At 67.5% G+C, this 56,765-nt stretch carries 59 protein-coding genes and 2 pseudogenes (1 of these 61 running past the window's edge); 26 read left to right on the top strand and 35 right to left on the bottom strand.

Annotation, left to right across the window (positions count from 1 at the left end):
• The 5 genes from AB0J69_RS47600 to AB0J69_RS47580 form a co-directional block, all read right to left on the bottom strand.
• Positions 1-1,071: the 5' portion of an integrase core domain-containing protein gene (locus AB0J69_RS47600; protein WP_364132377.1), read on the bottom strand. It extends 30 nt beyond the left edge of the window; only the first 1,071 of its 1,101 coding nucleotides appear in the window; the start codon lies at positions 1,069-1,071; its stop codon lies off the left edge, out of view.
• Between the two features lie 385 nt (positions 1,072-1,456).
• The gene (locus tag AB0J69_RS47595; RefSeq protein WP_364132376.1) at positions 1,457-2,077 is read right to left on the bottom strand and encodes a sigma-70 family RNA polymerase sigma factor; all 621 of its coding nucleotides are present in this window, start codon (positions 2,075-2,077) and stop codon (positions 1,457-1,459) included.
• Positions 2,046-2,489, bottom strand: a complete 444-nt coding sequence (locus AB0J69_RS47590) for a hypothetical protein (protein ID WP_364132374.1) — start codon at positions 2,487-2,489, stop codon at positions 2,046-2,048. Before AB0J69_RS47590 ends, AB0J69_RS47595 begins: the two co-directional genes overlap by 32 nt.
• Before the next feature lie 844 nt (positions 2,490-3,333).
• On the bottom strand, positions 3,334-3,558 hold the full coding sequence (locus tag AB0J69_RS47585) for a hypothetical protein (RefSeq protein WP_364132372.1): 225 nt from the start codon (positions 3,556-3,558) through the stop codon (positions 3,334-3,336).
• A 90-nt stretch (positions 3,559-3,648) separates the two neighbouring features.
• On the bottom strand, positions 3,649-3,933 hold the full coding sequence (locus AB0J69_RS47580; protein WP_364132371.1) for an integrase core domain-containing protein: 285 nt from the start codon (positions 3,931-3,933) through the stop codon (positions 3,649-3,651).
• A gap of 103 nt (positions 3,934-4,036) precedes the next feature.
• Between AB0J69_RS47580 and AB0J69_RS47575 the strand changes: the two genes are divergently transcribed.
• On the top strand, positions 4,037-5,113 hold the full coding sequence (locus tag AB0J69_RS47575) for a transposase (RefSeq protein ID WP_364132369.1): 1,077 nt from the start codon (positions 4,037-4,039) through the stop codon (positions 5,111-5,113).
• A complete protein-coding gene (locus AB0J69_RS47570; RefSeq protein WP_364132368.1) occupies positions 5,074-5,469 on the top strand; it encodes a transposase in 396 nt (131 codons plus the stop codon). The genes AB0J69_RS47575 and AB0J69_RS47570 overlap by 40 nt, the downstream gene beginning before the upstream one ends.
• Before the next feature lie 142 nt (positions 5,470-5,611).
• Here the strand turns inward: AB0J69_RS47570 and AB0J69_RS47565 are convergent, their stop codons facing one another.
• Entirely contained in the window at positions 5,612-6,415 is an 804-nt protein-coding gene (locus AB0J69_RS47565) for a helix-turn-helix domain-containing protein (RefSeq protein ID WP_364132366.1), read from the bottom strand.
• A 457-nt stretch (positions 6,416-6,872) separates the two neighbouring features.
• On the opposite strand from AB0J69_RS47565, the gene AB0J69_RS47560 reads away from it, so the two are divergent.
• Positions 6,873-7,133, top strand: coding sequence for a hypothetical protein (locus AB0J69_RS47560; RefSeq protein WP_364132364.1), 261 nt, complete (start codon positions 6,873-6,875; stop codon positions 7,131-7,133).
• Between the two features lie 114 nt (positions 7,134-7,247).
• On the opposite strand, the gene AB0J69_RS47555 is transcribed toward AB0J69_RS47560, so the two are convergent.
• From AB0J69_RS47555 to AB0J69_RS47505, 11 genes are all read right to left on the bottom strand, one after another.
• Positions 7,248-7,724 carry a hypothetical protein gene (locus tag AB0J69_RS47555; RefSeq protein ID WP_364132363.1) on the bottom strand — a complete coding sequence of 159 codons (477 nt, stop codon included), beginning with the start codon at positions 7,722-7,724 and terminating at the stop codon, positions 7,248-7,250.
• Between the two features lie 203 nt (positions 7,725-7,927).
• The gene (locus AB0J69_RS47550) at positions 7,928-8,596 is read right to left on the bottom strand and encodes an integrase core domain-containing protein (RefSeq protein ID WP_364132361.1); all 669 of its coding nucleotides are present in this window, start codon (positions 8,594-8,596) and stop codon (positions 7,928-7,930) included.
• A gap of 567 nt (positions 8,597-9,163) precedes the next feature.
• Positions 9,164-9,337 carry a hypothetical protein gene (locus AB0J69_RS47545; RefSeq protein WP_364132360.1) on the bottom strand — a complete coding sequence of 58 codons (174 nt, stop codon included), beginning with the start codon at positions 9,335-9,337 and terminating at the stop codon, positions 9,164-9,166.
• Positions 9,338-9,711: 374 nt separating this feature from the next.
• Entirely contained in the window at positions 9,712-10,791 is a 1,080-nt protein-coding gene (locus AB0J69_RS47540; RefSeq protein ID WP_364132358.1) for an alpha/beta hydrolase, read from the bottom strand.
• Between the two features lie 25 nt (positions 10,792-10,816).
• Positions 10,817-11,584, bottom strand: coding sequence for a maleylpyruvate isomerase family mycothiol-dependent enzyme (locus AB0J69_RS47535; protein WP_364132357.1), 768 nt, complete (start codon positions 11,582-11,584; stop codon positions 10,817-10,819).
• A gap of 492 nt (positions 11,585-12,076) precedes the next feature.
• Entirely contained in the window at positions 12,077-12,739 is a 663-nt protein-coding gene (locus tag AB0J69_RS47530) for a tetratricopeptide repeat protein (RefSeq protein WP_364132356.1), read from the bottom strand.
• A gap of 32 nt (positions 12,740-12,771) precedes the next feature.
• Entirely contained in the window at positions 12,772-13,851 is a 1,080-nt protein-coding gene (locus AB0J69_RS47525) for a MerR family transcriptional regulator (RefSeq protein ID WP_364132354.1), read from the bottom strand.
• 194 nt (positions 13,852-14,045) lie between these two features.
• Complete coding sequence (locus tag AB0J69_RS47520; protein WP_364132353.1) at positions 14,046-15,338, bottom strand: hypothetical protein; 1,293 nt, start codon at positions 15,336-15,338, stop codon at positions 14,046-14,048.
• Positions 15,339-15,585: 247 nt separating this feature from the next.
• Positions 15,586-15,918 (bottom strand): helix-turn-helix transcriptional regulator, encoded by a 333-nt coding sequence (locus AB0J69_RS47515; protein ID WP_364132351.1) that lies wholly within the window; start codon positions 15,916-15,918, stop codon positions 15,586-15,588.
• Positions 15,915-16,628, bottom strand: coding sequence for a tyrosine-type recombinase/integrase (locus AB0J69_RS47510; protein ID WP_364132350.1), 714 nt, complete (start codon positions 16,626-16,628; stop codon positions 15,915-15,917). The genes AB0J69_RS47515 and AB0J69_RS47510 overlap by 4 nt, the downstream gene beginning before the upstream one ends.
• A gap of 212 nt (positions 16,629-16,840) precedes the next feature.
• Complete coding sequence (locus tag AB0J69_RS47505; protein WP_364132348.1) at positions 16,841-17,476, bottom strand: TetR family transcriptional regulator C-terminal domain-containing protein; 636 nt, start codon at positions 17,474-17,476, stop codon at positions 16,841-16,843.
• 45 nt (positions 17,477-17,521) lie between these two features.
• On the opposite strand from AB0J69_RS47505, the gene AB0J69_RS47500 reads away from it, so the two are divergent.
• The 3 genes from AB0J69_RS47500 (at position 17,522) to AB0J69_RS47490 (ending at position 20,677) form a co-directional block, all read left to right on the top strand.
• Complete coding sequence (locus tag AB0J69_RS47500) at positions 17,522-18,403, top strand: type II CAAX endopeptidase family protein (protein WP_364132346.1); 882 nt, start codon at positions 17,522-17,524, stop codon at positions 18,401-18,403.
• Between the two features lie 649 nt (positions 18,404-19,052).
• The gene (locus tag AB0J69_RS47495) at positions 19,053-19,571 is read left to right on the top strand and encodes a SigE family RNA polymerase sigma factor (RefSeq protein ID WP_364132344.1); all 519 of its coding nucleotides are present in this window, start codon (positions 19,053-19,055) and stop codon (positions 19,569-19,571) included.
• Positions 19,568-20,677 carry a hypothetical protein gene (locus AB0J69_RS47490; RefSeq protein WP_364132342.1) on the top strand — a complete coding sequence of 370 codons (1,110 nt, stop codon included), beginning with the start codon at positions 19,568-19,570 and terminating at the stop codon, positions 20,675-20,677. The genes AB0J69_RS47495 and AB0J69_RS47490 overlap by 4 nt, the downstream gene beginning before the upstream one ends.
• An 82-nt stretch (positions 20,678-20,759) precedes the next feature.
• Here AB0J69_RS47490 and AB0J69_RS47485 read toward each other — a convergent pair whose 3' ends face one another.
• The 5 genes and pseudogenes from AB0J69_RS47485 to AB0J69_RS47465 all read right to left on the bottom strand — a co-directional run bounded on the left by AB0J69_RS47485 (position 20,760) and on the right by AB0J69_RS47465 (position 23,457).
• On the bottom strand, positions 20,760-21,116 hold the full coding sequence (locus AB0J69_RS47485) for a nuclease-related domain-containing protein (RefSeq protein WP_364132391.1): 357 nt from the start codon (positions 21,114-21,116) through the stop codon (positions 20,760-20,762).
• Between the two features lie 134 nt (positions 21,117-21,250).
• On the bottom strand, positions 21,251-21,457 hold the full coding sequence (locus AB0J69_RS47480) for an STAS domain-containing protein (protein ID WP_364132387.1): 207 nt from the start codon (positions 21,455-21,457) through the stop codon (positions 21,251-21,253).
• Between the two features lie 226 nt (positions 21,458-21,683).
• Positions 21,684-22,361 (bottom strand): annotated as a pseudogene (locus tag AB0J69_RS47475) (helix-turn-helix domain-containing protein); the annotation flags it as partial.
• On the bottom strand, positions 22,358-22,582 hold the full coding sequence (locus AB0J69_RS47470; RefSeq protein ID WP_364132340.1) for a hypothetical protein: 225 nt from the start codon (positions 22,580-22,582) through the stop codon (positions 22,358-22,360). The gene AB0J69_RS47470 and the pseudogene AB0J69_RS47475, both read right to left, overlap by 4 nt.
• Before the next feature lie 92 nt (positions 22,583-22,674).
• Complete coding sequence (locus AB0J69_RS47465; protein ID WP_364132338.1) at positions 22,675-23,457, bottom strand: SGNH/GDSL hydrolase family protein; 783 nt, start codon at positions 23,455-23,457, stop codon at positions 22,675-22,677.
• Positions 23,458-23,927: 470 nt separating this feature from the next.
• Between AB0J69_RS47465 and AB0J69_RS47460 the strand changes: the two genes are divergently transcribed.
• Positions 23,928-24,773 (top strand): hypothetical protein, encoded by an 846-nt coding sequence (locus AB0J69_RS47460; RefSeq protein WP_364132336.1) that lies wholly within the window; start codon positions 23,928-23,930, stop codon positions 24,771-24,773.
• A gap of 829 nt (positions 24,774-25,602) precedes the next feature.
• Here the strand turns inward: AB0J69_RS47460 and AB0J69_RS47455 are convergent.
• The gene (locus AB0J69_RS47455) at positions 25,603-25,740 is read right to left on the bottom strand and encodes a hypothetical protein (protein ID WP_364132334.1); all 138 of its coding nucleotides are present in this window, start codon (positions 25,738-25,740) and stop codon (positions 25,603-25,605) included.
• Positions 25,741-25,961: 221 nt separating this feature from the next.
• Between AB0J69_RS47455 and AB0J69_RS47450 the strand changes: the two genes are divergently transcribed.
• The 9 genes from AB0J69_RS47450 to AB0J69_RS47410 all read left to right on the top strand — a co-directional run bounded on the left by AB0J69_RS47450 (position 25,962) and on the right by AB0J69_RS47410 (position 37,750).
• Entirely contained in the window at positions 25,962-26,285 is a 324-nt protein-coding gene (locus tag AB0J69_RS47450) for a hypothetical protein (RefSeq protein ID WP_364132332.1), read from the top strand.
• Positions 26,286-27,537: 1,252 nt separating this feature from the next.
• Complete coding sequence (locus tag AB0J69_RS47445) at positions 27,538-29,670, top strand: AAA family ATPase (protein ID WP_364132331.1); 2,133 nt, start codon at positions 27,538-27,540, stop codon at positions 29,668-29,670.
• Positions 29,671-29,758: 88 nt separating this feature from the next.
• Positions 29,759-31,201: an FAD-dependent oxidoreductase gene (locus tag AB0J69_RS47440; protein WP_364132329.1), complete on the top strand. Its 1,443-nt coding sequence runs from the start codon at positions 29,759-29,761 to the stop codon at positions 31,199-31,201.
• A gap of 103 nt (positions 31,202-31,304) precedes the next feature.
• On the top strand, positions 31,305-31,871 hold the full coding sequence (locus tag AB0J69_RS47435; protein WP_364132327.1) for a TetR/AcrR family transcriptional regulator: 567 nt from the start codon (positions 31,305-31,307) through the stop codon (positions 31,869-31,871).
• 102 nt (positions 31,872-31,973) lie between these two features.
• On the top strand, positions 31,974-33,803 hold the full coding sequence (locus AB0J69_RS47430; RefSeq protein ID WP_364132326.1) for an MFS transporter: 1,830 nt from the start codon (positions 31,974-31,976) through the stop codon (positions 33,801-33,803).
• Positions 33,803-35,206 (top strand): carotenoid oxygenase family protein, encoded by a 1,404-nt coding sequence (locus AB0J69_RS47425; protein WP_364132325.1) that lies wholly within the window; start codon positions 33,803-33,805, stop codon positions 35,204-35,206. Before AB0J69_RS47430 ends, AB0J69_RS47425 begins: the two co-directional genes overlap by 1 nt.
• A gap of 59 nt (positions 35,207-35,265) precedes the next feature.
• Positions 35,266-35,823, top strand: a complete 558-nt coding sequence (locus tag AB0J69_RS47420; RefSeq protein ID WP_364132324.1) for a hypothetical protein — start codon at positions 35,266-35,268, stop codon at positions 35,821-35,823.
• Positions 35,823-36,194 carry a hypothetical protein gene (locus AB0J69_RS47415; RefSeq protein WP_364132323.1) on the top strand — a complete coding sequence of 124 codons (372 nt, stop codon included), beginning with the start codon at positions 35,823-35,825 and terminating at the stop codon, positions 36,192-36,194. Before AB0J69_RS47420 ends, AB0J69_RS47415 begins: the two co-directional genes overlap by 1 nt.
• Positions 36,191-37,750 (top strand): multicopper oxidase domain-containing protein, encoded by a 1,560-nt coding sequence (locus tag AB0J69_RS47410; RefSeq protein ID WP_364132322.1) that lies wholly within the window; start codon positions 36,191-36,193, stop codon positions 37,748-37,750. The genes AB0J69_RS47415 and AB0J69_RS47410 overlap by 4 nt, the downstream gene beginning before the upstream one ends.
• A gap of 85 nt (positions 37,751-37,835) precedes the next feature.
• Here AB0J69_RS47410 and AB0J69_RS47405 read toward each other — a convergent pair whose 3' ends face one another.
• From AB0J69_RS47405 to istA, 3 genes are read right to left on the bottom strand one after another with little or no spacing between them, the layout of a single operon-like run.
• Entirely contained in the window at positions 37,836-37,958 is a 123-nt protein-coding gene (locus AB0J69_RS47405) for an ATP-binding protein (RefSeq protein WP_364132321.1), read from the bottom strand.
• Between the two features lie 25 nt (positions 37,959-37,983).
• Complete coding sequence (istB, locus tag AB0J69_RS47400) at positions 37,984-38,607, bottom strand: IS21-like element helper ATPase IstB (RefSeq protein ID WP_364132319.1); 624 nt, start codon at positions 38,605-38,607, stop codon at positions 37,984-37,986.
• Positions 38,604-40,034, bottom strand: a complete 1,431-nt coding sequence (gene istA / locus AB0J69_RS47395) for an IS21 family transposase (RefSeq protein ID WP_364132318.1) — start codon at positions 40,032-40,034, stop codon at positions 38,604-38,606. The genes istB and istA overlap by 4 nt, the downstream gene beginning before the upstream one ends.
• Positions 40,035-40,610: 576 nt before the next feature.
• On the opposite strand from istA, the gene AB0J69_RS47390 reads away from it, so the two are divergent.
• A complete protein-coding gene (locus AB0J69_RS47390) occupies positions 40,611-40,847 on the top strand; it encodes a hypothetical protein (RefSeq protein WP_364132316.1) in 237 nt (78 codons plus the stop codon).
• Between the two features lie 33 nt (positions 40,848-40,880).
• Complete coding sequence (locus AB0J69_RS47385) at positions 40,881-42,659, top strand: helix-turn-helix domain-containing protein (RefSeq protein ID WP_364132315.1); 1,779 nt, start codon at positions 40,881-40,883, stop codon at positions 42,657-42,659.
• A 49-nt stretch (positions 42,660-42,708) separates the two neighbouring features.
• Here the strand turns inward: AB0J69_RS47385 and AB0J69_RS47380 are convergent, their stop codons facing one another.
• The 7 genes and pseudogenes from AB0J69_RS47380 to AB0J69_RS47350 all read right to left on the bottom strand — a co-directional run bounded on the left by AB0J69_RS47380 (position 42,709) and on the right by AB0J69_RS47350 (position 48,467).
• Positions 42,709-43,209 carry a nuclear transport factor 2 family protein gene (locus AB0J69_RS47380; RefSeq protein WP_364132313.1) on the bottom strand — a complete coding sequence of 167 codons (501 nt, stop codon included), beginning with the start codon at positions 43,207-43,209 and terminating at the stop codon, positions 42,709-42,711.
• A 60-nt stretch (positions 43,210-43,269) separates the two neighbouring features.
• Complete coding sequence (locus tag AB0J69_RS47375; protein WP_364132311.1) at positions 43,270-43,998, bottom strand: HAMP domain-containing sensor histidine kinase; 729 nt, start codon at positions 43,996-43,998, stop codon at positions 43,270-43,272.
• Positions 43,999-44,088: 90 nt separating this feature from the next.
• The gene (locus tag AB0J69_RS47370) at positions 44,089-44,901 is read right to left on the bottom strand and encodes a HAMP domain-containing sensor histidine kinase (RefSeq protein WP_364132310.1); all 813 of its coding nucleotides are present in this window, start codon (positions 44,899-44,901) and stop codon (positions 44,089-44,091) included.
• Between the two features lie 298 nt (positions 44,902-45,199).
• Positions 45,200-46,309 carry an NAD(P)-dependent alcohol dehydrogenase gene (locus tag AB0J69_RS47365; protein ID WP_364132309.1) on the bottom strand — a complete coding sequence of 370 codons (1,110 nt, stop codon included), beginning with the start codon at positions 46,307-46,309 and terminating at the stop codon, positions 45,200-45,202.
• A gap of 412 nt (positions 46,310-46,721) precedes the next feature.
• A pseudogene (locus AB0J69_RS47360) lies at positions 46,722-47,054 on the bottom strand (DDE-type integrase/transposase/recombinase); the annotation flags it as partial.
• A 286-nt stretch (positions 47,055-47,340) separates the two neighbouring features.
• A complete protein-coding gene (locus tag AB0J69_RS47355; RefSeq protein WP_364132307.1) occupies positions 47,341-48,078 on the bottom strand; it encodes an integrase core domain-containing protein in 738 nt (245 codons plus the stop codon).
• A 155-nt stretch (positions 48,079-48,233) separates the two neighbouring features.
• Complete coding sequence (locus AB0J69_RS47350) at positions 48,234-48,467, bottom strand: hypothetical protein (RefSeq protein WP_364132305.1); 234 nt, start codon at positions 48,465-48,467, stop codon at positions 48,234-48,236.
• Positions 48,468-48,571: 104 nt separating this feature from the next.
• Here AB0J69_RS47350 and AB0J69_RS47345 point away from each other — a divergent pair, with 104 nt between their 5' ends.
• From AB0J69_RS47345 to AB0J69_RS47320, 6 genes are all read left to right on the top strand, one after another.
• Positions 48,572-48,739 carry a hypothetical protein gene (locus AB0J69_RS47345; protein WP_364132304.1) on the top strand — a complete coding sequence of 56 codons (168 nt, stop codon included), beginning with the start codon at positions 48,572-48,574 and terminating at the stop codon, positions 48,737-48,739.
• Positions 48,740-48,936: 197 nt separating this feature from the next.
• Positions 48,937-49,698 carry a hypothetical protein gene (locus tag AB0J69_RS47340; RefSeq protein WP_364132302.1) on the top strand — a complete coding sequence of 254 codons (762 nt, stop codon included), beginning with the start codon at positions 48,937-48,939 and terminating at the stop codon, positions 49,696-49,698.
• A gap of 154 nt (positions 49,699-49,852) precedes the next feature.
• Positions 49,853-50,050 (top strand): hypothetical protein, encoded by a 198-nt coding sequence (locus tag AB0J69_RS47335; RefSeq protein WP_364132300.1) that lies wholly within the window; start codon positions 49,853-49,855, stop codon positions 50,048-50,050.
• The gene (locus AB0J69_RS47330; protein ID WP_364132298.1) at positions 50,050-50,931 is read left to right on the top strand and encodes a hypothetical protein; all 882 of its coding nucleotides are present in this window, start codon (positions 50,050-50,052) and stop codon (positions 50,929-50,931) included. The genes AB0J69_RS47335 and AB0J69_RS47330 overlap by 1 nt, the downstream gene beginning before the upstream one ends.
• Positions 50,932-51,555: 624 nt before the next feature.
• Positions 51,556-51,963 (top strand): hypothetical protein, encoded by a 408-nt coding sequence (locus tag AB0J69_RS47325; protein WP_364132297.1) that lies wholly within the window; start codon positions 51,556-51,558, stop codon positions 51,961-51,963.
• Positions 51,960-52,643: a hypothetical protein gene (locus AB0J69_RS47320; RefSeq protein ID WP_364132295.1), complete on the top strand. Its 684-nt coding sequence runs from the start codon at positions 51,960-51,962 to the stop codon at positions 52,641-52,643. The genes AB0J69_RS47325 and AB0J69_RS47320 overlap by 4 nt, the downstream gene beginning before the upstream one ends.
• A 78-nt stretch (positions 52,644-52,721) precedes the next feature.
• Here AB0J69_RS47320 and AB0J69_RS47315 read toward each other — a convergent pair whose 3' ends face one another.
• Positions 52,722-53,969 carry a pentapeptide repeat-containing protein gene (locus AB0J69_RS47315; protein WP_364132293.1) on the bottom strand — a complete coding sequence of 416 codons (1,248 nt, stop codon included), beginning with the start codon at positions 53,967-53,969 and terminating at the stop codon, positions 52,722-52,724.
• Between the two features lie 366 nt (positions 53,970-54,335).
• On the bottom strand, positions 54,336-55,400 hold the full coding sequence (locus AB0J69_RS47310) for an integrase core domain-containing protein (RefSeq protein WP_364132292.1): 1,065 nt from the start codon (positions 55,398-55,400) through the stop codon (positions 54,336-54,338).
• Between the two features lie 273 nt (positions 55,401-55,673).
• Between AB0J69_RS47310 and AB0J69_RS47305 the strand changes: the two genes are divergently transcribed.
• The gene (locus AB0J69_RS47305) at positions 55,674-56,162 is read left to right on the top strand and encodes a hypothetical protein (RefSeq protein ID WP_364132290.1); all 489 of its coding nucleotides are present in this window, start codon (positions 55,674-55,676) and stop codon (positions 56,160-56,162) included.
• 175 nt (positions 56,163-56,337) lie between these two features.
• Positions 56,338-56,667, top strand: coding sequence for a hypothetical protein (locus AB0J69_RS47300; RefSeq protein ID WP_364132288.1), 330 nt, complete (start codon positions 56,338-56,340; stop codon positions 56,665-56,667).
• Positions 56,668-56,765 lie beyond the last annotated feature (98 nt).

Here is a 56,765-nt window from a genome sequence, read left to right as displayed (position 1 = left end):
GCCGCCGAGCCGGTCTCTCCTACGTATGTTCAGGTCGGTGATTCGCTCGGGATCCGTGATCGCGTCCGGGGCGGGACGCAGCGGGGCGGCTTGGTTCAGGGCTTGGTGGGCCCGGTGCTGGTTGTAGAACCGTTCATACTCGCGCAGGGTGTGTCGCAGGTGCCGTTCGTTCCATACGAGGCAGCGGTCGAGAAGCTCGTGGCGACACGACTGCACCCACCGCTCCGTGATCGAGTTCATCCGCGGCATCTGGATACCAGTGGGCACCGTCTTGATGCCGGTCTCGGCGAGAATCGCATCCATGAGGGCCGGGAACTTTCCATCCCTGTCTCGGAGCAGAAAGCGTGCCCGGCAGCCCGCATCGTCCAGGTCCATCACCAGATTCTTCATCGCCTGGGTGACCCAGTTCGCGCTCGGGTGCGCGGTGGTGCCGAGCACGCGGACGCGCCTGGTGGCGTGTTCGATGACGGCCAGGATGTACTGGCGTTGCCCGTTCAAGGTGATGGTCTCGAAGAAATCGGCGGCGAGTAGGGCGTCGGCTTGGGAGCGCAGGAAGTCGGCCCAGGTGGTGGAAGCCCGCTCGGGCGCCGGTTCAAGACCTTCCTGCTTGAGGATCTCCCACACCGTGGACGGCGCGACCTTGATATCGAGTGTGGAGAGTTCACCGTGCACCCGCCGGTAACCCCAGCCGGGGTTCTCCCGGACCAGGCGCAGGATGAGAGCGCGGATGGAGTGGACGGTGGGTGGACGGCCAGGCCGCTTCGGTCGGCAGGTTCGGGCGTGACGTCGTTTCATCAGATCGCGGTGCCAGCGCAGGACCCTGTCCGGGCGGACGAGGAGCCGCAACCGGCGCAGGACCTCGCGCGGCAGTGAAACCAGGAGCGCGGCGAGAAAGGCCCGGTCCTCGGGAGCGAATCTGACTCTGGTGTCGGCGCCAAGTTGGCGTTCGAGGACTCTGATCTGGTGGCGCAGGGCGAGGATCTCGATGTCCTTGTCCTGATCGCCCAGGGGCAGCAACCGCAGCGCGGCGAACGTGTTCGTGACGGTGAGGTAGGCCGGGCGAAGGAGCACAGCGGATCATCATGCCGTCCTCGTTTGCCCTTCGTGGTGGCTGGAGTTCGCGTCGCCACGCGAAGCCATCGCAGAGTTATGACCTGGGCGGATGTGGTTATCGGCAGGCGCAGTCCCAGCCACCATCCACAACCGGCTGGGGCCAAGCTGGCGCAGCCGCGCGACCACCGGTCGTGTGCCCGTCCTTCCCCGCCCGCCGGTCGCTCGGCGGCGCGATCATCACCTTCCGAACAGCCAGCCCGTTGAGGAGGCTCCAGCACCGTCATGTCGACTCACCCGCCAGAGCGGGACACCGTCCCGCACTCCGGTGACCGCCCGCCGCGCTGGTGCGGCCTCGGCCACCGCGACGCCGTCCCCTACGCCGAGGCCCCGGTTATGTGAACTGTCAAGTTGTCGCAGAAGGTTCTGTGTCGCTGTGGTTTTTGTTGAGGAATCGCCGGGCGCTCTTTCGGGCATACGTGAGGTTGACCCGAACGTTGTTAGGCGAGAGACCAAGAGCTTTAGCTGCCTGCGTGGGCGTATATCCGTCGAGGATGAGGGACAGGACCTGTTCTTGGCGCGGTGGCAGGGCCTCCAGCATCGCACTGATCTGGCGTGTTTGTTCAGTTTCCAGCGCGCTCCTGAGGGCGTCCTCTGGGTGAGTTTGCTCAGGCATGTCCGTCCCTGGGAGTGGGATCTCGGTGCGGGAGCGCCCGCGGCGTAGGTGGTCCGACACCTTGTGGCGCACGGCCCCCACCAGGTAGGCCTTGGGATGCCTCAGCCGCTCCAGGAACCTCGGATCTCCTCGCTGTTGGCGCAGAAGTCCAAGAAAGACGTCCTGGACCGCATCTTGGGCCTCCTGTGCGTCGAATCCCGACATGATTGCGATGAGGGTTAGGACGCGGTGGTGCCGTCGGTAGAGCTGCTCGAGACTGGTCGCGCTTGGTTCCTGGCCCGGCGATCTGACCGGGCCAGGAACTGCCGCGTGCGAGCCGTTAGGGCCGTTCACCGCTACTTGCCCGCTCATCGTGCTGGATGCGGCCTAGAGGGTCCGCGAGGGGGCCGTCTGTGTTGGGGGGCGGGATGGGAGGGTTGAGGGGCTCAGGGGGGAGCCCGGGCTCGTCGTCGGGCGTTCTGTCTCGTCCCCTCTTAAGCCATTTGAGAACCGCTAGGGCGGCGCTCGTGATGATGGCGATCACAGCCAGCACTGGTTGGAAGTCCTTGGCCAGGCTGATGACCTTGGCCGTCTTCCAGAGCAGCAGAATGCCGATCGTGCTGATGAGAAGCAGCCACGCGCCGAAGACCAATGGGCCGGCATGATCTTCGATCCGCCGCTCGGCCGCTCGTAGCTTGCGGCGGATCGATTTTACTGGCTCGCGATCATAGAGATTGATCGCGATATCGCGCGCCCGCGACAGAAAGGAACGGAATCGTCCCATTCGGGTCCCTTCGCGGGGTTGCCTCACGTGCCCAGGGACACGTGAGGAAACTCCGACTGAGAGGGGATCGAGATGTCTGTTCTGGCCAAAGAGACTGAACATCTGCGACCCTGCTGACATTTTGAGCTTGAGTATGGCGGATCGACCCTAGGGCCGCCACCCGTTCCCCGGGAGAGCCGACAAGGCGGCCGTGACATAAATCACAGCTCCGGGACTTTAATGGATTGCATCGCCTATTCGACGCTGATAGCGCCGGGTAATTGATTCGGATCGCCGCCTTGGCTGTTTGATCTCTCCGCTGGCGCGGTCGGCGGTCGACATCGAAAGAATCTTGCTGGAGGTTTTAACGCTCGACGGGCTCCTCCCGACATGGTCAGCGTGAGTCCTCGCGGCAACGAGTGGCTCACGTCGGTGCAGTCGAGCGACCTGCACCCGCCGTGCCGCCGAACGTCTGCGCCTGGCTCGCTGGCCGTGTGCTGGCGGCGGGGTAGCGCTCGGCCCGCATGTTCCGACTTAGGTGTGAACTGCCGTCAGGCAAACATTCAGGCGCTGGATGGAGGTGCGGATCGCGATGGAAAGTCCAAGAGGGTATGCGTGCGCAAACATGTTCATATATACTCACTCGCGGACATATTGCGCATGGGCCGCACTGCTTCGAGCGATGTGGTCGATCCTGCGCCTGTCCATTGATCTTCGGCGTGGGGGCAACTCCAGGCTGAGGGGAGGGCCCGCCGATCCTGTTCTGGCCAAAGAGACTGGGGCGGCGGGCCCTTGCTAAAAACGCGAAGACTCCTCAATCTTCAGAACGCACTCTACTCTCGCTTTAGCGAACAAGAAGTTGGTCTCATTTGCCCTGGTCAAGTCGGCTAACTGTCGGCTGAGCATGTTCGAGCTGTTCTCGAAGGAGTCGATTGTGTGATTCTAGTTCGTCAACCTTCAGGGCAAGCGCCTGGATCTGATTGGCATAGACCACGATCATGCCTTCGAGCTCTCGCCCGGCTTGTGCCTCTTGCTTCTGGGCGACCTTAAGCTGCCGTTTGAGCTGGCTAAACTCGTCACGCAATTGCACGAGCTCTGGCTTGTGCGCGTCGACGTTGGTGAAGGGTGTCAAAACTAAGCCAAGGCCGTGACCTGCCTCTTTATGACTGCACCTCGCTGGTCAGCTGGCTCGCTGGTACTCGTTGATCAGCCCACCGAGAACTTCGCGGCGCTTGATCCGGCCCGTCGGCAGCGGGATCACGTCGGAGTCGTCGGCGGGAGGTCGGAGGCCGAGGGAGCGGTGCGGCCTGTGCCGATTGTAATGATCGGCGTATTCGTCCAGCACGGTGCGAAGGTGCCGTTCGCCGAAGATCAGCAGCCTGTCGGTGCATTCCGTGCGTGCGGTCCGGACCCATCGCTCGGCGAACGCGTTCGCGCGAGGCGACCGCGGCGGGATCTTCAGCACATGAATGTTGTCGGGTCGCGTCCGAGATGCGGTGTAAAAGTGAACGAGCGTAGGTTGCCGTGCTGAACCGACCAAAGTTCGCACAACGCAAGGACCTACGCTCGTGGCACGCACACTACCGCCCGTCCAAGCCATCCGCGCCGAGATCGACGCCCTGTTCACCGAAGGCCGTGACCTGGTCGAGGTCATCGAGGACGTCGCCCGGCTCGGCGCCCGCCTGATCATCCAGACCGCCGTCGAAGCCGAGGTGGACGCCTTCCTCGGCCGCGCCCGCTACCAGCGCGCCTCCACCATCACCGGTACCGGCGGCAGCGACCAGGACAGCACGCTGCGGCCCGGCTACCGCAACGGGCACTGCCCGACCACCGTCAAGACCACCTCAGGGCCGATCACCATCGCCCGCCCGAAGCTGCGCGGCACCACCGACAAGTTCGCCTCCCGCCTGTTCGGCACCGGCGTCACCCGCACCCACGCACTGGAGACACTGGTCATCGCCTCCTTCGTGCGCGGCCTGTCGACGCGTGACGTCGAAGGCGCCCTGGCCGACGCGCTCGGCCCCGAGGCGGCCCTGTCCAAGTCCACGGTCTCGACCATCTGCCAGGCGATCGTGGCCGAGTACGACGCCTGGTGCCGGCGCGACCTGACCGGCGTCGAGCTGGACTACCTGTTCCTGGACGCCTCGCATTTCAAGATGCACGACGGGCAGCGGGCCGAGCCGATCCTGGCCGCCTGGGGCATCACCACCGCCGGCAAACCCGTCTTCATCGGCCTGGCCGCCGCCGGATCCGAATCCACCGACGCCTGGCACGACTTCCTCACCGACCTGGCCAGCCGCGGCCTGCGCCCACCGCTGCTGATCGTCTCCGACGGCGCGCCCGGCCTGATCAGCGCCGCCGAGCAGGTCTTCTCGCCCTCACTGCGCCAACGGTGTCTCGTGCATCGAAGCCGTCAAGAAACAAGCTGTCGATTTCCGCATTTCGCCTCGTCGAGGGTGTATGGCGGGCCCAGGAAAGCACGTAAGGCTCTTGCTGCACCTGAATGTGGTCGTGCAGCATGTGGGACCGGACGGGACGTCCACGGGCCATCGCCCAACAGACACGCCGACAAGTTATTTCTTGACGGCTTCATCGCGCCCGAAATGTGCTGGCCAAGGTCAGCGCCGCAGATCAGGCCGAGGTGAAGGCCGCCTACTGGCAGATCTTCGACCTCGGCGACCTCGGCGACGACGTCCAACCCGGCCAGCAGCTCGTCGACTGGGTGCAGCGGCGCATCGACGCCTTCGCCGAGGCCTGGGGCGGCCGCTACCCGGCAGCGGTCAAATGCCTGCTCTCCGACCGTCGGAGCCTGACCACCTACCTGCGCTTCCCGCTCGAGCACCACAAGCGCGTGCGGCACTCCAACTTCATCGAGCGCACCTTCGGCGAGACCCGCCGCCGCGTCAAGGTCATCGGCCGCTTCCCCGGTGAGACCAGCTGCGTGTCCCTGGTCTGGGCCGTGCTGCTCGTGCCGCACGAGGCTGGCGCGGCTTCACCATGACCAGCCAGGGTCTGCGCATCCTGCAAGATCTCCGCCGGGCCCTGCTCGCCCCGCCGGCTCAGCTCCGTCCAACCGACGACCCGGCCTTGGCACCCGTCACCGAGGCCGCCTAAGATCCACCCACGGCACCTACCTCGTCGAGCTATTTACACCGCTCCGAGGACGCGACCATGTTGTCGCCTGCGAAGACCTCATCGAAGCTGCTGGTGAACTTCGTGTCCCGATCCCGTATCAGGAACCGGAAGGCGCCGGTGCGGTCTGTCAAGTTGGTGAGGAGGTTGCGGGCTTGCTGGGCAACCCATGCGCCGTCAGGGTGGGCGGTGACGCCGAGTACGTGCACGAACCGGGTGCCGACCTCCTTCACGAAGAAGACGTACAGTCGGCGCAGCGTGACGGTGTCCACCGTGAAGAAATCACAGGCCAGCGTGCTCGCGGCATGGGCGCGGAGGAAATCTCGCCATCGGTCGTCGGCCCGTCGCGGCGCCGGCCCCAGGCGCGCTCGTTTCAAGACGCGCCGGATCGTCGCACCGCTGACTTGGTGGCCCAGATGCCGTAGTTCGCCACGGATGCGCTCGTAGCCCCAGCGCGGATTCTCCCGTGCCAGCTTCTGGATCAACGCCACGGCCGCTGGATCGGTCGCAGGTCGTCCCATCTTCCGGTTCGGGTAGGTCCAGTGGCGTGCGATCAGGCGCCGGTGCCAGCGCAGCAGCGTCCCTGGCGTTACCAGCCGGTGAGCGCGCAGCATCGCCGGCAGTCCTCGGGCTAGCGCAGACAATATCGCTCGATCCGCCCACGACAGTCTCGGACGGCCCACCTGACGGCGGAGCACCGCGACCTCGTGTCGCAGTACGAGGATCTCCATATTCTTGGTCGCGTCGCTACGAGCCAGCAGGGTCAGCCAGTCCAGAATGCGGCAGAAAATCATATAGAAGAGACGGAGTGTCACGAGCCTCGAGCATGCCCGACCGAGGCCACTGCTCCGACCAGGAAGCCAAGACAAACCCGCAGCTCACGACCGTGAACGAGAGTATTGACACCCTTCACCCTCATTCTCGGAGGCCTGATGGTTGGATGCGTTTATGAGACAGTTACACTGCCGTCCCCGGCCTTTCAGCACAGCCATTCTGGCTCTGCTGATCCCGCTTGCAGCCTGCTCTCCACCAGACGGTGGCGTAAGGGCCACACCGCATCGGACAGACCGACCATCCGGCACCCCAGACAGCGGCGTAACGGCCACAGCGCCGCGAACTGATCAACCATCCGATGTCGCGAACGACGGCGTTGACCATGTACGTACGGTTGGCCAGGATCCGAAGATCGTCGTCCGCACCTCAACGCTTAACTTTCTCGTCGCTACAGAAGGTGAGCTGAGCTACAACTCCGTGAACAGGTGCCTGGAACTGATGACGACTGGCTCGATGCTTGTCGGGCTGGTCTGGCCGAAGGGCACAACTCCGGTACAGATCAACGGCAAACGCGGTGTCGCCGTCCCGGAAATCGGCAACGTTCTTCAGGGGACTTCGGTAGCCCTGGTCGGCGGGTATGAAAAATGGGGAAAGAGAATACCGTCCGGCTACAAGGTAGACGGTGATATCGACTGCCTCGCTCATGCTCCGAACGGCGACATTTTCGTCATTGGGTCTGTGGAAAGAGTCGGCGCCTAAGCTGCTGGACGAATTTCTTGAGCCCTGCGCCTGTCGAAAATTCCATCCGTGCAGGTCAAGCGGCATGTGAGTATTCGTGGAGGATGCCGCCGAGCCGGTCTCGTCGGCGTATGTTCAGGTCGGTGATTCGCCCGGGTCCGTGATCGGGGCCGGGGCAGGACGCAGCGGCGCCGCTTGGTCCAGGGCTTGATGTGCTCGGTGCTGGTTGTAGAACCGTTCGTACTCGCGCAGGGCGTGCGGCAGGTGGCGTTCGTTCCATACGAGGCAGCGGTCGAGAAGCTCGTGGCGGCACGACTGCACCCATCGCTCCCTGATGGAGTCCATGCGCGGCATCCGGATAGTGGTGAGTACGGTGTGGATGCCGGCGTCGGCGAGGATCTCGTCCATTAGGGCCGGGAGCTGCCCATCCCTATCGCGGATCAGATAGCGCGCCCGGCAGCCCGCGTTTTCCAGGTCCATCGCGAGATTTTTGATTGTCTGGATGACCCTGTACCGCTTGAATATCGAGTTACGTGGTCCCAGCTGCAGGTTGAAGTTCCGCTGTTCATCCAGTGGGCTGCGTCCATTGGAGCGGTTTACAGGTTGGAGCACGCGCCGAGCGCTGCGACCGTCATCTATGGATGGCGCCGGCGTGGCGGGAGAGCGGGATCCATCCCGAGGCTGCGACGCAATGTCGAATAGAGCGGCCCGGCCGTGCTCGGTTCGTGCTCGGTTCGTGCTCGTACGCCCCGTCACCCGCCGTCAGACCGGGCACCGCCTGACACTGCGCCTGCCGAAAATTTCATCCGTGCAGGTCAAGCGGCATGTGAGTATTCGTGGAGGACGCCGCCGAGTCGGTCTCGTCGGCGTACCTTCAGGTCGGTGATTCGCTCTGGATCCGTGATCGGATCGGGGACAGTGCGTAGCGGGGCGGCTTGGTTCAGGGCTTGGTGGGCTCGGTGTTGGTTGTAGAAGTGTTCGTACTCGCGTAGGGCGTGCCGCAGGTGGTGTTCGTTCCAGAGGAGGCAGCGGTCGAGAAGCTCGTGACGGCACGACTGCACCCACCGCTCCATAGTCGAGTTCATGCGCGGTATCCGGATGCCAGTGATTACGGTCTTGATGCTGGCTTCGGCGAGGATCTCGTCCATCAGGGCGGGGAACTTCCCATCCCTGTCTCGGATCAGATAGCGCGCCCGGCAGCCCGCATCGTCCAAATCCATCACCAGGTTCCTGATCGTCTGGGTGACCCGGTCGGCGCCCGGGTGTGCGGTGGTGCCGAGCACCCGGATGCGCCGGGTGGTGTGCTCGATGACGGCCAGGATGTATTGGCGCTGTCCGTTCAGGGTGATGGTCTCGATGAAGTCGCAGGCCAGTAGGGCGTTGGCTTGGGAGCGCAGGAAGCCGGCCCATGTGGTGGACGCCCGCTCGGGCGCCGGATCAACATCTGCCTGCTTGGGGATCTCCCAGACCGTGGACGGTGCCACCTTGATGCCGAGGGTGGTGAGCTCACCGTGGACCCGCCGATAGCCCCAGCCGGGTTCTCCCGGACCAGGCGCAACATGAGGGCGCGGATAGAGCGGACCGTGGGTGGGCGGCCAGGCCGCTTCGGCTGGCAGGTACGGGCATGACGCCGTCGCATCAGGTCGCGGTGCCAGCGCAGGACGGTGTCCGGGCGGACGAGGAGCCGTAGCCGGCGCAAGACCTCGCGGGGCAGCGAGGTCAGGAGAGCGGAGAGAAAGGCCCGGTCCTCGGGTGCGAATCTCACTTTGGTGTCAGCGCCGAGCTGGCGTTCAAGGACGGTGATCTGGTGACGCAGGATGAGGATTCCACGTCTTTGTCCCGATCGCTCATGGGGAGCAGCCGAAGCGCGGCGAAGGCGTTCGTGACGGTCAGGTAGGCCAGGCGAAGGAGCACAGCGGGTTACCCTGCCGTACGCGTTTCCGTCTCCCCGTGTGACCGGAGCTCGCGTACGTCAAGGCAGAGCCTTCGCAGAGTCATGACCTGGGCCGATGTAATTATCGGCAGGCGCAGTGCGAGGCGAAACGCATGGATTACGAACGCAAGCAATCGTCGGTCAGCAGTCCTAGGGTCGCGGGCGCTTCCCAGGCCGTCAGCTGCCGGTCAGGGTCGGTTTCCTCCTGCGAGAACCGGTTGATCACATCGGCGAGGACTTGTCGATCCTGCGCGCACAGGTCGTCCAGGATGGCGATCATCGGCTCGAGCACGGGGTCGAGGAACGCGGGGACAGCCACCGGCGGTGAGATCGATCACGAAACAGATGACCATGGAGACCCGCGGGAACTCTCAAGATCGCGGCAGCGGGGTGGACCATGTCCGCCAGGTTCGGGTCGAGAGGCGACTCGACACTGTTGGGTCGTGCGCCGCCTTGACCTGCTCGAATAGCCCGTACCGCTCATGGCGGTCCGCGTTCCTCGACCCCCCAGCTGCCGGGTTTGCGGTGAGTGGCGGCGTTGACGCTGGACGGTAGCGCTCCAGGCGCCACATCTGCATGCCGGAACCGGGCAGCAGGGTGGGATTGTTCGTGCTGTCCTCGGCCTGGTGGACAGGGAGCGCCGAAGCCTGCCGTCCCGGTGAGGTGTCAGGCGAAGAAGCGGGTCAGGTGCTCGATGACGAGCTCCGGCTGCTCCTCGGGGATGTAGTGGCCGCTGCCGGGCACGGGCACGACCTCGACGTCGGTGCCCTTGTCCGGCAGCACCGCTTGGAGGAGCAGGTGTCCTCCTTCTCCGCCGCCCAGGCCGAGCAGCGGGGCGGTGACCTTTCCGTACGTCTTCTCGTCGGCGATGTCCTGCCCGAAAGCCCGGTACCAGGCGTTGCCCGCGCGGACGGCGTCCGGGGTGGAGTAGGCGTGGGCGTAGATGTCGCGGTCGCGGTCGCCGATGGAGGAGGGATCTTCGACCAGGTAGTCGCACATCCAGTCGATCAGGTCTCGGGAACGGTCGGCGAGCAGGCGTTCCGGCAGGCCGGGCACCTGGTTGAACGCGAACCACCACAGGAACCGGCCGGGGCCTGCGTGGATGTCGCCGTCCACCTGCTGGCGCCCGGGGCGGGGGAGCAGCGAGTAGGCGTAGAAGCGCTCGTCGGGGTGGGCGATGTCCAGCAGCGCGACGCGCCGGACGTGGGCCGGGTGGTTGGCGGCGAAGGCGTAGGCGACCATGCCGCCGATGTCGTGGCCGGCGATGTCCACCCGGTCGTATCCCAGGAGGCGGACGAGTTCGAGGATGTCGGCGGCCATCGTCTTCTTGTCGTAGCCGTGGGCGGGCTTGTCCGAGCCGCCCATGCCGCGCAGGTCGACGGCGATCACGCGGTGGCGTTGGGCGAGCGCCGGCATGATCTTGTGGAACTCCCACCACGTCTGCGGCCATCCGCCCAGCAGGATTAGGGGCTCGCCCTGTCCGCCCGTCACGTAGTGGAGCCGTGTTCCGTTGACCTTGGCGTGCCTGCTGACGAATCCGCCGTGAAGAGAGCGCGCCAGCTCCGCGTCGGACAGTGCTTCACTCATCATGATGTCTCCTTCGGTGTTGTGCCGCGTGATGCGTTGCCTGACGGCCAGGCGGCAGTGCGGGGATGGGTCAGCGTTGCGGACCGTGGGGTCGCGCGGTTGGGGGGTGGCGTTGAACGGCTCGGCCGCCTTGTCGGCGCCGGCGCGCACGGCGTTCATCGAGTGCCTCGGACAGACATCGATCTCATAGCGCAGTGGCGGCCAGCCATGAGGTGAGCAGGTCGCCGTTCCCGGTCACGATGAAGCGATCGGTGTCGCCGGGCTTCAGGCGCCCGTAGATCAGCAGCAGGAGATCGCCCGAGGACCCGTGCGCGGCGACCGTCGCGGGCGCATCATCGTGACCGGTTTCCCAGGTGCAGCCGTTCCCGAGCGTGATCAGCCAGCTGTCGTCGGTGTCGGTGGAGGAGAACCGCAGCCTCTCGCCGTCGCGATCCAGCCGGCTCACGCTTTCGGCGACCCACGAGTAGTACGGCAGGTTCTCAAGGAACTCGTCGAATCCGTCGGCGGCGATGCCGGGGGCGATACGCGGAGTGCGGTCCAGAGCGAGCTCGGCGTCGGCGAGATGGACGACTGCCTCATACAGCAGGCGACGCGGGAAGAACCGCACCTGCTGGTCGGCTCCGTGGGTCCAGTTCGGGGTATCGGGGTCGGCACCGCGAAGCGTGCGCAGCGACAGCTCGACACTGCGCGCCAGCCAGGCCGGGTAGGCCGCCGTGTCGGCAGGCAGGTCGAGCGGTACGTCCCGGGACCAGACGCGCTCGGTCGCGCGACGGTGTACCAGGTGCTCCATCCATCGGTGGGTGGTGCCGTGATGCTTGATCAGGTCAGCGAGCGTCCAGCCGGGACAGGTGGGCAGCGGCGTGTCCGGGTCGGCGCCCGCCACCAATTCGACGAAGTGCGTGTCCACGGCTTCGACCGCATCGCAGTACTGCTCAAAAGTCAGACGAGTCACGAGGGCAGAGGGCACCTTTCCTAGTGGTCGGCTTGGATCCCGACACCGGTGAAGCGGCTTGTCGCAGGGTCCGTCGCCGGTTTCACATCCATGGCAGCCAGCGAGGCTACTCGTTGACACGGTCGTCAAGGTCAAGCACCCCGGGCGTCATCCACGGACAGTGCGGCTCTTCGGTACGCCGGGTCTCGGCCCGGCCTGGTGCTCGGCGCGCCCGCATCACGATCGCAGGAGCCGGAGAGCCCGCTTGGCGATCTTGATTGCGTTGCTCATGCTGTCGCCGAACCCATGACCTTCGCCGTTGACGCCGGCCGCCCACGTCAAGCTGCGTCCACGGCGGGAACGAGCACGACCGTCCCCGCCGGACCCGCGACCGCCGGAATCCGGTCCCTGAGGCAGTCTCACTGGCCGAGCGTCGCCTTGACGCCGGTGTCAGGGGCCACCTCGCCTGGCTGGAGCACTGGGCCGGTTGACGGCTGTCGCGGCCGGGGCCCATCAGGCGACCGCGACCACGCTGGTCAACGAACTGATGGCCTCGCTGAGGGTGTCTTGTTCGTCTTCCGGCAACCAACGGGCGGCATGAACCATGTGCAAGGCCGTAGCGAGCCGTACTCGGTCATCCTCTGTCCCGAGATCTGCGAGATACGCCGGCAGCACCAGCCCCAAGGCCTTGAAGTCGCCGCGTTCGCAGAACTTCGTGAACAGCGCTGCCAAGAGAGCGTCGGCTTCCCGGGGCCGCCGCGCGCCGGTGGAGCGCAGCCCCTCGGCGATCGCTACTCGGGTCCAGTCGGCGTACTGTCCCGGCGGAACGTCGTCTATGTGGGCGGTTGCCCGTTCGAAGTGCTCGCGTGCCCTGTCGGGCTCGCCGAGATCTCCGTACGCTTGGGCGATGTTCACGTGCAGGGAGGCGTAAAAGCCCCTGACTCGGTCGTCGGTAACGAGATCCGCGCGGTTCAGGCACTCCTGATTCCAGTGCAGCGTCTGCTGGGGCGTGGACTGGTGCCGCGCGAGGTAGTGGGCGGCGATACACGCCTCGTAGTCGTCGCCGGCGATCCCCCACGCCTGCTGGAAGAAGCCCTTGGCATCGATGTCCCGGCCTTCGGCCTCGGCCTGCATGCCCTGGGTGCACAGCCTGACGACGGGGTTGTCGGGGTCCATGGTCTCGCTTTCTCGGGTGGGTATGTGAAGCGTCATGCGTCAGCAGGGTCGTCGCGGACCGGCATGACCAAGGTGGTGAAGCTGCCCTGGTCAGCGGAGCGGACGACCACGGGCTGGGTCGGCGAGGAGATCTCCAGCAGAACATCGGGGCCGACGCCCGCATCGAGCGCCAGAAGAAGGACTCCGGGCTCGAAGGCGATGCGTACAGGCGGCCCTGTGCAGATGGCGGCCGGCGCGGAGGTGGCCGCACCGCGGGAGTGGAGAGTGAAGTGCTGTTCGTCGGCATGCAGGATGAGCGGCCCGTCGTGTCCGGCGGCGACGATCGCCTGCCGAAGAGCGGCCCGGTCCGCGATGACCCGGTGCCGAGCGGTCGGCAGGTTGTCGAGGGTCATCCGGTAGTCCGGGAACGTCCCGTCGACGGTTGGAAGATCACGGGAAACACCGGCGCCGTGGAGCCGCACTCCTTGCTGGTTCACCTCGATCCTGATGTCCGACAGGTGCATGGCCTGGGACACGATCTTCTTCAGCTCCGAAACGTCGATCAGGAAGCGACCCGGATGGCCCTCTATGGATGAGGGCCGCAGTGCACGGACCGCCAAACGGTAGCGATCCGTGGCGACCAACCGCACCTCCTGGCATTCCACTTCGATCAGGACACAACCGAGTACCGGGGATGCCTCCAGCGTCGAAGCGGACGCCGCTGCCGGGGCGACCTGGCGTACGGCGCTGGCCAGCTCTGCTCCGCCGAGTTGTATGGTGCCCTGCTGCGTACCGCCCGGCAGATTACGCAGGATCTCCTCGATGGCCGACTGGGCCGATGCCGCGCTCTCTCGAGCCCTTCTGGCGTGTCCTTCCAGAATGGCGAGGGCTTCCTCGCGGGTACCGTCAAGCACCACTGAAGCGTCAGTGAGGGGCATCCCGGCTTCGCGTAGCCGCCGCACCAGGACCGCGCGGGCCTCCTGGTTCGGGGAGTAGTAGCGGTAGCCGGTCGCGTCATCCACGTGGTCAGGACGCAGAACGCCGCAGTCGTCGTAGAACCGCAGTGCGCTCGGAGCCAGCCCTACCCGGCTCGCGAAGACTCCGATGCTCATCCACGCGTCAGTGTCATCCATGCATGCGATTGTCTGCCTTCAAGTAGCTTGAAGGTCAAAGCGGGACCTCGTGCTCTTCCTCAGCCGGCGGGATGGGGTAGCGGGAGCGGAACAGCGTGCCCGGCCTGGTGTTCTATGATGCCTGGCCGCGCCGGGGCGTCCATCCGACGCGTCCAGATCTCCGTCAGGCCGTTGCCTACATGCGGGTCGTCCTTCTAGCGGCGGATATGGAGGACGTGTTTCGTGTCGTCGCCGCAGTGCGCCCTCCCGGCCAGCAGGAGATGGGAAGTGGCGGGGAAAGGACTGATCGTGAAGCCGGCTTCGCAGATCTCGCCGCCGACGTCGCGGTGGTCGCGCGTCCACCGTCGTCCGTCGTAGTGCAGCAATGTGACCCGCGTGGGTCGCTCGTCGTCGTCGCCGTAATCGACACCGGCGATCCATACATCGTCGGCGGCGAAGGCGGTGACGCTCTGCAAACTCACCTTCCAGCGGGGCAAAGGGATCTTCTTCCAGGAGGTGCCGTTCCAGTGCAGGACCAGCGGCCCGCCTGGTCGTCCGTACTGGTCGCAGCCCTGCCGGGTACCGGTCTGACCCACCGCCCACACGTCGGACGGGCTGTTCTGCCAGATGTGCCGCAACAAGCCGGGCCCCAGCCAGGGGAGCCCCATCTGCGTCGGCGCCCTTCCGGGGGAGGCGCTGTGCCAAATCGCCGGGTGCGAGTCCGCGCATCGGCCGCTGGACGACATGCCCGCGATCCAGAGGTGCCCCGCTCCGGCGTCCACGGCGTTGAACCTGCCTCCACGCTGATACTCCCGCCTGCTGAAATGCCTGCCGTTCCATGTCAAAAGGACGGGTGAGCTGATCGCACCGGCGTCCTGGGAGCCGCGTAGCCCGATCAGCGTCGCCCGCCGGCCGTCCACGGCGACGTCGGTCAGCCGGTCGGTCAGCCAACGGTCCTTGCGGTGTTTGAAGGACGTGTACAGGTCCCAGGAGTCTTTGAAGGGCGTATGGATGTCCCAGGTCCGGCCATCCCAGCGCAAGGCCAAGGGAACCTGCTCGATATCCGCGCTGTCCTCCGCCATGGAGTCGACGCTGCCGACGACCCATGCGTTGCCGGAACCGTCGGCGTCCACAGCGCTGAAGTTCGAGCTGATCTCGCCGAGGAGGCGACCCTCTATTCCGTGCCCGAACCGCCATCGCAAGCCGTCCACGCGCAACAGAACTCCCGAAGGAGCAGCATCGTCCTCGGCTTCCGCGTGCTGACCGACCGCCCATGCCGTGTCGGGCCCCGTCGCCGCCACATCGCTCAAAGCGATGCCGTCCGGCTGATCAGCATCCGGCTCCACCGACTGCCATCCAGGTGCCACAACCGCAGAGGCCGTCGCGGTCGACTGTGACGCTGCACTCGACGCGGCGGTCTTCGGCGAGCCTAACGAAGACGGCGGGGCAGAAACCGACGAGGGTTCGGCGGCGCAGGATGCCAGCGCGAGCACGCCAGCGATCAGCATCGTCCTGCAGCGCAAGATTCACATAGCCTCGAATTGTGGCAGGTCCTTTGTCCATCGGACATCCGGGCGTCGGGGCATCGTGCGCCAGGGGGTGGAAGTGGCCCGGCACGAGCGGCTGATCGGTGGGCAGAGGAGATCGACAAGCTCAGGCTGGACGGCGACGGCTACATTCTGGGGCGGCGTCCGCCTCTGGCGCTCGCTCATGCGGCACGACCTGATCGACGAGCTCCACGTGAGCCTGTTGCCCCTACGTCGCTGGCGAGGGCATGATCCTGGCCCGTTTCGGTCGCAGGTCACCGACGCCGGCCTCACTGTCGACCGCCTTGGTCTTCTTCGCCTGCCCGGCGGCGGCCACCGGTTCGATGAGGTCGTCCATCGTGCAATCCAGGATGTCCAGCAACGCCATCAAGATCTTCAAGCTGAGCCGCTCGGGCCGCTCGGCGACCAAGCGGTAGATCTGGCTGGAGGAGAGCTTGATGCCCCGCTCTGCCAGCGGGTCGAGCAGGTCCATGGTGGAAAACATGCCTCGGGCGGCCATGACCTGCCGCAAGTGCCACTGGTAATCCAGCTTGGCCGTCATCGCTCCTCCGTCCGTCGAGATCGGCCATCATGCTCGGCACCGAACACCGGGGCCAGCGCCCGGCGTAGCGCGGTGTTCATGAAGTCGTCGCTGACGTGGGTATACACCGCCGTCGAGCTGTCGCTCTCGTGACCCACCTGGGTCTGAATGAACCGGCGGTCGACCCCCTCCTCGGTCAGGTGCGTCACGTAAGAATGACGCAGACTATGGACGACCAGAGCAGCCGGCAGGCCGAGCGCGTCCCGGTAGGCGACGAATCGGGCGTTGATCTCCGCCGGTTTCACCCGGCCGCCACGTTCGGTCACCCATAACGCCGGGTGATCTGTGCAGCCGAACCGGGGTCGGACGTTCTCCACATAGTCGGCCACCGCCTCCACCGCCCAGTCCATCACCGACAGCACGTTCCGTCGTCGGGGTGGCTGTCCCTTCTTCGCCTTGCCGTACCGGACGGTTGAGCATCCCGAACCGGCCGAACTCCGGCGCTGCCGGGTTGCGGCCGAAGTCCACCACGTCGAGTTTGGCGGTCTCTTTGCAAGTGCTCTGCGACAGTTTGCAGTCGCAGAGTTTGCAGGCCGGGAGTGTGGTCGCCGCGATCGGAGGCGGGCATGGCATCGTTGTTGGAGCGTTTGACGGCAGATGAGGCTGCGCCTGTGCAACGGGGCAAGCCCGACCCGCTTGTGCCGCCCGGTCTCTGCTTGAAGCGGGGACATGCTCCTGCGGCACCTGTGTCGATGGCGGGTGAACCCCTGCACCGGATCCGCACCAACGCTGCGCATCGCCCGCATACACGTCTGCTTTGATGGCGTCGTGACGGAGCGGAGAACGCCACAAGCGCGCGAGGTTCACTGGACGTTCGGATGCGGGCTCTCCGCGATCATCGCCATCGCGTGCGCGACGTTCGGGACGACATCGCCGCGCGCTGTCAGCTAGGCCGCAGTGACTTGAACTGCGCCTCAATGAGGCGTAGTTCGTCGTGCACGATTCGACGAATGGCTTGAGGCGTGAAGTTGTGTGGAAAGGTCGCTGTCTGGAGCGTCAGGCCGTCCACGAACACGTGGAGGCGCGCGGTCTGGCCTTCCAGCTCGGTGTCGGCGAACTCCTGTCCCACCCGATCGGGGAGCGGCAGGCCGTGGCAAGAGGCGATCGCCAGGCGGCAGATATGGCGTTCCCCCGGCCAGCTCGTGTCACGCAGCTCCGCCAGAGACTCATCCACATGTGAGCGCATCAGGCATGCCAGCCATACGTTTACTTCGACGCGGCGGTTGTCATCGAGGGGAAGCAGGTCTTCGAGGATGAGCTGGGCGCGCTGCATGCCCGGCAGGTCCGCATCGAGGTGGCCGGTGATGCGCTTGGCGACGCTTCTAGCGACCGCATGCGCTGCGAAGCTGAGCAGGCCGCGCTGATTGTCGAAGTAGTGGCGCAACCCGCCGACCGAGACGCCTGCCGCCTCGGCGACCTTACGGACTGTGGCCCCTTCGATCCCGTCCCGGCTGATGATGCGCCACACGATCCGGGTGAGTTCCTCGCGCCGCTGCTCGTGGTCCACGATCTTCGGCATGCCCCTATTACAGCACACCTGTACGGTCTCCTATAAAGTACAAGCGTGCGAAATAGAGTATGGCGGTCGTCCTCGCATCACCCGACGCTGGGCCTGGGCATTCTGGTCGCCGGCTTGGCCCTGATCGCAGGAGCAGCACTATGGCTGGCGCTGAACGGCAATACCGGCATCCGCTACTCGGCCGACCACACCGACACCGCGCCCATGTGGCACCGCTGGATCCCGGCCCTTGCCGGACTGGTCCTCATCCGGCTGCTGCCCCCTAAGACGACTCCCGCTGGCGCCGTACCAGCACGCGGCGGCCTTCACCTTCAGGCCGTCCTGCTCTTGGTCTCAGCCACACTCTTCGCCGCGGGGTTATGGTTGTCAGGCGGTGGCGAACCTGCTCACACGCTGCTGAAGTTCATCCTGCTGCTCGCTGTACCCGCACTGCTGTTCTTGCTGTCAGGGCGCGATTCCGCGGATCGCAGCCAAATCCATGAGCGGCCTGCGGCCTGGCGTCACTACGGTCCCATCGCACCGGTGACCGCCTGGCTCGCTCTCACCTACACAGGTCCGCTGGCCGTGCCGTCCAGCGACTACGCGGCGAGTGTCGATCTCGTCACGCTGGTGCTCACCATCGTCGTGGTGTTCAGCGTCAACAGCCTGCTCGAAGAGGTCTTCTACCGGCGCTGGCTTCAGACCCGATGGGAGCACATCATCGGCCGCTGGCCCGCCATCATACTGACTTCCCTGCTCTGGGCGGCCTGGCATGTCGGCATCCAAGGCACAGGACACCTTCCCACAGACCTCTCCTCCGCCATCGTCAATCAAGGAGTGCAGGGGCTGTTCCTCGGCTATCTGTGGAGCCGGTACCGACTGATGTGGCCCATCCTCGTCGTCCACGGCGCCATGAACGCCGCCCCCATTCTGCTGGGCATGCTGTAATGCCTGTCGCTCGAGTCTCATCGTCAGTTCGACGCCTTCCGGCCTGGGAAACGATCTCTTTCATTCTGGGAAGCGATCTTCCAGCCCATCGCTTCGTCCCAGGCCGGACACACTCGTGAACACCCCTCGTCCAGAACTTGAGAACTGATACGGTAGCCGTAGATCGTGATCTGGGTCGTGTTCCGCTGATCGTGGGCTGTGACGCGAAGAGCCGCCGCGAGCATGGCCAGGTGTGACTCAAGATCAGGCTCGGCGGCTCATACCGTTTCCAAGGTCAAGATCAAAAGACCCTACAGACCGAGCACAGCAGATGGGAACGGTCCGCCTGGTCGCCCGACTGCGCCCGTGAATGGGCTACGACAGGGACAGGATAAGTCCGGTGCGATAACGATCAGTAGGGCGTTTCCGCAGGCGACGGTGCCTGGTAAGGCCCGTTATGTCACCTCCCGCCCCTGCGCTCGGGCCGCCCTCCGCCGCCAGGCGCAGGCGCTGCCATCCGTCCGCGATCTCCTCCACCCGCCACGTCCACTGTCACTCCCGCCGCCACTCCAGTCTTGGGACGCCGGGAAACCCGTATCGCGACGCCCGAGACTTGGGTGCAACCTTTCGCCCGGTGGGTCGCGTTTGGAACCGGTGAGAGGAGATCACATTGGATCGTCACGACGACTTCCGCGAGTTCGTGCTCGCCCGCCAGCAGGCGCTGATGCGGACGGCGTACTTGCTCACGGGAGACGCGCACCTCGCCGAGGACCTGCTGCAGAGCGTCCTGATCAAGGTCGCGGGCCAGTGGTCCAAGCTGTCCGGCGGCGGCAATCCCGAGGCGTACACCCGCAAGGCGCTCGTCAACCAGTACATCTCGTGGAAGCGTCGGCCGCGGCCGGAGGCGCCGAGTGCCGATCTGCCGGAGCGTGGCGCCTCCTATGACGACGCCGCGCTCCAGCGGATCATGTTACGCCAGGCGCTGGCCAAGCTGACGCCCAAGCAGCGGGCCGTGATCGTGCTGCGGTTCTGGGAGGACCTGACCGAAGCGCAGACCGCCGAGGCGCTCGGCTGCGCGCTCGGCACCGTCAAGAGCCAGGCCCATCACGCGCTGAGCCGCCTGCGGGCGATCGCGCCCGAACTGGCGTATCTGCTGAACGACCCGGAGATCGAGGAGGTGGCCCGATGACGAGGCTGCGTGAGGCGCTGGACGGCATCGCCGCAGAGGCGCCTTTGGTGGACCTGGCCGACGTGGCAGTGGCGGGCCACCGGCGCCGGCGGCGGCGGGCCACCGCCGTGCTGGCCGCCGTCGCGACGGTCGCGGTGGTAGGCGCGGCGAGCACTGCCGTGGCGCTGCCGTGGCAGCGAGCCGACCGCACGGCCACGCCGCAGCGGGTGGACACCGTTCCCGATCTGCCGGACGGGGCGGTGGGTCCAATCGCGTACGCATTCCAGACGCGCTGCAAGCATCAGAGCAACCCAGTCCGCATCGACTGCGGCACGGTCGAGTGGCGGGTGGTCACCCGGAGCGGCACGACTTACCGGGTGCCGCAGGCGCTGGTCGCGACCGCCAAGGACGACAACGTGCCCGTCGCGATCAGCCGGGACGGGCGCATGCTCGTCTACTACAGTCGCCAGGCCCAGGCACACGTGGTCCGTGATCTGGTGGGTGGCACGCAGGTGACCTCACCTGTCACCGTGAAGGAGGAGCGGATCGGCAGGGCCTCCATGTTGGCGCTCTCCGATGACGGCCGCTACGTGATCTTCGATCCGCGCGAGGGGACCAAGGATCCCGGGTTGCTGATCGACGTGCGTACCGGCAAGAGCCGGCCGGTGGACGGCAAGTACGAGGTGGTCAGTATCAAGGGCGGCGTCGCCGAACTGGTCCGTTACGTCAAGACCGATCTGTGGCAGATGCCGGTCACCGGCGGCGGCCGGCCGGTGCGCTTCAACGGGAAGTTCATCATGTTCAGCGAGATCGCCCCGGACGGCCACACGGTGGCCGCCTTCGAGTTCCCGGACCACACCAAGCGCAGGCTCACCGTGCTGGACGCCAAGACCGGACGGACCCTGCGGAAGGTGTCCATGCGCGGGCTGCCCGCAGGCCGTGGCAGCGGCGTGGTGGGCACCGCTCTATGGACCAGCGGATCCGAGGTCGTGATCGTCTACCAGAACGGGGACGACGTTCGCACGTACGCAGTCAACGTCAACACCGGCCAGGCCCACCAGGTGGCCAGCTACCCGGGAGGCTGGAACGCGCAGCGGCTGGTTCTGCCCGGGCTCGCGAGCCAATAAGCGCGGGGCGACCCGACCTTAGGGCCATGATCCTGACGGAAACGCGACCATGGCAGCCGACGATCTCATTCCGCAGGTTCTGTTAGCCGGGGTTACCAATATTCGCCTTCGACCGCGGCAGTCGCCGGTCATGCAGCACCGCGTACCCGGCCAACTCCAGCGAACGCAGCCGGCGGGCCGTGGCCCGCTCCCCACGCGCGCCCTTGCACCAGCCCGCCGCCGGCGAATGCACCCGCCAGCGCTGGAGGGTGTCGGCCAGCGCCACCACTGCGGCGGCCGCCAGCCCTGCCTGCCAGTTCCACACCCAGGCCACCACCGCGAGGGCGGCCGCCGACAGGGTCAGCTGGACCAGCAGCCGGCGCGGCCGCCCGGCCCGCCACTGCGTGCGGTACTGCGCCAGCGCTGAGGCGCTGGCGCCCGATGCTCTTGGACGTGCCACCCCGGCCTCCCCCGCCTCGAATCGCCTTGGCCACCTTGGCCACCTTGGCCAAACGCCCTCACGGTACGCAGGCGTCACCGCCATGGTCGGCAGAAACACCAGACCCGGCATGACAGCCTGCCGAACCGCGTGTGCTACGGGCGACGCAGAACGGTGGCGATGGCTTCCTGGACGGTGGCATGACCGGGCAGATACCCGGCGGCGCCGGTAACCTCGAGCACGCGGGCGGGGACGCCGTAGGCCGCGGCGAGATGCAGGCTCGTGCCCTCGGCGAGGCAGGTTCGATGGCAGTCCAGCAGGATGTGCAGACCGGAGCTGTCCATGAAGGACAGTTCGGCCAGGTCGGCGACCTGTGCGATGCCAAAGCGCGGACACTGCTGCTGAGCTGGGCGTTTGCCGGGTGATCAGGCTGCTCTGTGGTACTCGTTGATCAGACCTGCGACGGTCCTTCGACGGTGGATCCGGGAAGTCATGTCGATCACCTTGCTGGGATCGTGCAACGGCGGGCGAAGCGAACGGCCCTGATGCGGGCGATGATGGTTGAAGTTGGTGTTCGTACTCGGCCAGGACCTTGCGCAGGTGCCGCTCACCATGGATGAGCAGGTGATCGAGGCACTCACGGCGTAGCGTTCCCACGAATCGTTCGGCGAACGCGTTCGCCCGTGGCGACCGGACGGGCGTCTTGATGACCCGCACGCCATTGGCGGTGAACACCTCATCGAATGAGCGGGAGAACTTGCCGTCACGGTCTCGGATGGGAAACCTGAACGCGCTGGCGCGCTCGTCCAGGTCCATCAGCAGGTTTCGGGCTTGCTGGGTGGTCCAAGCGCCCGTGGGGTTGGGAGTGAGGCCCAGCAGGTGTATACGGCGTGTCTCGATCTCCATGACGAACAGGATGTACAGGCGTTTGAGGAACACGGTGTCGACGTGCAGGAAGTCGCAGGCCAGGGTGCCGGAGGCTTGCGAGGTGAGGAACTGCCGCCAGGTCGGTGAGCTCTGGCGTGGCGCTGGGTCGAGGCCGGCCGCGGTGAGGATGCGGCGGATGGTGCCCTCCCCGATCTGATGGCCGAGGTCGAGCAGTTCGTCCTGGATCCGCCGGTGCCCCCATCGTGGGTTCTCTCTGGCCAGCCGGATGACCAGCTCACGGAGTTGGTCCGGGATCGGCGGACGTCCGGTCGCGTTCGGGTAGGTCCAGCGTTGGCTGACCAGCTGTCGGTGCCAGGCCGACAAGGTGCCCGGCGTCACGATCCGATGGAGACGTAGCTGCGTGGGCAGCGGTCGCGCCAGTGCGGCCGGCAGCGCTCGGTCGGCCCAGTCTGGTCGCGGTCGGGAGACCTGACGACGCAGGACGGCGACCTCATGAGGAGCACCAGGATCTCCACGTCCTTGGAGGTGTCGCCCCGCGCGAGAAGCGTCAACCAGCCGAACAACCGGACCATCAGCAGATACAGCAGGCGTAGAAACACGAGTGCCGAGGATAGAAGGCCAGGCCAGATGCCATGGACAAGTTCTGGCACCGCACAGGGTGTTCGAGCAGGCCCGGCCTGGCCGCGGACGATCAGCCGATGCGCTGCTTGACCAGGACGGACATGATGAGATGCCCCATGCCATTGGGGTGAGCGGACTGGGCGCCGAGCGGCATCACGGGCTCGATGTAGCGCTTGTCCGCGGGCCGGCACATGTCCTTGCCCCTCGTGGGCGTGTACGTGTCAACATAGATGGCGCCGGTCCACGCCGCCTGCTGCCTGAGCATCTCGTTCAGCTGGAAAACGGTGTGGTCGAGGTAGGGGATGTCCCGCTTGGCGAAGGGTACGGACTCCCACGCGCATGAGCTGCCGTCACCTGGCAACAGTGACGGATAGCCGACCAGCACGACCTGCGCACGCGGGCTGCGTTGCTTGATGTCCTTGAGTACCGTGCCGATCCGTGGCGACAGTTTGTCGATGCGTTGCCTGAGCTGATCGCCGTAATGCCGCTGACACGGGTTACCGTTACGGTCGTTCGCGGCACGCGAGACGCAGGTGGCGATGATCTCGGAGAAGCCGATGTCATTTCCGCCGATGGTCAGGGTGACCAGGGTCGTGTCCGCCGACAGGGAGTCGGCCTGCGGTGGTTTGCCGCCCTGACGGTTCCGGATGCTGGCGGTCGTGGCGCCGGTGCAGGTGGCGGTCTTGAACGAGGACTTGTAAGCCCCGGCCAGCAATGCGGGGTAGCTCCGGAGGGAACGTGCGCACTGGCTGTCCTGCTGGTCTTTCAGGCCGGTTCCGGAGGCGTACGAGTCGCCGAGGGCGACGTAGCGAGACGTGGCAGCCGTACCGCCGGCGGTGGTGGCCGCGGCCACGACCGAGACGCTGACCACTGCGGCCGTCGTGGCGGCACGCCGTACGAATCGCACGATATGGCGTTGCATAGGGTTCCTGGCTCCAATGGTGGATCGGGGTGGGGATGCGGCGTCATTCGGAGTGCTGTGGCACGCGCTCGCTTGTGATCGCCCGTTGCGGATGATCCCGCCGCGGACTGATCACTTCCCAGCTCAGGCAGGTGCTCAGTTGCGACCAGAACGAGCTGGGCGCTTCCCCCGTGTGACCTGCCGCACCTGGACCACCATGTGATCCCCGTCGACGGTCTTGTCCGATGCCCCAGCGAAGGAAGCTATCTTCACATAATGAGCGGGTGCCCCGGCGTCCTCACGTCGTTGGCGTGCTCACAGCAGACGGTGCCGCCCTGCAGGCGGACCTGCTCGTCGATGCGGGCGGACGCAACTCCCCCATGGGCAGGATGCTCCGGAACATCGGCGCCCCAGGACCTGTCGTGGACAAGGCCGAGACGGGCTTTCTTTCCTATACCCGCTACTTCCGGTCCGCTGACGGCACACTCCCCAAGCCTCCCGCACTGCTGGGGGAGCACTATGGCAACGTCTTGACCGTCGCGGTCCCGGGCGATTCCGGGATCTGGGCGCTGTCGCTGGGCGTGTCAGGCCGCGACCGCGCCCTGCGAGCCCTGCGAGAACCGAACGCCTGGCATCGGGCGGTGGCGCTGCTGCCTCACGTCGCGCACTGGGCCGAGGAAGGCGAGCCGATCACCGGTGTGCTGGCCATGTCCGGCATGGAGAGCAGGCGCCGCCGGTACGTCGTCGCCGGACGGCCCGTGGCGACCGGTGTGCTGAGCGTCGGCGACGCCTGGGCGACCACCAACCCGCTGTTCGGGCTGGGCACGTCCATGGGCCTGCTTCACGCTGTCGCCCTGCGCGACCTGCTGCGTACGGTGGCCGCCCACGAGGCGGAGAAGCTCGCCCTGCGATTCGACGAGATCACCCAGACCATGCTGGCCCCGATCCAGGAGAGCCTGGCCGCTTGGGACGAACACCGGCTCCTGGAGATCGACGGCACTATTTCCGGTACGCCGTACCAGACCGAAGACCCCCGCTGGGCGTTCAGACGAGCGCTGGATGTCGCCAAACTCCGAGACCCTGAGATCCTGCGTGCCTTCGCCGACGCCGCCTCCATGCTGGTGCCCTTCGAGGAGGCCTTTGCCGGCGGCGACCTGGCGCGTCGCGTCATCGAACTCGGCCGCAGTGCGCCACCCGGCCACGAAACAGGCCCTACGAGGGCCGAACTTCTCAACGCGATCCACGCGGGAGGGGCGTCGACTGCCTGATCCGGGGCGGGCAGGCGATCGGCACCGACGCGCTCCCCGGAGACGCTTCCGACCGCGCTGAAGCCGTTGACCAGGCCCAGCCGGATGGGTTATCCGGTCGCCGAGCCACGGGGCCAGCTCGTCTGTGTCGAGCACCGCGAACAGGCCGAGCGGGGTTCCTGCCGTGGCCTGCGGCCATGGCGTTTCCGGCTATTGAAGCGCTGGTCCTCCTGCCTGGCATCGGCCGGTCGGCGGCTGATCGGGGCTGGCGGACGTGAGTGCGAAACCCGGCTGGGCCAGAGCGGCCATTCTCGGGCCCGAGGCGTTCCCCCAGAAGCTCGATGCACCGTTCATGGATTTCAGGCGATGGTGCCCTCTTGATCCATGGGCCGATTTCAGCAGACGATTCCGACGATTTCTCGATCTTCACTGAGCACACGGGACGATGCCTGCACGTGCCAGGAGCGTCAGGGCCGGACCTGGATGGGCGTAAGCGAACTCGGCGCCCTGGGCGATCAAGCGGTGATGGCGTATTCGTCCTGGTGACGGGTTTGGTGAATGCGGTGGCGATCACCTGCTGGGCGGGGGCGGTCACCGATCCGTAGATCCATTTGCCGGTCGCGTGCGGTCCGGCCCGTACCGGCCGCTGCCCGGCGCGGCCGGCCTGACTGATCACATCGTGTGGTCGGCGCGCTGGCGGTGGTCCGTCCTAGGACAGTTTGCGGCTCGGGTACCGGCGAGGGACTGCAACCGTTGCTCGCGTTGTCGGCTTCTTCGTCCAGGTCGACGATGCTGGTGTCGTGGTCGTGGAGCATGCGCATGACGGTGGCCGGGGAGGGGTGCCGGCCCCTCATGGCCCCGTATTGGCCGCCCCGGTCTTGGCCTCAGTTGCCGTCCCTTCGCCCGACAGGAGGCGGTCGATGAGGGCCTTGAGCGTCTTGGCGTCGTCCGGGCTGAGCCGGTCCAGCAGATGACGTCGGGTGGCCATCCGGGTCAGCAGGTGCGACAGCCGCGTCCTATCCCGGCCGAGGGCGGCGGCGCGGGCGTTCTGCCGCAGAGTCCCGCCGGATTCGTGCAGGCAGACCAGGATGCCCAGTTCCGGCTCGGAGACGCCGGACGCCGCGGTGGTTTCGGCGACGACGGCGGCACGGACCGTCCCATGGGCACGTTTCCACCGCAGCCACAGCTCAGTCGCTTCACTCGGCCCAAGTGGCGCTCGACGTGCTCGCCGGCATCCTCATGATCAACGCGGTCGAGTACGACACAGCGTGGGCGGTCCGGCTCGGCGGCCACGTCCTCGCCGGCGTCTGGATCGTGGCAAGCTCCCTGGTCAGCCGTTCCTGGCCGGTCCGCGTGGTCGGCGTCCTCGCCGGCGTCTGGCTCGCCGGCTACTTCTTCGCCGGCACCCTTCTCGCCGAAGAATTCCTGCGCCCGGCCGGAATCATGATCCTGGTCTGGTTCGCCCTCCTGACGATCTTCCACCGCGACGATCCCCAGCACCCGGCGGCACCGGCCAACCCAGCACCGGCCTGACCCGCGATACACCCACAACCCGGCGAGCCCTGGCCGCCGGGTTCGCGCCTCACCGATGGGCGAATCACCCGCACTTCCCACGTGATCGACTGATCGCCATGAACCTCCGCTCGATCACATGAGCGCCCACGGATTCGATCCTGATCTCCTGCGCACGGCGATGAGCGCTCGCCGCCTACCAGGCGGAACGCCAGCACATGGTTCAAGATCGCCTCACAGGGGCCCTCCCTGCCTGATCGTCCCCATGCCGTCGTCCCAGCCGTCAGGTGCGGGCGGCGGTGCAGCCGGCGATCGGCCCGGGTTTCCGGCCAGTCTGCTGGGTGGGCGGGCGAGGTCTTCCGCGTGCGGGTCGAGGGCCAGCTTCCCGGCCGCCTGAGCGAGGTGTTCAGCCTGGTCGCGGAGGTGGCGGCGCCGCTGCGGGTGTCGTCCTTACGTTGCTGCCGCTGGGGGAGCGGGCGCCGGCGTCTGGCGCGGGTCCGGCAGCGGGGCCGTCTTTCGCGACGCCCGCCGATCATGCCTCGATGGCCGGCGGCGAGCGTACATCCTTCACCGCTGGCCGATCTCGCGACCCCACCGGCACAGCATGCAGCACCATCCGCCCGGGCCTGCATGACCGGCGCCGTCCGATGCGACGACGGCAACGGGCCCGGGAGGACCCTTGGGGGCTTGCCGGAGGCCCTGCGGTCCATTCCGGCCATGCCCGGGAGCGGCGGCGGCATGGAGCTTCGCTGGCGGAGGGGCCGCTGCGCCCGCTGATCGGGCTGCGATCGTTCTGGTTCGTTCTAGCCCCTTCACGTACCGGGCACCGGCCTTCTGCTGGCTTTGATCTCGAAGTAGATCCAGGCCAGGGTGACCGCGACGCTCCACCCGGCGATGGCTGATAGGTCGACGTCATCGCTGGGGTCATCGAGTCCGTTCGCTGCGAGCCCCGCGCCGAGGAGAGCCACGAAGAGGCGAGCGGGCGGAGAAGGAGGCGCTGCCTGCTGGCGCGTCGGCGTCGTGGATCGAGTGCGTCGGCGATGGGCTGGAGCTGGGTCGTTGAGCAATAGTTCGTCGTGCACGCTTCCCGCGTGGCCGGGTGCGGCGGCCCGCCGGCGGCGGCGCGGCTGCCCCGGCTCACGGATCCACACCGGGCGGCGGCAACGAGAGACCCACAGGCCCGGCCGCTGACGAGGGATCGGCGGAGGCCGTTTACGTCCCGGCTCGCCGCCGGCACCGGCCGGGGCGGGCGAGCGGGCGGGGCTTGTGATTCATGCGAGATCACTGGCGAGGTGCTGGTGTCATGGAGAAGGGAAATCGCCCCTATATTGCGACAATGAGCATTGAATCGGGCAGCTTGGCGGATCGGTTGAGGTGGGCTCGGGAACGTGCGTTCGTCGGCCGTTCGGGGGAAATCGAGCTTTTCCGTCGTGCTCTGGCGGGGGTGGAGGGTGCTCCGGCGGTCTTGTTCGTGCAGGGGCCGGGTGGGGTGGGCAAGTCCACGCTGCTGCGGCGTTTCGCGGATGAGGGCCGGGATGCGGGCAGGCCGGTCGTGGAGGTGAACGGCCGACTCATCGATCCTTCTCCGGCTGGTTTCGAGGCCGAGGTGGCGGGGGCGCCGGCGGACGCCGTGCTGCTGATCGACGCGTTCGAGCATTGCCAGGGGCTGGAGGCGTGGCTGTATGACCGATTCCTTCCCTCGTTGTCGCAGCGGACCTTGGTGGTGCTGGCGGGGCGGGAGGGGCCGAGCCTGGCGTGGACGTCGCATCTGGGGTGGAGTGAGGCTCTGGCGGTGGTTCCGCTAGGGGATCTCGAGCGGCCGGAGGCCGAGCGGCTGCTGGAGTTGCGAGGGGTGGCGGAGGGGGTGCGCGGGCAGGTGATCGGCTTCGCCGGCGGCCATCCGCTGGCGCTCAGCCTGGCCGCGAGCGTCGCGGCGAGTGGAGACGGCGTGAGCTGGGCTCCCACTCCGGACGTGCTGACCAGGCTGCTGTCGCAGATGGTGGGGGAGGTGCCCAGCCGGGTTCACCGGCTGGCGTTGGAGGTCGCCGCTCATGCGATGACCACCACCGAGGGGCTGCTGTGCGCTGTGGTCGGCGGGGAGCGGGGCGCGGAGATGTTCACCTGGTTGCGTCGGCTGCCCGTCGCGGACTGGGGCAGGCAGGGCATGTTCCTGCACGATCTGGTCAGCGACGCGATCGACGCCGATCTGCGCTGGCGCGATCCGCAGGGATATGAGGAGATGCACCGGCGGGTCGGGCACTACCTGCTGGAGCAGGCCCGGACCGCGCCGCCGGCGGCGGCGCTCGTGGCGATCCGCGAGCTGAGCTATCTCAAGCGGTACGGGCCGATGGGGGCGTACTTCCAGATGCGGCGGGAGGGCGACTTCTACGAGGACACCCTGCATCCGGGAGACCACGACGGGGTGCGGCGGCTGATCATGGAGGCCGAGGGGCCGCAGTCCGCGGCGATCGTGGACTTCTGGCTGGAGCGCCAGCCGGAGGCCTTCTGGATTTACCGGGACGCGGTGACGGGCGAGGCGGTCGCGTTCATGATGTGGCTGCGCCTGGCGGAGCAGCGCGCGGAGGAGACGGCCGCCGATCCGGTGCTGGCCCAGATGTGGGAGCATGTGGCCGGTACGAGCCCGCTGCGGCCGGGAGAGCACCTCATGCTGGCCCGCTTCCTGATCTATCCGCCGGTCTACTACGAGATCTCGCCGGTGCTGCACCTGATGCAGCTACGGATCTGCGCCGATTGGATCCGTTCGTCCGGGCTGGCCTGGTCGTTCATCATCAGCCCCTACCCGCGGTTGTGGGAGAAGCTGATGGTGCACCTGGGTCACGTGCCGGCCACCGAACTGGACTGGCCCAACGGGCACACCTACACGCTGTTCGCCTGCGACTGGCGTACCACGCCACTGTCGATCTGGTTCGACCGGACCCAGCCGGGCGGCCTCACCGGCGAGCCGCCCTTCCCCGCTGCTGACCCCGCCGTCTCCCTGCTGACGCGCGCCGCGTTCGACACCGCCGTCCGTGACGCGCTGCGCGACTGGCATCGCGACGACGTCATGGCGGCCAATCCGCTGTGCCAGGCGCGGATGATCACGGTCCAGCCCGGCCACGCCGCCGAACACGCCCTGCCCATGCTGCGCGAGCTGCTCACCGATGCCGTCGACGCCCTGAGCGCCGACCCGCGTGAGGCCAAGCTCCACCGGGTGCTGGCCACGACCTATTTCCACCGGGTGCCCAACCAGATGATCGCGGCCGAACGGCTGAACCTGCCCTACAGCACCTATCGCCGCCATCTGCAACGCGGGCTGGAACGCGTGTGCGAGCTGCTGTGGAAGCGAGAGACCGCCGAACGCTCCCTGCCCATCCCGCATCCGAAAGGCGAGGTGAGCGCCGGTTGAGCAACAGGTGAGCACCCGTCGATCTGGCAGGTGAGCAACGGCCCGGACGACAGTGGGCTCCGACAGACGAACGTCTGAAGGAGGTCGAATGTCGCACCCGGACGTGATCGTGATCGGGGCGGGCCCGGTCGGTCTGGCCGCGGGGATGGCCCTGGCCGGCCAGGGCATGGCCGTCACCGTGCTGGAACGCGACAGCGAGTGCCCCATCGGCACGGACACCGGCGGTCCGGCTACCGCAACGCGGGCGTGGCGGGAGTGGCGCAGGCCCGGGGTCAACCAGTTCCGCCAGCCGCACATCCTGCTGCCCGCGGGCGCCGCCGTGCTGCGTTCGGCCCTGCCGGGCGTGCTGACCGAACTGCGGGAGCTCGGCGCGCTGCCTCTCAACATCCTCGCGGGCGCATGGGGGCTGCCCGCGATCGGAGGCCGCCGCCCGGGGGATGATCGCTATGACACCCTCACCGCCCGGCGGCCGGTCCTGGAGGCCGCGTTCGCCGCGGCTGCGGCCAAGACGCCCGGTCTCACGGTCCGCCGCGCCACCGCGGTGAGCGGCCTGCTGGCCGGGGCCGAACAGATCCCTGGACGTCCGCACGTCGTCGGTGTCACCACCCAGCACGGGCAGGAGATCCACGCGCCGCTGGTGGTGGACGCGGGCGGCAGGAACTCGCCGGTGGGCGCCCTGCTGGCGCGGCTGGGCGGGCCGCCGCCGGCCAGCGAGCGGATCGAGGCCGGGTTCGTCTACTACACGCGGTCCTTCCGGAGCGCTGAGGGCACTCCGCCCGCCCAGGCCGCCTGGCCGCTCACTCATCACGACGGCGTGTCGGCCATCGTGCTGCCGGGCGACGGCGGCACCTGGTCGCTGGGCCTGATCGTCTCAAGCCAGGACCGTGAACTGCGGGCCCTGCAGGACGTGCGGGCCTGGGAGCGGGCCGCAACGCTGTTCCCAGTGCTGGCCGAGCGCATGCGCGCCGAACCGATCACCGGGATCCAGGCGATGTCGTGCCTGAACACCCGCAGCCAGACGACAGTCGTCGACGGCGCCCCCGTGGTCACCGGGCTGCTGAGCGTGGGCGACGCACGGGCGGCCACCGACCCTCAGTTCGGACTCGGCCTGTCGGTCGGTCTGGCGCACGCGATCGCGCTGGCCGAGGTGGTCACCGGCGGCGGCCTGAACGACACGGTCAAGCTGGCGCTGCGGTTCGACGAGGCCACTGAGCAGACCGTCATGCCCGTCTACCGGCGGCTGCGCCGCTGGGACGCCCACCGGATGGCGGAGATCGACGCGCTCCTGGCGGGCCGTCGGTACGAGACCGACGACCCCGGCTGGCATCTGGGCAACACCCTGGACGCCCTCAAACTGTCGGATCCCGACGTGCTGCGCGCGATGGCCGATGTCGCCTGCGGGCTCGCCGTCCCCGAGACCGCGTTCAGCGCGCCCGCGGTGCGAGCCGCCGCCACGGGCGCGGGAAGCCCGCCCCGGCCGGGCCCCACGCGCGCCGACGTCCTGGCGACGATCCAGGGCGGCACACGATGAAGGCCGCGGCGGCGGAGGCCGGTGCGAGCCCCCGACCCCGATCCGGGGCGGCGGCCGGGTGGCCCATCTTGACATCAGAAAGTGTGAGTGGTTTATTACTCACATGATGACGAGCCGAGCGCGACAGCTGTCCACCGCCGAGGAGCGCCGGGGGATGGTGCTCGCCACCGCCATCGGCGCCTTCGCGGCCCGCGGCTACTGGGGCACGACCACAACGGAGGTGGCCAAGGCCGCCGGAATCTCCCAGGCCTACGTCTACCGGCTGTTCCCGAGCAAGGAGTCCCTGTTCGTGGCGGTCGTCGAGCACTGCTTCGTGAAGGTGCGCGGCGCGCTGGAGCAGGCGGTGACCACCCGCGGCGGCGGCTCGGCCGAGGCCGTCCTTCGCGGGATGGGCGACGCCTATGCGCAGCTGATCAGCGACAACGATCTGATGCTGATCCAGCTGCACGCCCAGGCGGCGGCGGTGTCCGAGCCCGCCGTGCGCGAGGCGGTCCGGCAGGGCTACGCCAGGCTGGTGGAGTACGTGCGCGGCGCCTCCGGCGGCAGTGAGGCCCAGGTCCAGGAGTTCTTCGCCCGGGGCATGCTGTGCCACCTGCTGGTGTCCACCGGTGCCGACGAGGTGCAGGCGCCCTGGGCGCGGACCCTCTCGGCGGGCATCACGCACTACTGAGCCCTCCCGGGCGATCCGCCCGGGGCGACGCCGGCGGGGCTCACGCCCCGCCTTCTTTCCAGCACAAGACTGAGTGGTTAACCACACACATGGGAGTCGGAGATGCGTAAGACCGCCACGGGCCCGGCGCTCGCGGCCCTGGCCGCGGCGCAGTTCCTCGTCGTGCTCGGCAACTCGATCGTCAACGTGGCGCTCCCGCAGATCCGGGACGGCGCCGGTCTTTCCGCCGGCGGCACGACATGGGTCGTCAACGCCTACGGGCTGGCGTTCGGCGCCCTGCTGCTGGCCGGCGGGCGGGCCGCGGACCTGCTGGGCCATCGCGGGCTCTTGCTGGGCGGCCTGGCGGTCTTCGGGACGGCCTCGGCCGCGTCAGGGCTGGCGTCCTCGGCCGGTGTGCTGATCACGGCCCGTGCCGTGCAGGGGATGGGAGCGGCGGCGATCGCCCCGGCTGCGCTGGCCGTGGTGATGGGCCTGTTCCCGCCCGGCCCCGGCCGGGGCAGGGCGCTGGGGGTGTGGGGCGCGGTCTCGGGCGCCGGCGGCGCCGCCGGAGTGCTCCTGGGCGGTCTCCTGGCCCAGGCGTGGGGCTGGCGGGCGCTGTTCTTCGCCGTCGCCGCCGGCACCTTCGCGGTGCTGGTCGCCGTCGCGCTCGGCACCCCGCGCGCTCAGCCGCGCCGCGGCGGCCGGTTCGACCCGCTCGGCACTGTCACGATCACTCTGTCCCTGACCGGCCTGGTCTGGGGGCTGAGCACGGCCCGCGCACAAGGCTGGACCGACGGGCGCGTCCTGGGTGCTCTCGCCCTCGCCGCCGTCCTCGGCGCGGTGTTCGTCCTGGTGGAACGCCGTCACCCCGATCCGCTGGTGCCGCCGCGGCTGGTGCGGGGCGGCCGGGTGGCCGCGGGCAACCTGCTGATGGCCCTGTTCGGATCGGTGTGGCTCGCGCTGTTCTTCTTCCTGCCGCTCTACCAGCAGGAGGTCCTCGGCGAGAGCCCGCTGCTCACCGGTCTGGGCCAGCTTCCGCTCGCCGGCGCCATCATGATCGGTTCCGCTTTGTCCCCCCGGCTCACCGCCCGGCTCGGATCCCGCCGGACGCTGCTGTCCGCCCTGCTTGTGCAGGCCGCCGGGACGCTGTGGCTGGCGCGGATCAGTGCCGGAAGCTCCTACCTCGCCGACGTGCTCGGTCCGAGCGTCCTCATCGGGCTCGGTCTCAGCGTCGCCTTCATCCAGCTCACCGACCTGTCCATGGACGGAGTCGCCAAGGAGGACTCCGGAACGGCCGGCGGGCTGGTGAACACCACGCGCCAGGTCGGCGGCGCGATCGGCCTGGCCGTCCTGGCCACGCTGGCCGGATCGGTCACCGCAGGCTCCTCTTCACCGCAGCTCCAGGCCCTCACCGACGGCTACCGCGCGGCGTTCGCCGCCTCGGCCGCCGTCCTGCTCGCCACGGCCGTCCTGGCCGCCTATCTGACCCGTTCGACCGAAAGGAACCCCGAAATGCGCACCATTGACGAGACCGCCCCGGTGATCGTCCGCCTGTCCACCACCATCGACGCCCCGATCGAGCGGGTATGGGCGCTGCACACCGGCATCGACGCCTGGCCGAGCTGGAACGGCGACATCGACACCGCCACGCTCAGCGGCCCGGTGGAGCCCGGCAGCTCCTTCCGGTGGACCACCCACGGCCTGGACATCACCTCCACCGTCTTCGAGGTCGTCCCCGGCGAGCGGATCGTGTGGGGCGGCCCGGCCGGAGGCATCGACGGCGTGCACGTATGGACGTTCACCGCCGAGGGTGACCGCGTCACTGTGCGCACCGAGGAGTCGTGGGCCGGGGCGCCCGTCGAGGCCGCCGCCGAGCAGCTCGGCCAAGCCCTGCACGCCTCACTCGAATCCTGGCTCGCGGCCCTGAAGACCCGCGCCGAGCAGCCCGCCTGATGACCACCCCTTTCACCACAGAACACTCCGACCACATCAAGGAAGAGGAATTCGCCATGACCACCAAGCCCTACCTGACCGGCCACTACACCCCCACCGTCGATGAGATCACCGCGACCGGGCTGACCGTCGAGGGCCATCTGCCGCCCGAGCTGAACGGCCGGCTGATCCGCAACAGCCACAACCCCAAGCCGGGCGTCACCCCCACGCACTGGTTCAAGGGCAGCGGCATGGTCCACGGCATCCGGCTGCGGGACGGCCGGGCCGAGTGGTACCGCAACCGGTGGGTCCGCACCCCCGCCCTGGACGGCGCCCCCTACATGACCGAGCACGGCCCGGACATGACCGCCAGCCCTGCCGGCACCCACGTCATCGAGCACGCCGGACGCCTGCTGGCTCTGTGCGAGGCGAACTTCCCGTTCGAGCTGGACGCCGAGCTGGAGACCGTCGGCGCCTACGACTTCGACGGCAAGCTGCGCAGCGCGATGACCGCCCACCCCAAGACCGACCCTGTCACCGGCGAGCTGCACTTCTTCGGCTCCTCGCCGTTCCCGCCCTACCTCCTGTACTACATCGCCGACGCCAAGGGCCAGATCGTGCACAGCGCCGAGATCCCCGGCGCCACCGCCTCCCTCAAGCACGACTTCGCGATCACCCGCCACCACGTGGTCTTCGTCGAGGGCTCGGTCACCTTCGACCCGACCGAGCACTCCGGCATCCCCTACGGCTGGAGTGACGCCCAGTCCTCCCGCATCGGCGTCATGCCCCGCACCGCCGACGGCGCCGACAAGATCCGCTGGTTCGACATCGAGCCCGGCAACATGCTGCACGCCGCCAACGCCTACGAGGACGCCCAGGGCCGCATTGTTCTGGAAGGCCCCACCGTCGACCGGGAGGGCTTCCAGCTGTCCTGGAACTGGTGGGTCGGCGCGCCCGGCCGCGGCACCGAGCCCAACACCCGCTCCTACACCCGCCGCTGGGTCGTCGACCTCGCCCAGGGCAGCGTCGACGAGCAGACCATCGACGACCTCGCAGTGGAGTTCCCCACCCTCAACGAGGACTACCTCGGCGCCGAGAACCGCTACACCTACGCCATCTCCTTCCCCGACCAGGACGGCTTCGGCGGCTACGGCGTCGTCAAGTACGACCGAGCCACCGGCGCCCGCCGCGTCCACCAGGCCGGCGACGCCCGCCTGCCCAGCGAGGCCGTCTTCGTCCCCGCCGAAGGCGCCACCAGCGAGGACGACGGCTACCTCCTCACCGTCGTCTCCGACCTCAAGCAGGACGCCTCCCAGCTCCTGGTCCTGGACGCCGCCGGCCTCGACCGGATCGCCACCGTCCACCTGCCCCGCCGCGTCACCGGCGGCATCCACGGCTCCTGGATCCCCGACGCCGACCAGTAGCCGAGTCTCGGGGCGGCCCCTCACCGGGCCGCCCCCCATTGCGAGAAAGGAACCTCCCGATGTCCCTCGACGGAATCCTCCTGGCCGCGCACGTCGCCGCCGCCCTCACCATCCTCGCCAGCCTCATCACCGACTGGATCGGCGTTGCGACACTCCGGGCGGCCACCACCACCGGCCACGCCCGCGAAGGCCTCAAAGCCCTGAACGCCTCGGCCGCCTTCGGCGTCTGGGGCAGGCTCGGCTCCCTGGCCGCGGGGCTCGCGCTCGCCTTCACCGCCTGGTCGTGGGAAGGCTGGATCATCGCCGGGCTGCTCGGCTGGGTCGTGCTCGTGCTGCTCGGCGAACCGCTGACCGGCAAGGACCTGCGCGCCATGGTCAAGGACGCCCGCGAAGCCGGGCCCGAACTGCCCGGCCCCCTGGCAGCCCGCATCCACGACCCGCGCCTGTGGACCTCCGTCCTCACCCGGACCGGGGTCATCGGCGGGATCTTGTACTGCATGTTCGGCAAGCCGAACCTCCTCACCGGACTGGCCGCGCTCGCCTGCGGTTACCTGGCCGGCCTCGCCGCCGCCAAGCTCACCTCCCGCCGCGTCCCCAGCCCGGCCGGAGCCCGCTGATGCTCATCGCCCTGCGCGTCACCGCGATCGTCCACGTCCTGGCCTTCGCCCTCCAGCCGATCCTCGCCGGCATGTTCCTGTCCGGCCGCGACGAGGCCATCGGAAGCCACGGTGACACCGCCGCCGTCGTCTCCACCATCGCGCTCATGCTGGCCGTCATGGCCGCCATCGCCCGCCGCAAGCGCCTCGTCGGGCCACGCGTCCTGCCGCTCACGGCTGCGGTCTTCGTCCTGGAGATCGTCCAGCTCACCGCTGGCATGGACCACCGCATGTGGCTGCACATCCCGCTGGGCGTCGGCCTGTTCGCCGTCGTCATCGCCTCCCTGCCACTCCTGTTCGCCGCCCCGCCCGCCCAGGAAGATCCCGCATGACCCGCCCCACCCGCCGCGACCTGCTCAAGCTCGCAGGCCTCGCCCTGGCCCCCGCCGCCCTCACCGCCTGTGCAAGCGACGGCGGAACGGTCGGACCCGGCACCCTCACCAGCGCCGCCCGACTCCCCAAGCCCTACACCCTGCCCCTGCCGATCCCCACTCCCGCCAAGCCGCTTCGCTCCGGACCCGACGGCGATCACTACGACATGACCCTTAAGGAGTCCACTGCCGAGATCCTTCCTGGCTACTCCACCCGGATCTGGGGCTACGACGGGACCTTCCCCGGCACCTACCTGGAAGCCCGCTCCGGCACCCCGATGATCGTCAGCCAGACCAACCTGCTCTCCGTGCCCGTCGCCACCCACCTGCACGGCGGCATCGCCCCGCCCTCACAAGACGGCTTCCCCACCGACCTCCTCTACCCCCGAGGCCTCGCCCACCTGGCCACCGGCCACGCGGGGCACGGCGCGCACGGCGGCCACACCGCGATGAACGACCCGCACGCGCAGGTGAGCACCCACCAGCGCACCTACGCCTTCCCCATGCGGCAGCGCGCCGCCACCCTCTGGTATCACGACCACCGCATGGACTTCACCGGCGCCCAGGTCTGGAAAGGCCTGGTCGGCCTGTGCGTCGTCCGCGACGACGAAGACGACACGCTCCCGCTGCCGCGCGGCAACCGCGAGATCCCCCTGCTCATCTGCGACCGGGCCTTCGACGCCGACGGCCAGCTCGCCTACCCCACCACCGACCCGACCCTGCTCGGAGCCCCCGGCATGGCCGAATCCATCATGGGCGGCGCCCAAGGCGACGTCATCCTCGTCAACGGAACCCCCTGGCCCTACCTGGAAGTCGACGCCGCCCGCTACCGGCTCCGCCTCCTCAACGCCTCCAACGCCCGCTACTACGAACTCCGCCTCGACGGACCGGCCGACAGCCGGTTCACCCAGATCGGCGGAGACGGAGGCCTCCTGTCAGCGCCCGTCCGTCACGCCACCCTCCGCATCTCACCGGCCGAACGCTTCGACGTCATCGTCGACTTCTCCCGCTACCCCGCCGGCTCCACCGTCACCCTCGTCAACCTCGCCGGCACCGGCGGCGCCGGCCAGGTCATGCGCTTCCACATCACCCGCCAAGCCGCCGACGACTCGACGATCCCCGACCGGCTCTCCGACATCCCCGCGCTCACCCCCGACGGCGCCCACCGGCAACTCGTCTTCTCCCGCAACGGCTCCCAATGGCAGATCAACGGCAAACCGTTCAACCCCGCCGTCCCCCACCTGCGCCCCGCCTTCGGCACCACCGAACGCTGGACCGTTCTCAGCGTCGAACGCCACCCCTTCCACCTGCACGGCGCGTTCTTCCAGGTCCTCGGCCGCGGATCCGCTGGCCCCGGCCCCTACGACGCAGGCTGGAAGGACACCGTCGAACTGGCACCCGGCGCCGAAATCCACCTCGCCGTCCGCTTCGACGCCTACCGCGGCCGCTACCTCGCCCACTGCCACAACCTCGAACACGAGGACATGGCCATGATGGCCACCCTCCAAGTCGGCTAATGGGAGTTAACGGGCTTCCGATGGGAGGTTGTTGTCCGCGTACTCCTTTGAGTGCTCCACGAAGTACGGAGATATGTGCACCAGCTCAGGCGACCTCAGTGGCTTGTTCGATGTTCCGGAGCCGGTTCTTGAGCCGGTAGCTGGGGCCGTTGATGGAGATCACATCGCAGTGGTGGAGAAGTCGGTCGAGGATGGCGGTGGCCAGCACCTCGTCGGCGAAGACCTGGCCCCACTCATCTGAAGCTCTTGTTCGAGGTCAGGATGATCGAGCCCTTCTCGTAGCGCTTGGAGATCACCTGGAAGACCAGGTTGGCCTCGCCGCGTTCGAGGATCTCGTAGCCAACTTCGTCGATCACCAGGACGCTCGGCCGTAGGTAGGTGCCGAGTTTGCTGGTCAGGCGTCCGGCGGCGTCGGCGGCCTTGAGGTTGCTGACCATGTCGTCGAGGCTGGTGAAGTAGACCGAGTAGCCGGCCCGGCAGGCCGCGACCGCCAGGGTGACGGCGATGTGGGTTTTGCCGACTCCGGGTGGGCCGAGCAGGGCGGCGTTGGCCTTGGCCTCGACGAAGGCGAGGGTGGCCAGGTCTTTGATCTTGCGCGGGTCCAGATCGGGCTGGAAGGAGAAGTCGTAGTCGTCCAGGGTCTTGTGGTGCGGCAGTTTCGAGGTGCGCAGGCCGGTGCGGAACCGGCGATCGTCGCGGACAGCGAGTTCTTCGGACAGGACCAGGTCGAGGAAGTCCAGGTAGCCCATCTTGGATTCGTCAGCCCGCTGTGTGTAGTGGGTCAAGGCCTCGGCCAGATGAGGCAGGCCGAGCTTGGCGGCGGTGGCGCGGATGCGGGTGGAGACCAGCTCGGTCAACGGGCTTCCTTCGTGGTGTGATCGGTGTTGAACGGGCGGGTGCCGGTCAGTTCGTCATAGACCGACAGGGGACGCCGGCCGACCTCGACCTGGGCGGCCGCGGTCCGGTTGAGCAGGCCTGCCAACGATCCGGGGGTCGGCTCTGGGCCGTTGTGGCCTTTGCCCTGGCCTTGGTGAACGGGAAGGTCGTGGCCTGCGGTGACGCGTCGGCCGGCTCCGGTGGGCAGGCCGTCCCAGTGCCGCTCGTCCACAACGCGGCAGCCGCGGCCCACCGCCCGCTGATGGGCGGCCAGCAGCGTCTGGCCCGTATGGTCGGGTGTGGTGGCGTGCAGCATGATCTGAGCCCTGGTCGCCCTGACCTCGACCAGCTGGCGCGGTTGGACCCGGTGGGCCGGGACCGAATAGAGATTCGCCTCGAAGGCGACCAGCCAGTCCTTGCCGACGTAGCGAAGATGCCGCTGGGCCACGACATACGTGGTGGACGGCAGCGGCCGCAAGGCCATGCGGTCACGGACTGCCCGCAGGCCGATGACCTCGCCGTGAGTCCCGTGGATCTTGGAGCGCCGCAGTGGAACCCAGGCGGCGAAGGCGGCGTCGAGCTCCTCGATCGAGGAAAATGCCCGCCCGGCCAGGACATGGTCACGGACGATGGCGACCTGCCGCTCGACCCGGCCTTTGCCAGTGGGCCGGTAGGCGGCCAGCACATCGGGGTCGAAGTCGTAATGCCCGGCGAAGGCCACCGCCTCGGGATGCAACGGGACAGCCTCACCTGGGGCGACGTGGCGGCGGACCACCGTCTTGGTGCGGTCGTAGACGATCGACATCGGCACCCCGCCGAAGTGCTCGAACGCCCGGCGGTGGCAGTCGAAGAAGGTCGCCAGATCCTGGCTGGTGGTGAAGCAGCAGAACGGGTCGCGCGAGTAGGACAAGGTCATGTGGAGGGAGTAGACCTTCCCGATGCCGACGTGGGCCAAGATCTTGCCCTCGTCGCCCCAGTCCACCTGGGCCTGAGCGCCCGGCACCACTTCGAATCGGCGATGCAGTCCCGCCAGTTCGCCCGGGCTGATCCCGAGTTCGGCCGCGATCCGCGGCCGTGCCTCCTGCAAGTAGATCTTGACGCGCTGGTAGTTGCCGGTGAATCCGTAGTCGGCCACCAGACGCTCGTGGATCACCGCTCCCTTGAGCAGGATCTCCGCCCGCAACATGGCGTCGATCAGCGGCGCGACCTCGTCCACCACCCGCTGCCGTGGCCGAGTGTTGGGTGCCCTCTTCGGCGGCACCACCGGAACCTCGCCCGACAGGTACTTGGCGACCGTCCGCCGGTTCAGCCCGGTCTCGGCCGCGATCTCCCGCAAGCTCATCGCGCCGGACTCGTGCAGGCTGCGAAACCGTCTCAGCTCCAACCAGCGATGCGGGTCCAAGACCACCGTCAGCCGCCCTCCACCGACTCCGAACAGAGGACAGTAGCTGCAGTACGCTGTGTTACCGCATCAAGAACGGTGCATTCTCATCCGTACGCGCTGGCGCACGTTCACTTGTATGCCGACAGTTGTCGCTGGAGTGATACCCCCACCGCGCTCGCCGACCGTCCTGGTGCCGGTGCAGCCTTGCCGCGCGCAGGGTAAAGGCCAGGATCTTCCAATCACGGCAGGAGAGAATGCCCGCTGCAGGCGACCTGCGGGAAGAGTCTTGGGGCGGGTGGCTTGATCACATTTGACGTGGCAGATGGGTGAACCCGGAAAAGCGTATCCGCCAGAGCTTCTGGCTTGGCATTCTCTTGACCGTCTTAGCCGTGGCAGTCCTCATCGACGGCCGATGGAGGGCGCTGCTTTCGGGTGGTGGCTTTCGCGCGTATCTAGTCGCCGCTTCGTTGACGACAAGCCGATCGGGCAGAGGTGATGTTCGGTGCGAACCTCCCAAATGATCGCAATGAGTTACTATGCGCCACTCTGGGTCACTGTCGTGCTCGATGTGGGACCTCGACGACAAGGAGGCGACCCGGTGTGACCAACCCTGTGTGCCCCATCCGACTGACCACGCCGGTATCGCTGCGGGAGGACGGCGCCGATCTGGTACAGATCCGCGCCCTGCTCGGCGGCCAGGAAATTGCCGGTCACGCCCGCGACCTGCGACACACCTTCGCGAATATTCAGCACCAAGGGGTTTATCAGTCGATTTGCCGGCAGTGGTCAGCAGTCGTCCACGGCGCCGGACGTGGAGTGAAGCCGCAGGTGGGCTGACGTTAGCCTGGAAGTGTGCCGGCTCCTGGGAGTGTGACCGTCGCTGATGCGCTGCGCGCAGTGGCCACATCGGCTGATGCGTCTGAGCTGGAGCAGGCCATGGCGGCTGCGGGCCTGGACGACGCGCTCGACGCGGCCATGGACGTGTTCAATGTGCTGGCCCATCTCCGTCGCCGTCAGCGCGAACTCACCGGCCTGTACGCCACGGCCCGCGAGCTGACCACGGTTCGGGCGATCGACGAGGTACTGCAGTCGATCGCCGAGCGGGCGCAGGCCCTTGTGCCCAGCGCCGATGCCAGCTACATCGCCGTGCGCGAGGCAGATGGTGGCTTCACGGTGCGCGCGAGCATCGGGTTGACCTCGCCTTCCTTCAAGCGGGTTCGTACCCGGCCCGGCACCGGTATGGCGGCGCGGATCGTCAGGACCGGCAGCTCGCTGTGGATCCGCCGCTACGTGGGCAGTGACGCGATCGTCCACGAGGAGGGGCTGGATGCGGCGCTGGCCGAGGACCGGCTCGTCTCCGTTATGGGCGTGCCGTTGAAGATCCGCAACGAGGTCATCGGGATCTTGTATGCGGCCAATCGTTTCGAGCGTCCCCCGAGCGCCGAAGAGTGCGGGCTGCTGGAGGCTTTCGCTGACCACGCGGCCATCGCGCTGGAGAACGCTCGTCTGTTCGGCCAGCTCGACGCCGCACGGTGTGCGGCGGAAAAGGACGCGGAGACGATCCGGCGCGCGGCCAGACTCCATGATCGGCTGACCAGGCTGGTACTCGAAGGCGCCGACGTCGATGAGGTCGCACGGGAGATCTCCGCGGTGTTCGAAGGCGACGTGCGCGTGCTTCAGCGCGACGCGCAGGAGCTGCAGGAGGCGATCGCCGAGAGCTGGCGCGACGGCCACGCGGTGCTGACCGATGGCGGGTATGTCACGGCTCTCGGAGCCGGTGGGGCGCGGCTTGGAGCGCTGCTGCTCGAGATCGACACGCTGCTCAGTGCACCGGAGATGCGGAATCTGGAGACGGCGGCGCACATCCTCAGCCTGCTGGTCTTCCGTCAGCAGGCGATCGTCGAGGCCGAGGAACGGGTGCACGGCCAGCTTTTCAGGGAGCTGGCCACCGGTGGGACGCTTCGTGAGCATCAGCGCCTGCTGGCGCGGGCGCGGGGCTTCGATCCTGATGGTTCGTTCGTCGCGGTGTTCGCGCGTCGTGCGTCCGGACGTCCCGCCGATCTGGCGTGGGCCATGTCGTCGTTGGCACGCTCGCATGCCGGTCTTGGCGGCGAGCACGGGTTGGGTGCGGGAGCCTTCCTGCCGGGAAACGATGCCGGAGAACTCGCTCGATTCGTCCATGACCGTCTGAAGCAGGAGCTGCGTGGCGGACTGGTCGTCTGCGCGGCCGAGCCGCAGCAGTCGGTCGCGTCGGATGCCCAGATGCGTCTGGCGGAGCGCTCGGCGGCGTTGCTGCATTCGCTCGGGCGGGTCGATGCCGCGGTCAGCGCCCACGAGCTCGGCCTCTACAGCATTCTCTTCACCTCTGAGCGGAGCAACGAACTGGCGGCTTTCCTGCGCACCACCATCGGGCCGCTGTGCGAACACGACGCCACGCATGGGACTGCCCTGCTGGACACGATGCACGCCTACTTCCGCGAGGGTGGCAATCTCGCCCGTACGGCGCGCGCGCTCTACGTTCACCCCAACACTGTGGTCAAGCGCCTGGCCCGTGTCGCTGCTCTGCTGGGGGAAGACTGGCAGTCGCCCGACCGGGCACTGGAGCTCCACATGGCTGTGCAGCTGCGCTGGCTGGCCGACCACATGTGAAACCCTTGGCCCGGGGGCGGATGGCGAGGACTGGCCGGCGTCGATCGCATCAGTGCGGTGTCACGCGTCGCCAGAGGTGGTTGAACGCGATGCTGTCGTAGAAGGCGGTGCCGTCGATCACCTGGCCGTCGCGCAGCCTCATCACCCAGGCGTAGGTGTTGTCGTAGCGTCCGCCGTCGTTGGCGACCCCGCTGCCGTCCCAGATCACGATCACGGTGTCACCGTCTGCGTGGATCGAGCGGACGCGCACGGGACGGAACCGCTCGCCGGCGGCGAACCGGGCTCCGAACGGCGCGAGGACCTCGTCGATGAACTGCTGCCGGTTCCTGTACTCCTTGGACGCGGCGGAACGACCTTCGATCCGCCACGACATGTCGGGAGCGAAGATGTCGGTGATCGCGCCCGTTCCGTCGTGCCAGGCATCGAAGGCGGCGCGCACCGTCCGTCGGTTCGTTTCGGCGGCGGCTTGCGCACCTGTGGTGCCTGGGATCTGCTGCGACGCAGCCCGGGCGGGGCCGGGCCCGCTCGGGGCCTGGGTCGTGTCGGACATGCTGACTCCTTACGTCGTGTGCGCCCGGCCGAGGGCGCATCGGAGGAAGGCGGGGTGTGTTCAGCGGAGCAGCGGCAGGCGGAGCACGAAGCATGCGCCGCCGTCGGGCGCGTCCTCGACGTGCAGGCTGCCGCGGTGCGCCTCGGCGATGTCGCGGGCGATGGCCAGGCCCAGCCCGGTGCCGCCGCGGTCGCGGCTGCGGGCGGTGTCCAGGCGGGTGAACGGCTGAAATACCCGTTCGCGGTCGGCGGGCGCGATGCCTTTTCCGTCATCGGCCACGGTGAGCTCGGCGTGGCCGCCCGCACGGCGCAGGCCGACCTTCAGCTCGTGTACGGTGTGGCGTCGCGCGTTGTCCAGCAGGTTGGCCAGCAGGCGGGCGAGCTGGTAGGCGGCGGCGTGCGCGGTCACACCGGGTTGGAGGTCGAGCCGTACGTCATCACGTATGGCCCATCCGGCTGCCACCGTCTCGACCAGGGCGGTGAGGTCCACTTCTTGGCGCGTCCTATCGAGGTCGGACTCGATCGTGGCCAGCAGGAGCAGGTCGTCGACGATGCCCTCCAGCCGGTCGAGGCCGTCCGTCACGTGGTTCAGCAGCTCCGGCAGATCGACGTCGCCCGGGTGCAACCGCGCCGCCTCCACCTGCAGCCGCAGCGCGGCGAGCGGAGTACGCAACTCGTGTGAGGCGTCGGTGGCGAATCGGCGCTGCCGGTCCAGCAGGGATGCCTTCAGGTGGCGCAGCGCGCACTGCTCGCCAGGCCTGGCGCGGTCAGCGGAGAAGGGGCCGGACATGTGCTGGCCCGTCCTGTCGTCGGCGTGCGGATGTGTGGAGGCCGGTGTGGCGTCGCATCACCGATTCCTCCCTTCTGGCGTTCAGTGAGCTCATGGGTTCCTCGTGGTGCCGGCGTGTCGGCCCGCCGGGGCGAGTTCGGCCAGGGGAAGTCGTAGCACGAAGCGCGCGCCCCCCGTCTCGGATTCCTCGACGTGCAGGCTGCCGAGATGGGCCAGGGCGATGTCGCGGGCGATGGCCAGGCCCAGGCCGGAGCCGGTGTGGTCGAGCCTGCGCGCGGCCTTCAGCCGGGCGAAGCGCTGGAAGACGTGTTCCCGTTCGGACTCGGCGATGCCTTCGCCGTCGTCGGTGACGGTCAGCTCGGCCATGTCGCCGTCGCGGGTCACCCGGGCCTCGATCCGGCTCCGGGCGTGTCGCTGGGCGTTGTCGAGCAGGTTGGTGAGCATGCGGCTGATCCGGATCGGGACGGCCGTGACGGTTACTCCCCGCTCCAGGCGGAGCACGGCGGCGATGCGGTCGTTCCTGCGAGCGATCTCGTCACGGACGAGGCCGGCGAGGTCCACCCGTTGCGGCTGGTGCGGCGGGCCGGACTCCATCTCGGCGAGGACTCTCAGGTCGGTGAGGATGGCTTCCAGCCGCTCGACGTTCCTCAGCGCCTTGGCGAGCAGGACACGCAGGTCCGTCTCATCAGGATGCATGCGGGCCTCCTCCAGCCCCGTGCGCAATCCGGCGACCACCGTGCCCAGCTCGTGTGAGGCGTCGGACGTGAAGCGCTGCTTGTTCTGCAACTCGCGTTCGAGCTGACGGATCATGTCGCAGGAGGGCAGGATCGCCGATGCGGCCGGGCCGGAACCAGCCGGGGTGTGGGTCTTGCGGTCGAACAGGGGTATCGGGTGTGCCGTCACAGCACGGGCTTCCTTCATCTCGTTGGCTGCGAGGCCGATTACGTCTGGTGGTCGCCGGGGAGCAGGAGGGCAGACCGTCGATGCCGGATGCCATGACCCCTCCGGGAGGTGCCGGGACGACGGGCCGGTTCAGATGGGCTGGGCCGCCAGGTCGGACCCGGCGGTCCAGCCCAGCTGCGGCAACCTGGCTACGCACCTGGCGCCGGCGGTGCGTGCCAGGCTGCCTCAGGCCGTCGTGCACGCCGCCCGTGCGGCTCTCCTCGCTGCGGCGGCCCCATCGGCATCCTCCGGGCGGTCGTCAGTACGTGATGACGGCACGGCCCACGATCTCGCCCGTCCGGATGCGGTCGATCGCGTCGTTGACGTCCTCGAACGGGATCGCGTGCACGGTGTGCCGCACCTTTCCCTGTTCGGCGAGCGTGACGACTTCGCTCAGGTCGTTGTAGTTCCCCCAGAACGACCCGTGGTAGGTGTACTCCTTCGACACCAGCGGGAACAGCGGGATGTCGATCCGATCCCCGACGAGGCCGACCGACACGTAATGCCCGGCGATGCCCAGCAGCCCGAATCCCAGCCGGATCATCTCCGTGGCACCGGCGCAGTCGATGCCCGCGTCGATCTCGTCCTGGCCGGTGGCCTGGCGGAGTTCGGCCCGGACGTCGTCGAGGGAGCGGCCGCTGATGTTGATGGCGTGGTCGGCGCCGAGCCTCCTGGCGACGTCGAGCTTGTCCGCGTTGCGGGCAAACGCCACGACGGTCGCGCCGCCGCCGAGCAGCTTGGCATACTGCACGGCGTACGTGCCCAGGGCGCCCACCCCCATCACACCCACCACCCGGCCGGGACCGAGGGCGCCCGCGTCACGAAGCTTCTTGATCCCCCGGTACGGGGTCAGCCCGGCGTCGGTCAACGGCGCCAGCTGCTCCGGCGTGAGGCCGGCCTGCGCGTTCACCTTGATGACGTACGTGGCGGGGACGGGAACGTACTCGGCGTAGCCGCCGTATGGCCCGAATCCTGGCCAGGCGCCGTGCGCGCAGATCTGGGTGTCGCCGCGGTGGCACTGGCGGCAGGTGCCATCGCCCCACCCGCCCACGACGACCACCTGGTCGCCTTCGCGGTGGCCACCGGTTTCGACCGCGCTGCCGACCTGGACGATCTCGCCGGCGATCTCGTGGCCCGGAATGAGTGGCAGGGAGAACGGCGCGTACTTGCGGAAGTAGCCGTCCACCAGTTGCACATCGGTGCGGCACATCCCGGCGGCCTGGACCCTGACGAGCACCTCGCCGGGACCGATACCGGGAGTCGGTACCTCCTCCAGGACCAGCGGCTGGTTGTAGTCGTGCATGCGTGCCGCGCGCATGGTGCTCGGGACCTGATGCGTCCCGGTGACGATAGTGGTCACAGCGGACATGAGTGATCCTTAGGTGAGTGTGCGATGTTGTGAACTCGGGAGACATTCCCTGGCTCAGCCAGCCTCTTCGCGCGTTCGCAACGCGTATTGCGTTCCCTACCACCGTGAAGCGGTTGCCGAAACGAAGGAGGCGCTGCACCAAGGGGGCGACCCGAGCGCCCACGGAGCATCTGGTGCTCCCTGCTGACAAAGGTATGTCGGGTGGCCGCCAAGCAGGGAGGGTGGAATCGCACACCGTTCCCGCAGGTCAGTGGGCCAATGTGACACTGCGACGCCGATCCGAACGCACTGTCATGCAAAGCTCACCTCAGCGACGTCACGTTTGCGCCTGCCGATAATTCCATCCGTGCAGGTCAAGCGGCATGTGAGTGTTCGTGGAGGATGCCGCCGAGCCGGTCTCGTCGGCGTATGCTCAGGTCGACAATCCGCTCGGGATCCGTGATCGGATCAGGGACGGTGCGTTGCGGAGCCGCTTGGCCCAGGGCTTGGTGGGCTCGGTGCCGGTTGTAGAACAGTTCGTACGATCGGCGTGCAGGGTGAGCGTGCCGGGATCGATGCCGTGCTTGCGGGCGGTCTGGGCGATGAGCATCTTGGCGAGATCGGCGGACTCGCGGGAGGCGACCATCCAGCCGACGACGTAGCGACTGTAGAGGTCGATGATCGTATAGAGCGAGTACCAGACGCCTTTGCCTGGGCCGCGGATTTTGGTGATGTCCCAGGCCCAGACCTGGTTCGGGGCGTGTGCGGTGCCAAAACGCGGACACTGCTTCTGAGCTGGGCGTTTGCCGGGTGATCAGGCTGCTCTGTGGTACTCGTTGATCAGACCTGCGACGGTCCTTCGACGGTGGATCCGGGAAGTCATGTCGATCACCTTGCTGGGATCGTGCAACGGCGTGCCCTCTCTGTCAGACTTCTGTGAGACATGGGACGTATGAGTCCTTTTGATGTGAAGCAGGGCGAGACAGGACGATCGCGACAGTGACGATGACCCTGTGCCGCTCGAATATTGAGTTACGTGGTCTGAGCTGCGGTTAAGCGGCGTGGTGGTATTCGTTGATCGTGCCTGTGGCGACGGGTTTTCGGCGGACGATCCGCTGGTCGTTGAGGTGGGTTACGTCGCGGGCGGGCTGGGTTGCGATGTCCGGGGGACGTTGGTGCCTGGACTGGTGCGGCCGGTGCCCGTTGTAGTGGATCAGGTACTCCTGAAGCACAAAGGCCAGGCGGCGTTCGTTGAGGACCAGGATCCGGTTGAGGAGTTCGCGGCGTATGGTGCCGATGACGCGCTCGCAGATGGCGTTCATTCTCGGTGTCCGCGGCAGCGTGGTGATGTCCCGCAGCCCTTCAGATGTGAAGACCTCCCGGAAGGCGGAGGTGAAGAGCGGGTCTCGATCGTGGATCACGAACTGCAGCCCGGAGATGCGGTCACCAAGATCCATCATGAGATTGCGGGCCTGCTGCACTGTCCATGCCCCGGTTGGGTGCGCGGCTACTCCGGCAAGGTGCAGTCTCCGGGTGCCGTGCTCGATGAAGACCAGCACGTACAGGCGTTTGAGCATCATCGTCTCGACCACGAGGAAGTCGCAGGCAACGATCGCGTGGGCTTGAGCGGTCAGGAACTGTCGCCAGGTCGGCCCGGCCCGGCGGGGTGCCGGATCGATACCGGCTGGGTGCAGGATCTTCCACGCCGTGGAGGCCGCGATCGGATAGCCCAGGCGCGCCAACTCGCCTTGGATTCTCCGGTGCCCCCAGGTGGGGTTCTCCCGCGCCATCCGAACGATCAGTCTCTTGACGGGTTGATGGGTGCGGGGCCGTCCCGGGCACCGCCTGTCGGTGAAGGTCCACTTACGGGCTACCAGGTGACGATGCCAACGCAGGCTCGTCGCTGGAGTGACCGGGAAGATTTTCGTCCACTGGTGGCGGCAGTTCAGCCGCGATAGCGCTGCAAGCCAAGCCGGTCGGCGTGGTCCCACTGCGGCCGGCCGTCGAGTTGGCGGCGGGGCACCTGGTTTTCGTGACGAAGAACCAGCAGCTCAACGTCCTTGGGCAGATCAGCGCGAACCAGGATTGTCAGCAGGCCGAAGAGGTTCCTCAGCAATCGATAGACCAGCGACAACAACACTTCGCGATGGTCGCAGTCGCTGCCCTGAACGCGCAGCAAAACCCCAGTTCACAGCACGAGACCGTATTTTCGAGCAGGACGGGGTCGCGCAGCATCTCGCGGACCAGGGCTACCGGTACCGGTCCGTCAGCAGCCACCCGGCGTTGATCTCCTACCGCGAACGCAGCCCGCGGTGGCAGCGGCAGGCCCGCGCCACCAAACTGCACACCAGCTCCAAGCGGCGGAACCAGCACAAGGACACGCTCGACCCGCGCCGGCGCGGCCTCGTCAGCTTCGAGTACATCCCGCCCGCGCCAGCGCGGCTCCGATGAGAACCACTCAGCTCCGGAACGGATCGCCGATCTCGCCGTGCATCACGCCGTGCACCAGCTCGGCGACCTCGGCCGCACCCTCCGCAGTGACCGGGGGGTAGAGAAGGTGGGGCACCGGTCTTCCATCAAAACCGGGCGAGCTAGAGACTGGCAGTGCTGCCTAGTCGAGCGGAAGGGTCGCCATGGCTGAAGCGGTAGTGCTGTTCATCCTGGCAAAGCTCGCCGAGTCCGCTGGCACGCGCATGGCCGAGATGGTCGCACAGGAGGTGCTAGAACTCCAGACCGCTGAGGTCAGGCTGCTTACCTCAATCCAGGAGAGCGTGGACAGCCTGATAGCCGGTCCGCTCAACAGCGGGCTGATCAAGCTAGAGGCCGCCATGGCAGCCCACCGGCCGCCCAAGGAGCGCAAGCGGCTGCTCAAAGAGGCGCGCAACAGCTTCATGGACGCCCTCGGCCAGGAAACACGCCCCATGAACAGATCCCTGGCCCACTTCAACCTGGCGATCGTCTGGTATCTGCTCGACTCCAACCGCGACGTCCCTGAGAACCTCCGCCAGGCCCACGTGGAGGCGGCCAAGGCCGGGGTCAGCGTCCCTGGCAGTGAGGTGCGACGCTCCCGGTTCTCGGCGCCGCCGTCCCCGATCCTGGATCCAGGACGGCTGGACTACCTGAACCAGCTCGCGTACGCCCGGCGCAACTGGGGAAGTTGCAGCTCCGGAGCTCCGTATTTCTACGCCCACGTCCCCTACGGACGCGTCCTCGGGGATCGGGGCAGGCCCCTGAACGATCCCGTCCGGCTCGCCCAGGCAGCTCAGATCCAGGCGCGCGACGGCATGCCCCTCCAGAGCATCTGGCCCTTCTCTAAGGACTCCCGCCCCTGCCAGGTGACCGCTCAAGGCACCTTTTTGCGGTGCAGTACGCATCCGTACGGCGTCGCCGTGACAGCGGCTCCACGATGAAGGCCCCATAAGTCAGCGCGGGTGAGCCGGACCACCGGGTACTCCCGGTCGGAGGGCTTGTCGTCCTCGGGATAGGCGAGATGCACCCGGTGCGGCTCACTCTCAAGCGGCAACGTTTCGTCCGGCGCCAGCTCGCACGTCGTGCCCGCTACTCGTGGACGGTATCGTCGCCGGCGCGGGCATTTCCGACATGCAGGCGCCGGGCCTCGCGCTCCCGGGCGGCACTGGGGGGCTCGGCGGCACGCAGTCGCGGGTCGTCGTGCACCAGACGAACTACTACCCGCAGGCCGAACCAACCTCGGCCACCGTCAACCGCGGGCTCCAGTTCGCCGGGGCATTGGGGGTGATCTAGTGCCGTCATACCCACTGGACGGCGTACCGCTCGACCACCCCGCCGGCTGCTGGCGACTCAAGAAGGGCACCCAACGCCGCCCGCTCCCCGGCGCGCGAGCGGTCCGGGTCACCGTGCCCGGCCGCGCCGGCGAACTGCCGATCGTCGGGCTCGACCACGAACTCACGTCGTTCTCCCTGGTGTTCACCGTGACCGGAGCAACCCCCGCCGGAGGAGACGGAGGCTTCCCCCAGCTCGAAGCCGACCTCGAAGCCCTGAGTGCGCTGCTCGGGGTGCGGCACCGGCTCATGAACCTCCGCTACCAGGCAGGATCGATGGTGCGCGTGGCCGACGTGACCGTGATCGCCGCGTCCGAGCCCGAGCTGTGGGTCGGCGCCGCCCGCGCCCGCCTGGCCGCGGTCATCGAGGTGCCTTCGGTCTACTGGAGAGACGAGACCACCGCCACGTGGACCGGGAACGCCGACCTCGACGACCTGCTCATCACCACGCTGGCAGGCTCGACTGCACCCATCACCGACGCGCTGATCCGCGTCACCGGCCCCATCTCATCGATGACCGTGACCGACGTGGCCACGCAGGGGAAGCTGGGCCTGCTCACGCCAGGCTCGAACAGCCTGGCGGCGGGGGAGCGGCTGATCCTCGACTGCGCCGCCATGCGCGCCGCCGTCGTCACCACCGACACCTGGGACCTGGCCACGGGCGGCGATCGGACCGGCGTCATCAGCGTGTTCGGGCCAGGCAGTGCGTCGCGGTGGCTGCACCTCACGCCCGCTGTCGCGGTCGGTGACCCGTTCTCCCGAACGGTGCTGATCTCCTGTTCCGGCTCCGGTATCACCGCCGCGTCCAAACTGGAAGTCCGGGCCCGACGTTCCTACCTATGACCCGCTGGTAGAAGGAATGCAGCAGCACGCCGTTAACAACGCCGTATTAAGAATGCCGCCGGATGGCACACAAACGCGATGGTGAGTCGGTTAATCTGAACGAGAAAACACACGAGGCCCCGATCCTCGCACCAACTCGAACCGGGACCACGCGCGCGGGCTCAGCTCGGCCATCACGGTGTGGTGGCTAGCTGAGCCCTCCGTGCTTGAGGGCCCAGTCGAGGAGGATCAGAGCCAGTTGCAGCAGCAACAGCGTCTTTTCCTCGTCTCCTGGCCCCTCGTGGAGGCCACTCAACACCCTTCTCTCCATTCCCGGACCGACCGCTCCTCGTGGGTGACCCGGCCCGTGTCGGTCAACCTCTAGGGATGTGCTGACCGACTGGCGGACGAATGGTGCGCAGTGACGTCCATGACTCTGAATCGTAGTGGCAATGGCGCTTCCCCGGAGATTTTCCATGCCCATTTCGCAGCGATTTTTGTACCACCGTGACTAGACGCGAAAACCTCTCAGGCGATTACGCATTGTGGCGTGGCGCGTTTCCCTCGATAGTCTTTGTCCAAGTTTGGGCCGAAATGGCGGACATACCCATCCGAAGCGGATTTGGAGGATGGACGGAGGGCGCCATGTTCGACCTCCGCCTCGTCGCCTACCAGCCGAACGGTTCTCGCCTCGGCATCCTCCCGCACCCGCCGTCCATCCAGGTCGCATGGCCGCTGAACGACGTGCCCAGCCTGAAGTTCGCCTACAGCAGGTACGCGGTCGGGGCGGAACTCATGGCTCAGCCGTGCGAGATCGGCGTGCAGTGGTCGGCCGACGGCCAGGTATGGACGGAGAACGGTGACGGCCGGTTCTTCCTCGCCCGCCGTGAGGGTGACCAGCTCGACCCGGCCGGACTCTGGCGGTTCGACTGCCCGAGCTACCTGTGGATGTTGAAGAAGGCGGTCACGTACGCGCACGCCTCGATCGCCCCGTCAACGGCCAGCGCATGTACGGCTCACCGTCCCCGAACGCCACGGCCGGGTTCATCATGAACTCGCTACTCACCGAAGCGCAGGCCAGAGGAGCACTGTCGGGCTTCGGGTGGACGTTCACCGGCAGTCTCGACACCGCGGGTTTGACCTGGAATCAGACGTTCTCCCTCGGGGTGCCGCTCGGCACCGCCGTGCTCGCCGTGCTTCTCACTCTCGTGGACGCAGGGCTCATCGACATCCGTATGACCGGCCCCCGCACCCTGTCCGCGTGGCGGCCCAGCACCGCCACGCTCCGCGATCTCACCACCATCGCCACGCCCGTCGAGCTCGCCGCCGGCCGGGACATCCGCGCCGCGCCCGACGTCGGCACGCTGGAGGACCTGGCCAGTGCCGCGTACGTCGTCGGCGACAACTCCTTCCGCACAGAGCGAACCAACGTCGGCACGCCGCTGCCGTGGGGCAGGTGGGAGGTCGGCGTCCGCCAGGTCGGCGTCACAGAGGCGACCGCCGCCACGCTGGTGGGCGACTCGCTGCTCGTACGCGGCGCGGTCGAGCGTGTCCAGCGCACCCGCGAACTGTCGCTGGCCGGCGCCCGCCGGCTGCCGTTGCGCGACTATCTGCCCGGGGACCGCATCTGGGCGCCGGGCGAGGCCGGCCAGCGCAGGGCACTGCGGGTACGGCAGATCACCCTCACCCCGCACCGACCGAGGCGTCGTCTCCGGGAACCTCGTCCTCGATGACCGGCTCGCCGACCACGAGATCAAGCTGCGACGACGGATCGCTGGCATGTCGATCAGACCCTAGGCGCCCAGATGCAATCAGAATTTCGTGGTCTCATCAACCCGGGCCTCTTTCCGAATTTCGTCCACTGTGACTCCCCGTACGCCCCTCAGATCCGCGCCGCGCAGGTCCACGCCCGTCAAGGTCGCGCCGCTCAGATCCGCTCCCGTCAGGGTCGCTCCACGCAAGTCCGCGCTGGGCAGGTCCGCGCGGGGGTCGTCCGCGCCGGACAAGAGCGCGCGGGTCGGGTACGCTGCCAGGTTCGCATCGGTCAGGTCCGCGCCCGTCAGGTCCGCGTTGCGCAGCGTTGCACTGGTCAATTCCGTTCTGGTCAGGTCCGCGTTGCGCAGGGTCGCGTCGGTCAGGTCCGCTTCAACTAGCTCCGCGTCGTGCAGGTTCATGCCATCCAGCTTCATACCGGCCAAGTTCACGCCGCTCAGGCCGACCGGCATTGTCGCGTCGGTCAGGTTCGCTCCGCGCAGGTCCGCATTCGCCAGGTCCGCGCCGTCCAGGTTGGCGCCGGTCAGGTTCGTCTTAACTAGCACCGCGCCGTCCAGGTTCGCGCCGCGCAGGTCCACGTCGCGCAGAAGATGGCCGACCAGATTCACACCAGCGATGCGGATCTGGTTCAGGTTGGGCATAGCCTTATCTTGGTTTGCGTCTCGACGACCGATGATGATCAATGCGGCATGGACATCAGTGGTGGGCGCCGGTGGCAGATCCTTGTGCTTGACGCTGGGCTTGGGATCGTGCTCTCGTACGAACGCGGCCAGCACGTCGTAGACGGTCTGGTGGTCGCGCGGGGAGTCTTGCGCGAGCCGTTCCAGGGCGTACATGCCGCCCAGGCGGACGTCCATCTTGGTGGAGCCGAGTTGTTCCACAGCCTTGGTGTACCGGTCGGTGATCTGGCCCTGCTCGGCGGTCCGCTGGGCCTGCAGGGAGGTGTCGAGGGACTGCGCTGTATACCAAAGGCCTTGCGCGGTGAAGACGACACCGCCGATGACGACCAGCCCGGTGGCGGCCTGGATCAGAGTGTGGCGGGCGGCGTTGACGGCCTCCACGCGTTCTGTGGCGGTCATCTGGCCGCGTTCGGCCTGGGTGAGCGGGTGGCGTTCGCCTGCCAGGCGGCGGGCGGCCGGCCCGATGAGTACGGCGATGCCGAGTGTGGAGATCCCGGCCAGGGCGGTACCGGCCAGCGTCCAGCGTCCCCAGTCCGGGACGCTCTTGATGGTCGCCGCGATGGCGGCGCCGACGATCCCGACCAGAAGTGGGGTCAGCCAGAGCAATCGCCGTAGCCATGGTGTTCCTTGAGGTGGCGGCGGTGTTCCTTGAGGTGGCGGCGGTGTGGCAGGCGGAGGAGCCGGAGCAGCGGCTCTGGCTGTGCGGCGTGCTTTGGATGTGGTCGCCGCTGCGATGACCTGCCGGGCTGGCGGTCGTGGCTGTCTGGCTGGCATGCCCCCTATTGCATCGTTTTGCAACTCGGGTGATCGCCGGGATGCCTCAACCGTTACCGCAGGCCGATGATCCTGGCCGCCATTGTGGAGGTCTCGTGCAGGTGATCACGGCCGGGTCGTTCGAGCCGTATGCGCTGCGCCTGGCTGCCCACGCGCCCAACGGTGACCGTGCGGGTGCCGATTAATCATCCGGCCAGGTCAAGCCGCGTGCCGATATTCCTTCAGGATGCCTCCAAGTCGATCACGTCGATGGATGTCGAGCGCCGTGATCTGGGCTGGGGCGGCGTTGGGAATGGGAAGCGGTCGGAGCGGAGCTGCCTGGCGGAGAGCCCGATGCGGCCGGTGTTCGTTGTAGAAGGCTTCGAACTCGCGCAGCGCGTGCAGAAGGTGGTGCTGGTTCCAGATCAACGTCCGGTCCAGCAGTTCGCGTCGGCAGGTCTGGATCCAGCGTTCCATGATGGAGTTCATTCGCGGTATCCGGACACCGCTCTTGACGATGCGTAGTCCGGCATCGGCCAGCACCGCGTCGAAGGCCGCGGTGAACTTGGTGTCTCGGTCACGGATGAGGAACTTGGCTGAGCTGCCCACATCTTGCAGGTCCATGGCGAGGTTGCGGCCGAGTTGGGTGACCCACTGGCTGGTGGGGTGAGCGGTGACGCCGAGGCCGCGAATGCGGCGGGTGGCGTGCTCGATGACCGCTAGAACGTACAGGCGTGTGCCGGTGAGGGTGCGGACTTCGAAGAAGTCGCACGCCAGTAAGGCGCCTGCTTGGCTGCGCAGGAAGGTGGCCGAGGTTGTGGCGGTCCGTTCGGGAGCCGGGTCGATGCCGTGTGCTTTGAGGATCTCCCACGCGGTGGAGGCAGCGACCTTGATGTTGAGCGCGGTCAGCTCACCGTGGATGCGCCGGTAGCCCCACGAGGCGTTCTCCCGTGCCAGCCGCAACACCAGCAACTGTATGGACCGGATGGTACGTGGACGTCCGCGCCCGCGAGGCTTGCTGGCCGCGGCGTGATGGCGCCGCAGCAGATCGCGGTGCCAGCGTAGGACGGTGTCCGGGCGGACCAGCAACACAAGGTGCCGGAGTCTCTCCGTGGGCAGGCGGTGAAGCAGCCCAGCGAGGAGGTACCGATCAGTCGGCGTGAAGGCGGGCTTGGTCACCTGCCGCTGCAGCACCATCAATTGGTGCCGTAACACCAGGATTTCGATCTCTTTGTCCCGGTCGGTTCGGGGGAGCAGTCCCAGGAACGAGAAGGTGGTCGTCACCGTGAGGTAGGCCAAGCGCAATAACACGATCGACCATCATGCCGTGCGCGGCGCGCGCGACGGGAGCGGGAGAGAACGCATCACCTCCATGACCTGCACGGATGAATACTCGGCACCCGCACCTATCGACGTGTGGTCGGAGCATGGGACGCAGCGCGAACAGTCTTGCACTTAGGTGCTGGCCTACGATCGGCTTGCCTTAACTCCACACACAACGGAATGATCAGGCTGCCCCGCAGCCATCCGTGATTCCCCGAGGCCGAGGACTCCTTCATGGCCATGTCGTCCCATGCCGGCCCTCGCCGAAGGCGAGCACGCTTAGCCCGTATAAATTCCCTGATTCTTCTTGTCGCTTCCCTGTTCATGTCGGGGTGCGGATATACGACATGGCAGGTTGATCCGGCCGTCCTCGATGAGGTACGCAGCATCGGAAGGGTAATAGGTGAGTCGACCTCTGATGGAATCTGGGAAGATACGAACGATATCGTCACTACGTTTGTGATCGATGTCGGCGGCGAGAGCGGCCCGGAGTCGGTCAACAAAGCTATCGATCTTTTGGGTAGACGCGGCTGGAAAATATCGCACACCAACTTGCCGACGTCGGTAACGATGGAGTCTCCTAAGTGGGAGTCTGATCGGCTGGTTGTGCGCCCGTTTGACCCTGTAGAGGTGGAAAATGAACCTGAGATTAAGGAGGAGATTAAAAAGAAACGAGCCAGGCCTGCAGCTCTTGTGGTTGTCTGGGCATGGGAAGGTGCTTGAAAAGGATCTCCCTTGCCAGGGATCGTGCAGTAGGCAACACTGCATCGTGCACTCCGAAGAGCAAGCCAAACGGGTAGTCGACGAGTTGAGGGGTCGTATCTACACGGCATCGCGCGACGGGAGCCTCGACCCCGAACCCGTTCTCGAGTTGGCCTCCTCGCTGGAGGACTGGGGCGTGAGCACTCCGGCTACGCGAGAACTCCTCGAACGCTCCGCTGCCCACCTGACCGCTGCCGACCTGGCCCGCCTGGGCGAGAGCCTTCTCGGCGACACCAGCTTCGAGCCGACCTTCGCCCTCGAACCCCGTCTGTGGGCGACGCTGGAGCACGCGCTAGAGGTCGTGGGACGTGACGCTCGCTCCGCGGGAATCACCGGAACGCTCAGCTTGGTCACCCCCGCCTGGGACGACAACGGTCATGCCTGGGTGGAGTTCGAGGGTGATTACCACGGCAACGGCATCCCGCCTAGCCTCGGGTATTCAGCCGAGGGAGCCGGCTCCGCCTGAAATATGAGAAAAGGTGCCCCTGACCTGCAAGGATTTTGGGTGTCGACGCCATATCCAGTGCAGAAGCAGGTGCACCTTTCTGGTGAGCGAGCGTACCG

The sequence above is a fragment of the Nonomuraea sp. NPDC049709 genome, assembly GCF_040674815.1.
Taxonomy (GTDB): domain Bacteria; phylum Actinomycetota; class Actinomycetes; order Streptosporangiales; family Streptosporangiaceae; genus Nonomuraea.
The sequence above is the reverse complement of the archived record's forward strand: the minus strand, read 5'-3'. Positions and strand labels throughout refer to the sequence as shown.

Coding starts and splice junctions, on each gene's coding strand:
- AB0J69_RS47520 (WP_364132353.1), bottom strand. CDS start 15,338: ATGCTGATCGCTGGCGTGCTCGCGCTGGCATCCTGCGCCGCCGAACCC.
- AB0J69_RS47420 (WP_364132324.1), top strand. CDS start 35,266: ATGTCCCTCGACGGAATCCTCCTGGCCGCGCACGTCGCCGCCGCCCTC.
- AB0J69_RS47375 (WP_364132311.1), bottom strand. CDS start 43,998: ATGTCCGGCCCCTTCTCCGCTGACCGCGCCAGGCCTGGCGAGCAGTGC.
- AB0J69_RS47320 (WP_364132295.1), top strand. CDS start 51,960: ATGAACTCGCTACTCACCGAAGCGCAGGCCAGAGGAGCACTGTCGGGC.
- AB0J69_RS47595 (WP_364132376.1), bottom strand. CDS start 2,077: ATGAGCGGGCAAGTAGCGGTGAACGGCCCTAACGGCTCGCACGCGGCA.
- AB0J69_RS47380 (WP_364132313.1), bottom strand. CDS start 43,209: ATGTCCGACACGACCCAGGCCCCGAGCGGGCCCGGCCCCGCCCGGGCT.
- AB0J69_RS47560 (WP_364132364.1), top strand. CDS start 6,873: ATGACGACTGGCTCGATGCTTGTCGGGCTGGTCTGGCCGAAGGGCACA.
- AB0J69_RS47415 (WP_364132323.1), top strand. CDS start 35,823: ATGCTCATCGCCCTGCGCGTCACCGCGATCGTCCACGTCCTGGCCTTC.
- AB0J69_RS47325 (WP_364132297.1), top strand. CDS start 51,556: ATGTTCGACCTCCGCCTCGTCGCCTACCAGCCGAACGGTTCTCGCCTC.
- AB0J69_RS47305 (WP_364132290.1), top strand. CDS start 55,674: ATGGCCATGTCGTCCCATGCCGGCCCTCGCCGAAGGCGAGCACGCTTA.
- AB0J69_RS47455 (WP_364132334.1), bottom strand. CDS start 25,740: ATGGCCACCCGACGTCATCTGCTGGACCGGCTCAGCCCGGACGACGCC.
- AB0J69_RS47525 (WP_364132354.1), bottom strand. CDS start 13,851: ATGGATGACACTGACGCGTGGATGAGCATCGGAGTCTTCGCGAGCCGG.
- AB0J69_RS47435 (WP_364132327.1), top strand. CDS start 31,305: ATGATGACGAGCCGAGCGCGACAGCTGTCCACCGCCGAGGAGCGCCGG.
- AB0J69_RS47540 (WP_364132358.1), bottom strand. CDS start 10,791: ATGAACGCCGTGCGCGCCGGCGCCGACAAGGCGGCCGAGCCGTTCAAC.
- AB0J69_RS47365 (WP_364132309.1), bottom strand. CDS start 46,309: ATGTCCGCTGTGACCACTATCGTCACCGGGACGCATCAGGTCCCGAGC.
- AB0J69_RS47445 (WP_364132331.1), top strand. CDS start 27,538: ATGCGAGATCACTGGCGAGGTGCTGGTGTCATGGAGAAGGGAAATCGC.
- AB0J69_RS47505 (WP_364132348.1), bottom strand. CDS start 17,476: ATGCCGAAGATCGTGGACCACGAGCAGCGGCGCGAGGAACTCACCCGG.
- AB0J69_RS47430 (WP_364132326.1), top strand. CDS start 31,974: ATGCGTAAGACCGCCACGGGCCCGGCGCTCGCGGCCCTGGCCGCGGCG.
- AB0J69_RS47515 (WP_364132351.1), bottom strand. CDS start 15,918: ATGACGGCCAAGCTGGATTACCAGTGGCACTTGCGGCAGGTCATGGCC.
- AB0J69_RS47410 (WP_364132322.1), top strand. CDS start 36,191: ATGACCCGCCCCACCCGCCGCGACCTGCTCAAGCTCGCAGGCCTCGCC.
- AB0J69_RS47490 (WP_364132342.1), top strand. CDS start 19,568: ATGACGAGGCTGCGTGAGGCGCTGGACGGCATCGCCGCAGAGGCGCCT.
- AB0J69_RS47355 (WP_364132307.1), bottom strand. CDS start 48,078: ATGGCGCGGGAGAACCCCACCTGGGGGCACCGGAGAATCCAAGGCGAG.
- AB0J69_RS47530 (WP_364132356.1), bottom strand. CDS start 12,739: ATGGACCCCGACAACCCCGTCGTCAGGCTGTGCACCCAGGGCATGCAG.
- AB0J69_RS47590 (WP_364132374.1), bottom strand. CDS start 2,489: ATGGGACGATTCCGTTCCTTTCTGTCGCGGGCGCGCGATATCGCGATC.
- AB0J69_RS47440 (WP_364132329.1), top strand. CDS start 29,759: ATGTCGCACCCGGACGTGATCGTGATCGGGGCGGGCCCGGTCGGTCTG.
- AB0J69_RS47510 (WP_364132350.1), bottom strand. CDS start 16,628: ATGTCCCCGCTTCAAGCAGAGACCGGGCGGCACAAGCGGGTCGGGCTT.
- AB0J69_RS47425 (WP_364132325.1), top strand. CDS start 33,803: ATGACCACCCCTTTCACCACAGAACACTCCGACCACATCAAGGAAGAG.